This is a genomic window from Bradyrhizobium sp. Kon37, from assembly GCF_055807535.1.
In genome coordinates this window covers 1-57,671 of the sequence record NZ_JBVVOY010000032.1, presented here as the reverse complement: position 1 = coordinate 57,671, position 57,671 = coordinate 1, and the positions used below count along the sequence as shown (strand labels likewise).

Below are 57,671 nucleotides of genomic sequence, written 5' to 3'. Positions count from 1 at the left end.
CTTCGACAGTTGCGGCTTGCTTCCGCGGTTCAGAGCGCTTGGTCACGATAAAAGCCTCACTTTTGCAATCGTGGTAGAAGTTCCGTGGAGCCACGACCAAAGGTTGCTCGTGGCGGCCTTCTCAGGAGCTTTCGCGCAGTGCAAATCTCTGAGATCTTCCAGGTATGCGAACGGCCAGCCGTTTGCGTGCGTAAGACATTATCACGAAAGTCTAGCAAAAAGGGCCCGAGTGGTCGAGAACTGGCTTCCGTCTGTCCGCCGTCCCGTTGGAACGGCCCGGCGGCATTGATCAAATCAATCAGCAGCCAAGTTGAGGCGCTCGCTCTAGCTGGCGGCGGATGCCGCTTGGCATCCCCGTTCAGGCGCATGAGGCGTCGGCGGACTCTCGTTAAGCGGCCGGATCAAAATGCCCGCCGCCTCGGTAGCTGCACGCGGGGGCGCGAGCTGAGCGAATTGGGGCCAATGTGCCTGTGCATGCGCCGATCCCGCCGGCGTTGTTGAGATCGGCATGAGGCGTAGACTATCGCACCCGCAGTAAAGAAAATGGACATCAGAACGAGTAGCAGCGGCATCAGCACATAAATTCTTTTTTGCGTCGTCAGAGCGCCTGTGAGTTGCGTCTTTAGCGAGCTTGGGAAAGCACCTTGCATCGGTTTCGTACAACCTGACGCATGGTGCGATTCAAGTCCTTTCGGTCGTGCTTTGTAGGAAATGTAATCATCTCGAGCTGCGGGGGCGCCCACGTTCGTGCGTCCTGCCGATTGCTTCGCTGCTCGTATCCGAAGATGATGTGTGTAATTCAAATGGAGAGGGCGCATTCGCGGGATTGGCGGGCACCATAGGTGCGTATCGAGCACGCTGATTCGAAGCTTAGCTCCTCAATGCCGCAGTATAGGGCTGAAACTGGCTCGAGCGGTCCGCTTGGAGCAGCCGCCAACCGCCCACTAGCTCATCAATCTTCCGACGCAACTCATTAAGGCGGCCCGGCGCACTCCTTTGAGAAGAAGTGTGCCGGGTTCGCCCCACATCGCCAGTACATCCGTGGTGATGGTGTCCCAGATGATGTGACCCGCGTGGCAAAACTGAGACTCGTTTAGCAGCCAAAGTAGATGGTGACTCCCTGCTACTTCACACAGACGGGAAAGGCTTGAATCGTACGTAGGGTCACGTTGTACATGTCTTTTAGATTGATCGAGTTAGCATCTCTCGAGCCGACTAGGTGGAGTTCGTAGTTGGCAAGTTAGATCTGTCGCAGCGCGACTGGGACGAGAAGGCGTTCCGCTGTTCTCCAGTGGCTGGGATCTCCAGTCGGAGGGTTTCGGAAGCTTCATGCGGTGTTTGGAGTCGTCCGTTGGCCTGCGTCCTGGCCCCGGGTGGTCGAGCGTGAACGAGATCGTCTTAACGGCCCACTGTCGTGCTGACATTGCGGGGTTGTTCGCCAATCCAAGGCTGGTGGCCGGCCTTGGTCAGGGCAAGGAACACGTCGTTCAGGATCGCAGCCGTCTCCGTTCGAAAGGGCTATCGAAGAAGGGCTCGCTGGAACCCAGCTTGTAAGGAGCGTCGCTGGGTTTTAGGCAGCGCACCCATCTTCGTCGAGGAGATGACGGATCAAAGTATGTGCCGATCCGAGATTGCCCACAAAGCGAACCTTGTGCTCTCCTCATCCGAAGCCGGTGAACGCGCATTGCAAAACACCATTCGTCGGCGCAATCGACTTTCAGTACGATCCGTCCTGGCTTGCCTGGGAGCATGCGCTGCCCGTGTCGCTATCTCTGCTCTGCGTGAGGGACCGCTATATCGGTGCCGCTGTCGTCGCCGTTTCCGACAATCTCCTGCCCGACAGCATGCCCATCCGCCATCGTATGGCGGAGCGAGTCCACGCTCAGGGCATCGACGCTTACAACCTACTCATTGGTGTCGGACGGGACTGCGTCGGTCCATTGCAATTCCTGCCGGACGGCATCGAACCCGGCCGCTGCCGGGGCTGTTGACGGCAGACCCGTTGACGACGAGAATCGCCCCGCTTCTCGGCGACCTTTGCATCGGCTCTCCTTGAGCTTGGTGAGGACGAGGACTTTCGGATCTCGATCGCCGGCGCCCAGGAAAAGACCGCGCTCTTGTTCTGGAAAGGGCGTTGGTACAAGCCGCTGGCGACTACAGCCACGACGCACATTCTCAAACCGCGGATTGACCGACTACCGAACGGCCTCAATCTTTCCTACAGCGTCGAGAATGAGTTCTTCTGCCAGCTGACAGCAGCTCTCGGACTTCCGAGCGCCGCCATCGCGATCGAGGAGTTTGAAGGCAACCGTGTGCTCGTGGTTGAGAGGTTCGATCGCCGCTGGACCGGCGACAACCGTCCCCTACATTTGCCTCAAGAGGATTGCTGCCAGGCTTTGTCCGTGCCGCCGCCTTGAAATACGAATCAGAGGGCGGCCCGGTATTCCAGCTATCTTTAACCTTTTCGTGGCAACCCAGCGGCATCACGCAGCTTCGGGCGCTCCAGCCGGGCGAGTTGTTCCTCTTCAAAGTAGACGTGCCAAACAACTTCATTGTTAGTGGCGGCATTTTCGGCCACACGTCAATCGAGCCGCTGTCCTTGGCGTGGGAAGCCTTCGGCTTGAGTCGCTCTATCGCGAAGGACTCCTTCCGCGCCGGCGCGCTGCGTAGTCCGGAGCCGCCGCCCGGGCTCGAGCTGCGCGCAGGGCTGCGCTCGATCGACACGATCGGGCTCTAACATACAGCTTGCGTCCGTTATATTGTGCTTGCTGCGGGCTCTCTTTGGCGGCCATGATCCGGACCCTGCAGCGAATTTTGTGAAGTTCCTTCACAATGGCGCCTCTTATGTGTCAGATTTGGCGCGCGTCTTCTTAGTTTGGTCAGGCAAATGCCGCGCGCCCCTCCCAGCCGAAATGTGTTCGGCTCAAATCTCGACAACGACATCCAGCCCCTGTGGAGGGACGGAGGTCGTGTGTTCTGCCGTGCGTGGCGGCAAATCAACGGCAGCAAGGCTGTCGTGCTTCTCGTGCGGCCCACCGGGGAAGACCCCGCCACGATCGAGTGCCTCGCCCACGAGTATGAGCTGAGAGAGGAGCTAGATGAGGCATGGGCGGTGCGACCTCTGGAACTCATCCGGGAAGCTGGTCGTACCATGCTCGTCCTGGAGGATCCATGCGGCGAGCCGCTGCTAAACTTAGTTGGAGTCGGCATGGAGCCTCAGCGCTTCCTGCGCCTTGCTATTGGTGTCACGAGGTCCGTGGGCAAGCTCCACCGCCGCGGCTTAATCCACAAGGACCTGAAACCCGGTCACATTCTGGTCAATTGTCCTGACGAACAAGTGCGACTCACCGGATTCGGGCTGGCGTCCCGGCTTTCCCGCGAGCGGGTGCCGCTTGAGCCTGCCGAGTTCATCGCCGGCTCGCTGCCCTACATGGCGCCCGAGCAGACCGGACGAATGAATCGCTCGGTCGACTCTCGCAGTGATCTCTATTCACTTGGGGTGATATTCTACCAGATGCTGACCGGCGCGCTGCCGTTCACGGGCTCAGACCCGTTGGAGTGGATTCATTGTCATATTGCAAGAAAAGCAACACCGCCCCTCGAGAAATCGCAAAATGTCCCGGAGCCAATCTCTCACATTGCGATGAAACTCCTCGCGAAAACCGCCGAGGAACGCTACCAGACTGCCGCTGGCCTTGAACACGATCTGCAACACTGTCTGGCAGCATGGGCCAACCATGGTCGCATCGAGCCTTTTGAACTTGGCGCAGACGACACACCTGATCGGTTGATCGTCCCCGAGAAGCTCTATGGGAGAGCCCGCGAGATCGAGACCTTGCTTGGCTCTTTCGATCGAGCGGTGAAGAGCGGCGCGCCGAGGTTGGTGCTGGTTGCCGGTTATTCCGGCATCGGTAAGTCTTCGCTCGTCCAGGAGCTACACAAAGTACTCGTGCCCTATCGCGGGCTCTTGGCATCAGGCAAATTCGACCAAGTGAAGCGCGATGTGCCATATGCGACACTAGTGCAGACCTTTCAGAGCCTTGTGCGTCCTCTTCTCAGCAAAAGTGAGGGCGAACTCGCGACTTGGCGGCAGGCGTTCCGGGAGGCGCTCGGTGGGAATGGACGGCTGATGGTCGAATTGATCCCCGATTTGAGCCTTGTTATCGGCGAGCAGCCCGCGGTTGCTGAGCTTCCAGCCCGCCAAGCGCAAATCCGTTTCCAGCTCGTGTTTCGTCGCTTTATTGGCGTGTTCGCCCGGCGAACCCATCCATTGGTGCTCTTCCTCGATGATTTGCAGTGGTATGACGCCGCAACACTCGACCTGATCGAGGATCTGCTGACCCAGCCGGATCTGCACCTGCTGCTTATTGGAGCTTACCGCAGCAACGAAGTTGATGCAGATCATCCGCTCAAACGCAAGCTCGAGTCCATCGGGAGAGCCGGCCAAAATCTACAGGAGATCACGCTATCGCCGCTCAGCGCAGACGACGTCGGGCAGTTGGTTGCGCATACCCTTCGCTGCGGACCAAAACGCGCTGCCCCGCTTGCGAAGTTGGTGCATCAGAAGACGATGGGCAATCCGTTCTTCGCCGTTCAATTCTTGTCTGAACTAGCCGGAGAGCAGCTGTTGACGTTCGATCACGTGTCGGCGCGCTGGCGTTGGGATCTGCAGCAAATTCACGCAAAAGCGTACACCGAGAACGTCGTCGATCTGATGCTCGGCAAGCTCATCCGGCTGCCCAAGGAAACGCAGGAAGCGCTGCAACAGCTGGCCTGTTTCGGCAACATCGCCGGGACGGCGGAGCTTGCGATTGTGCTCGAAATTCCAGAGGAGCAAGTGCACGCGACCGTGTGGCCGGCAATCCGGCAGGAACTGATCGTGCGGCATGGGACAGCCTACCGCTTTGTCCACGATCGCGTTCAAGAGGCGGCCTACTTGCTGATGCCGGAATCCTCGCGCGCTCCTTCCCATCTGCGGATCGGTCGGATGCTCGCGGCACACATCCCTGCGCACAAACGCGAAGAGGCCATCTTCGACATTGTCAGTCAGCTCAATCGAGGCGTCGCGCTCATCGCTTCCGGTCAGGAGCGAGAGCAGCTCGCCGAGTTGAACTTGATCGCAGGGCAGCGTGCCAAGGCCTCGGCGGCCTACGCCTCGGCGCTAGCATATTTCACCGTCGGTGCTGCGCTGCTCGCGCCCAATTTTTGGCAAAGGCGCCGCGAGCTCGCGTTCGCACTCGAGACCAGCCGGGCCGAATGCGAATTCTTGGTAGGCCAGCTGGAGATTGCAGAGCGTCTCTTGTCCGCACTGTCGAAGCGAGCTTTGAACGGGCCACAACGAGCAACGGTCGCATGTTTGCGGGTCGATCTTTACTTGACGCTGGGTCAGCACGGCCGGGCAGTGCTCATAGGTCTCGAATATCTTCGCGACGTCGGGATCGAGTGGTCGCAGCGTCCGACGGACCATGAAATGCTGGCCGAATATCAGCGGATGTGGTCACAGCTGCCCGACGCAATCGAGGATCTTGCTGGTTTGCCTCGAATGACAGACCAGGCCAAGCTTGCCACGCTCGCCGTGTTGACGCGGATTCTTCCGGCTGCAGGTTTCACAGACGCCAATTTATCCGCTTTAGTGATCTGCCGAGCGGTCAGCATCAGCCTCGAATACGGCAACACTGATGCTTCCTGCGCCCATTACGCATGGTTAGGCCGAATCTCGGCCGGACGCTTCGGTGACTACCAAGCGGCCGATAAATTTGGTCGTCTTGCTTGCGATCTGGCTGATCGCGGCGAGTTCTCTCGTTTTCGGGCTCACGTCTATTTGGCCGTCGGAGCCACCGTGATCCCGTGGACGAAGCCGCTTAGAGACGGCCGAGTTTTGATCCGGCGCGCCCTCGAAGCCGCGGTCAGTAGCGGTGATGTCATCTATGAGGCGTACAGTTCGGTCCATCTAACCGGAAGTATGATGATGGCCGGAGATCACCTGAAAGAGGTACAGAACGAGTTAGAGAAAAGCGCTGCTACGATCCGGAACAGAAAGGTACAATTTGCTGCTGAGGCGGTAGCCGCTCAGCTCGCAATCGTCAGAACCATGCGCGGCCTCACGCGCTCGCTCGGTTGCTTCGACGACCAACAATTTGACGAGCTGGACGTTGAACCATCGTTGGCAGGAAGTCCGGAGTCACCTAGCGAAACCGTTTACTGGATCCGCAAACTTCAGGCGCGCTTCCTATCCGGCGATTATGCTGCGGCTGTTGAGGCTCGCTCGAAGGCCGAGCCCAAACTATGGACCATACCAACAGAGCCCTTGACCGCGGAGTTTCACTTTTATGGTGCGCTATCTCACTCGTGTTATTGCGACAGGCTGGGCGAAGGCGAACAACAGCCACACCGAGATGTCATTGATGCTCATTACAGGCAACTGCAGACATGGGCGACGAATTGCCCCGACAACTTCGAGAATCGGGCTGCCTTGGTCGGCGCTGAAATTGCGAGGTTAGAATGCCGGGATGCAGACGCAATGCGACTGTACGAACACTCGATCCAAACCGCAGGACGTAACGGTTTCCCCCACCACGAGGGGATCGCTTGTGAACTTGCAGCGCGCTTTTATGCTGCACGCGGTTTTGCCAGGATCTCCCGGGTTTACCTGCAGGACGCGCGGCGCGGCTACCTTCGTTGGGGAGCGGATGGTAAGGTGCGTCAACTCGAGGAGCTGCATCCGCATCTCATGCATCAGGAGCCCCCGCTTGCCGTGAATGGCATGACGATCGGAGCTCCGGTTGAGCAACTTGATCTGGCGACGGTGATCAAAGTGTCGCAGGCGATTTCCGGCGAGATTGTGCTTCAGAAGCTAATTGACAAGCTTATGCGGACTACCATTGAGCAGGCCGGCGCCGAAAGAGGTGTGTTGATTCTGCTGCATGGCGACGAGCCACGGATCGAAGCGGAAGGCAAAACGGTAGCAGATGCGCTCGTTATAAAGGTGGATGAACAGCCCGTAACTCCGATGGCTCTTCCCGAATCCGTGCTGCATTTCGTGCTACGTGTCCGCGAAAACGTGGTTCTCGAAGACGCTGTCGTCCAGCCTTCATTTGCCGAAGATCCTTATATCCGCGAGCGCAAAGCGCGTTCTATTCTTTGCCTGCCACTCATCACGCAGGGCAAGCTGATCGGCGTACTTTATCTGGAGAATAATCTCGCCCCACGCATATTCTCGGCTGCCCGAACATCAATGCAGAAAATGCTTGCCTCTCAAGCTGCAACAGCGCTCGAAAACAGCCGGTTGTACAGCGAAGTTCAGGAACGGGAGGCGAAAATCCGGCGCTTGCTCGACGCTAACATCATCGGAATCTTTATCATTCACGAAGGGGGCGAGATCATCGAAGCAAATCAAGCCTTCCTCACGATGGTTGGATACGAGCAAGAAGATCTCCTCGCAGGCCGAGTGAACGGTCTCGATCTGACGCCTCCAGAATGGCACGAGCGCACAATGGATGCTCACACAGAAGCAAAAAGGACCGGAGCTGTTCAGCAGTTCGAGAAAGAGTATGTTCGGAAGGATGGCAGTCGCGTGCCAGTGCTCATTGGCCTCGCCGTGTTCGATGTGCGAGAGGACCAAGGTGTTGGCTTCGTCCTGGACCTGACAGAACGAAAGAGAGCGGAAGCGGAGGCCCGCGAAAGCGAACGGCGCTATCGCGAGACTCTGATGGGCCTTGCACATGCCAATCGGATCACGACAATGGGACATCTGGCCGCCTCGATCGCGCATGAGGTGAACCAGCCGATTGCCGCGATCAGCAGTAATGCGGGGGCGGGGCTAAATTGGCTCGGTGCTCAACCGCCAAATCTGGAAGAGGTTCGGCAGACCTTCGGTTTGATTGTTCGTGACAGTATGCGCGCAGGAAACGTGATCCGTCGGATCCGCGCTCTTATGAACAAAGCGCCCATGCAAACCGAGCTTCTTGCAATTGACGAATTGATCTTAGAGGTGTTGGCCCTAGTCCGCGCGGAACTTGCACAAAATGACGTGTGGGTGCAAACCCGAAGGCCTGAGGCTTTGCCGCTCGTTCGGGCAGATCGCGTTCAGGTACGGCAGGTGATTCTCAATCTGATCACGAATGCCATCGAGGCTATGAGCGAGATCAACGAAGGCGAACGCGAATTACTGATCACGACGCGCACAGATGGCTCGAATAATGTATTGGTCAGCTTTCGGGATACAGGTCCAGGACTCGATCCAAACAGCGCAGACCGTATGTTCGAGGCGTTCTACACCACCAAGTCAGAAGGCATGGGCATGGGGCTGGCCATTTGCCATTCCATTATTGAGGCGCATGGGGGCCGGATCTGGGCGGGCGCCAATGATCCTCACGGGGCCTTCTTTCAGTTCAGCATACCCGTTGCGCCGGAGGGCGTCGAGCAGGCGAAACAGGTCTCTTGGACGTCTTAGGCCGAATTCGAGGTCGAGCAGGTGGTCCGGGAGCCCCGATCATTGTGACAGAAGTGAGCTGCGCGACCTTGCAAATGTGAGACATTCGCGTTTCTTGCTGCCCGTCGGGAGTGTGCGCGACCGCAGATTGTCGTGAAGTGTCAGAGAGTCTGCAATCTGACCGCAATGTCAGATTCCAGACGCTTGGAGGGCTCCTTGCAAATCTCTTGAGACTTGCACGCCATAAAAGCTGGAGTTGGCCTAGCGGCTTGGGCGTTCGCGGTGCTGCTCGCGGACGCCGCGCGTTCCTGTGCTGTGTAAAGCACCTGCCGCGAGCAGAAACCCGCCGCCCGCGCGTGGTTGTGCAGAAGGACAGCAGTCGAGGAAGTGGAGGAAGTCCACGTGACACCGGTTCGTTTACAATACCTCGATCGGGTTCGTCATCCTTTCGGAATGAGGTGAGCCGCACGACGGTCTTCCTCACGGTTGCTCTTGGATAAGCCCTCGATGACGCCGGCGCGATCCGCGGCATTGCGGTTCTGGCTCATCTTCCGTGAGCCATCTAGCCGTGTAATTTGCAATCGCAGGCCGATAATCCCCTCGAGCTCCGCTTTGATGAAATCGGCAGGTGCGTCCGAGACCGCCCAGCGGTCTTTGCTTGAGCGCTCATGTACATCGGTCAGCCGCGTGACTACCTCTCGGAGCCGATCGGAATCCTCGAAGAACTCAACTTGTCCGTAGGCATGCACAGCGACATAGTTCCACGTTGGTACGGCCTCGCCTCTCTCGTGCTTGGTCACGTACCATGAAGGGCTGATATAGGCCTCCGCCCCAGCGAAAATTGCCATCGCCTCTCCGGTTGGTGTCAGCTTCCACTGCGGATTAGCACGCGCCACGTGCGCGTAAATCGTGCCCATCGAGCCTGCGCTCTCGTCGAGTACTACGGGCAGCAACGTTCCAACAAGCCCCTCGTGAGTGGCGGTGACCAGTGTCGCTGTCCGTGCCTCGCGCATTGTTTGTTGAAGGCCGGCGATATCGAGAACTTGGAAGCAGGACGGCGTGTACATCAGTGAAGCTCCCAGACAGCCCGACGGAAGCCGGGCGTCTCATGATTTGAACTGCGGTACGCCTCATTCGGGATCACAGGAACAGCCAGGTTAGATAGTTGCATTCCAGGGCCTTAGGGCAGCTAGCCCATCAAGCGTCGAAGGCGCAAATCAAAGAGCGCGGTTGCAAGCTGGTCCCGCCGTTGCCTTCGAGCCGTGCGCGTTACGGTGAAACGTGGGATAAGATGTTGCTTTCATTCTGACCGCGTTCTCGAAGCATCGACCGCTGTTTTCATCGGTCGTGAGCCGCTCAATGGCTACCCAGGTCGATTCCATCTGGCACGGTGCCCGCGGCTGCACACCTCGACCGTTGTTTAGCATGCTTCCGATGTTACCAGCCTGCCTTATTGACGACGATCTAATGGCGTTAGCGCCGCATGCTGATGGCCCCGTCTAGTTCAGCATTTCGGCTCGAAAATTCAGGTTGTCGTGCGGAATTGCGGAGGTAAGAGAGAGCATCATATGCCTATGAAACACACGATGGAGCACATCAAGCGTTCGTTGCGCGTGCTCTGCGGACTTGCTGCCGTCCTCGGCGTCTCGTCCCTCCTCGGACCGAACGATGTGCGATCGGAGGCCAGCATGGGCTTTGGCTCTGCAGCGACGGGCGGGCTGGGAGGCGAGATAGTTCAAGTCAGATCAACCAAGCTCTGAATTATGAGTTCTGTCGGCGGTACAGCTTCGGCCAGTGCAATGACGATAGTTCGCGCGAGATCCAGGTAATCGGAACCATAGACTTTACCGGTACGGAGGGGCGAGGCGAAGGGCAGGGGTCCCAATACGGCCGTGCCTGTTCGGCACCTTACAAGCGTGAGTCCCTTCTTCTTATCGATGGAAACGACGCGCATTGCGATGGCAAGGAGAAGACGTCGGTCGCATTCGACAGGGCCGGCAAGCGCCCGCTGGAAATTGGCTCAAACAAAACGGTGATCGGCATTGGCTCGGCCGCTACAATCAAAGTGAAGGGGTGGGGTCAGCAACGTCGTTATTCGCAACCTGACCATCAGTGATATCAATGAAGGCGTGATATTTGCCGGTGATGCTATTGCAATTGCACGAGCCGACCTGGTGTGGATCTATCACAACCGATTTCACAATATCGGGCGTCAGACGATTGTCGGCCGCTTTTTCCCCACGACGAATATTACGCTTTCCTGGAACGACTTCGATGGCAGCGATGTCTATTCCTCCTATTCTAACGGGAAACACTATTGGAACCTCCTGTTTCTTGGTGTCCCGGAGACGATCACTATCGCAAATAACTATTTTCATGAGATCTCGGGGCGGGCGCCGCACATTGACGGTGCGCAGGCCATTATCCATCTCGTTAACAATTACTTCCACAACACGAATGCGCAACACAGTTGCGGAGTTTTCCATGCAGTGGTTGCTGGATCATCTGTGCAAGCACTCGTCGAGGGTAATACTTCGACAACATTGAAACACCTATAACGACCGGTAGTGGACATATCTTTGCCGTCTTAGGCAAAGCCACCGGGACAATGCCGAGCATCTGCCTCACCGCCCTCGGACGTCGGTGCATCGAGAACATCGCGATCCCAGTGCCGCGGGTCAATGGCTTTCGCCTGGATGAAACCGTAGTTCAATCGTTTGGGTCTCTTCCAAGGTCATCTATTCCTCTTCCATTTCCAGCGGATGAAGCCGGTAGTGATCGCGGCCAGGGCAGGTCCCGGACACCTTCAGAGCCGGTGATGGCTCGTTCGCAGACGCGGCCCGTATTTGGCCGATTGCTGCAAACAGTTGGGCAGGTGCCATACTGGACGAGAACGGCACGCACGGCTCGCTGCTCAAAGTTGCACGAAGGCCGTATGGCGCGTTTCTGTTCGGGTACCGAGCGGTACAATTCCTCTCGGTGTTGCGTGCCTTTCGCCCCGGACCGGGGCGCTAGCCTCAGAGTTTTCACCTCTGGTGTATTTGCGGGTTCGGATTGCAAGAGGATTGGAGGTGCCATCGAACTCCTGGCAAGCTGTTCGGATCATCAACCTGACGTTCACAGCTCGTGTCCGACTGGCATGGTGCTTGCTCAAGAGTACCCGCAGCGCGAGGTTCGTCATCGAAAGCGAGTGAGATGCACCCTCGTCTGCTTGAACAATCCGCAAAACTTGGAAAAAATTGCAATGAAAGAAACGGCTTCGACCGAGCGTGTCATTCCAGCGACCGACATCGTCAAGCGCGCCGCGCGCATCGGTGTTGAAATCAGAGATATCAAACTTTCGGGTGATTTGCCGAGCCAAACCGTCGCTGCAATCAATAGCCTGCTGCTCGAACATAAAGTGATCTTCTTCCGCGATCAGCGGCATCTTGATGACGCGGAGCAGGAGCGCTTTGCCGCTTGTTTGGGAAAGCTGGTGCCGCATCCCACACTCGGTACGATCAATGGAACGACCTCGATCCTCGAGCTTGATTCCGCGCGTGGAGGTAGCCGAGCCGATGTATGGCACACCGATGGAACCTTTCTAGCGGCTTATCCCAAAGCTGCGGTGCTGCGAGCTATTGTGATCCCATCGTCCGGCGGCGATACGATTTGGTCGAATGCTGTGGCGGCCTACCTCGATCTGCCGCGGCCGCTCCAACGGCTTGCCGACGAACTCTGGACCGTTCACAGCAACGCCTTCGACTACGCCGGGACCTGCCGTGTTCGCGACATCGATCAGAAGCATTTTGATGAGGTCTTTACCAAAACAATCTATGAGACGGAGCATCCGGTGGTCCGTGTACATCCCGAGACCGGCGAGCGCGCGCTGGTGCTCGGCGATCTGGTGCAAAGGTTTATTGATATCCCAAAACGCGACAGCCAGAAGCTGTTTCAACTATTCCAGTCCTATATCACGGCGCCCGAAAATACCGTGCGCTGGACCTGGAAAGAAGGCGATGTCGCGATTTGGGACAATCGCGCAACACAGCATTATGCCCTTAACGATTACGGTGACCAGCATCGCGTCGTTCATCGTGCCACACTCGATGGTGACGCGCCCGTCAGTGTCGATGGTCGATGCAGTGTGACGCGCCTCAAAATGACGAAGCACCCGTCCACGAAAGTTGCCTAGCAGTGCGCGGCAAATTCACATAATTGCACTGGCCTTGTCGCATGTTCGCGCGAATAGATGTTTGCGAAGAGAAGTTAAGCCGAGCAGAACGCCACGCGCAATTGGATGGGAGGAGCTAACGCGCGCGCAGACCCGGGAGGCGACCTACTTGCTGAAGTAAGATGCTCAAGCTCATCTCGTCCGGCCGAAAATGATTCAGCGCCGAGTGGCGCGAGTCATCCGGCCGCGTCCGGTTGACTTTCCCACGGAAGGGGGTGCGTTTCCGCCGACCTTGCGCATCGCCTTTCGGACGACGGCACGACCGTCGGACAGACAGAGCGCGATTGCCGGAGCTGGCTGAATTTTGGCATCTGTGTCGCGGTTCCACTTACCAAGTCTCGTCGCGGGAATCTCCGAGGGCACGATTTCGGCGTTGTCATGGCAGAGTAAGAGCTCGGACGCGAGTCTGACGAGCTGCAGGAGCAGCTAACGTGAAACAATGTCGCTCCGCAAGAGGATACGACTTTTGCGCGATACGGCGCCGGTCTATCGCTCGTAGACCGAATCAGCAAAGGCTCCAAGCTACCATTCCCAACAGCAGGCTACCTTAGGCATGCCTAAATTCACGCGGTACCCGGCCTCGCGCCAGGAGCACAGAGATAGCAAAACGCCGCGATGACCGGCCCAAGCCGTTGAAAGGGAACGATTGTGATTTCGACTACATGCCGGTGAATTCACGCCCAGTCCTGAGCCCTTAGAAGAATACCGACGTAGATACTAACATATTCAGGGCGTGTCCGGTTTGCGGTGTGTAGGTAATGCTTGTCGGGTGATTGATGTAGGTCAGTCCTACGGTTGTATATATCCCCGGCGCCAGATGCGCCGTGTACAGTCCTGAAATAGCAGTACTGTCACGGTGCGCCAGCTGTTCTTTTGCCAGTGCAGCGTCCACCGCGACATGGCTCCAGATGGTATTGCTGACAACAAGACTCATCTGATCTGTGGGCCGGCTGTCCAATAGGCCCTTCGCATAAAGGCGAATCTCGTAGTATTGACTAGCTCTATTTAGGTCAGGCGGAGCATACATTGCAGAGAGCCCGCCATAGACTCCGCGAGATGCCGAGCCGTGGACGGCAGACTGCCAGAATTGCCTGTCCGCACCTACATAGTAGACGCTGTTGGCCTTGGTCGTCGCTTCTGTCGGATGCTGCAGGTCCGTGTAGCGGCTGTTGTTGAAGCCCGCGCCAGCCCGCAGCCAAGTCTCCATTACACCCGGAGTAGGCTTGTTCCTGTAGGAAAGCTCATCAAGCAAAAGAATGCCTGCGTCGCGCGTGCTCCAGTTCAAGCCAGTGGGATTCTCGCTTACATGCGCATATTGTCCTGCTGGACTGACCGAGCGCTGGATTGAGAGCTTGTTATATAGGCGATCATCAAAATTGTACTTCAGATTAAGAGCCGGCGTTGGCGCCCAATTGTTGCTCATGCCAGCTTGGAACAGCATTTTCGATGCGGGTCCGAACACTTTGTCTCCAGCGCCCGCAAACTCATGTTGGTTCCTGAGGTAGCCCACTTTGAGTTCGATCCTTCTGTCGAATAACCTTTGATAGTAAGAAACTGCATTGAGGCCCAGCCGATCTGGCCCAGCGCTCTGCCATGTCCAGTGTTGATGCTCGGCTCCGACCACGATCTGACCATCGGGAATTCCAAGCCGAGCGAGGTCATAAGTAACGATCATAGAGTTGACCGTACTAAATGTCGGATTCTGGCCGACATATTGCTGATTGGCGATGGTGCTTCTGGCGGCATTGCCGAGTTCATTGTCGACAAACGTGTTTAGCGTCCAGCCAGCAAATCCAATCCCGAGATCCGAAAATTGGGATCTGAGAGAAGCTGTATCCTGATCTATCGTGTCCGCAGGACCAGGAGCAGTGAAAGCGCCACCTCTTTCGCGAAGCTTCTCGAATTTTGCGAATGGGTCGATCGGATTTTCAATTCTGCTCTTGGCCGTCTCCATGGCAACGTCGCGCTTAATTGTGGTCGAAGCTGTTTTTGGCAAGGAGCTCCTAGAAAGGCGCGCTGCTCCCTTGGGCCGCCCGCTTCGGAATGTGATGGCCGGATCCGAAATTGTTCTGCTTGTTGCCTCATCGAGCTCATCGGGGCTGGGGCTTCTTGGGCCAGAGATCTCGCGACTCGGCGCCGCCGAACTGCTGGCGAGACTAGCTATGAGACAAAGGACAATACGACCTCGTGGCTTCGCAGTTGGTCCAGACATGAAAGCAACGACGCCAGCCAGGTATGCTTGCGTGGATAGCGGCGTTATAACGCAACGATGCATGGTGAGTTTCGCGCTCATCGATTTGAATAAAGTGCATTTCCACCTGACGGCCTTAGAGCGGATGTCAAATCTTGTCCCTCAATGTGGTGGGAGACGCTTGACACCAGGCGGCCTCTCTATGTCAGCGAGACCCACCTTGCGCGCTATCACCACAGCGGCGCCGCTTGGCCTACGTGTGGGTACACAGCGCAAAACAACCCAGTCGCTCGATCGCTAATCAAGGCGAGCTTCTGCTGGAGGGTGTCGAGACATTAACGGGCTGCTCGGCGTGCGCGTTCGCTAGCAAGAGATTGGTGGCCGATACACGGAGCCCAGGAACCTTGCGACAAACCCGCTGCCAAAACGAAGGAGAATAGTTTTCAACAGAGAGCAGCGGCAATAGCGGGGCTCGCAGAACAACACGCCCGATCCAAGAAACGCCGCTCGCTGCTCGGTCTCGATGGGATGAAGCACGGGCAGGCAGAAGGGGCTGACATCCTTGGCGGCCCGTAAGCTCGCCGCCACAAACCCTCGAGTGGCTCTTAGAGCAAGATGGAGGGCACGATTGGAGGCAGTTTGATACCTGGGGACGACGAGGCAAGACATTCATCAGCTCCATTGATCGATGAAATCGCGCGGCGACTTCTTATGTGGCCCGAGCGAATTTCACCGCCACTGACTGGCATGTGTCCGTCGTCTCCATCAATTGCTAGGTTTGGTAGTTGACTGAGCGGGAGGTCGGCTGTCGCTGCGTGAATCGTAGCTAATGTGTCGCTCGACTCCACAGCCCCGGCGTTCCCGGCCGATCGGTATCGCAGCGTCGGCGGGTGAATTCTAGGCGTTTGCTTCGATCCACGTCGCGCGAAGCTCTTACAGGGAACGATCTTTTCGAAGACCGTGATCCCGCCGGATCTGGTTGTAGTTGTGGCGCTCGAATATCCTTTGCGCCGTATCACGCATGATTTCGGCTGCCACCGCCGGAGCCAAGGGTCAGATGTCCTTGTCCATCCGGACGAGCTCGATCAGGGTTTTCGATCCAGAAGTCCCTAAACGTCGAGATGTCATCATCTCGACGACATAAGATGATCAGTTCTCGATCTCCAGTTGGTTGGCGGCGTCGCGCAATCAGTCGTCGTCCCCATCGAGATCCTTGGCTACACGGCTAATGGCGGTGATGGGATGAAACTTGTCGAGATGTAGGGTCACGCTGCTTGAGCGAGGAGCGTTGTTGTCGGGGCGTCCAATTCCCGGCAGCAGTGCGTCCAGCTTGTCTTCGCGGCGCGGGTCAGGGCGACTCTCCGCCGCACAGCTTCGCACGGCGTCGTTGATCGATTTGGAGCTGGTTGTGAGTGTGCCAGATGAGCGAACGCATTCCTCAGGCTTCCTGGCGCGTGCAGCAAAACGTGATTCATTTCATCCAATCATTGCGTTGGCTGGTCTGAACAGAGGGGGCGCGAAAGTAACAATCGAATGCGGCTGCCACAGCCCGGGTGAGAAAACGATGCTCCGGCCTCACGCGGAGGAATCCCTTTTCCATTTCGACGATCCCATCCTCAGCGAGCATTGCCAAGCGTTCGCCTGAACCGAGCAAGCCGATCGGGTCAAATCCATGAGCAGCGCAAATTGCCGGCACGTCCACCTCGAAATCGCACATTAGCCGCTCAATGATCGCGGCCCGGACGCGGTCTTCAAGGCTGAGACAGTAGCCCTTTGACGTCGCCAGACGGCCGGCGTTGATTTGGCCGCTGTAGGAACCCGCTGTAACTTCGTTCTGGACGTAACCCTCGCCAAGCCGGCCGATCGCCGACGGTCCGAAGCCGATCACTTTATTGCAGGTGTCGGCGGAGTAACCGAGTGAATTCCGCCGCAGGCGACCGGCTTTCTGCGCCAGCGCGAGCTCATCGTGCGGCAAGGCGAAATGGTCGAGTCCGATCTGGCGGTAGCCCGCTGCAGTCAGTGTATTGGCCATCGCGGCTGCTTGTTCTGCACGGGCATGGCTGTCTGGCAGCGCTGCCTCGTCGATCAGGCGCTGATTCTTCTTGAAGGAAGGAACGTGCGCGTAGCCGAACACCGCAAGCCGGTCTGGTCGCATTGCCAGCGCCGTTGTCGCGGTCTGAACGCAGGACTGCACCGTCTGATTTGGCAGCCCGTAGATGAGGTCGAAGTTGACGCGCATGATTCCATGCTGCCGCAGCGCCTGGACAACGCGCTCTGTTTGTGCCTCACTCTGGACCCGGTTGATGGCTTTTTGGACAATTGGATCGAAGCTCTGGACGCCGAGGCTCGCGCGGTTCACGCCGGCAGCCGCCAATCCTTCGCATGTGGCGAGCGTGAACGTGCGCGGGTCGATCTCAACAGCAATGGCGGCCGTGTTCGAAATCGCAAAGCGTCGGCGCAGAAGCCCCATCAACCGGCGGAATTCCGTTGGCTCGATGAGGGTCGGCGTTCCACCGCCGAAGTGGACGTCGCTCACAGGCAGCGGTTGCGCAACCTGCGCCGCGACCAAATCGATCTCCTTACGAAGAACCCCCAAAAAGTCGAGGATAGGAGAATGCCGGCGAGTGATGCTTCGAGCGAAGCCACAATACCAGCAAATCGATCGACAGAACGGAATGTGGAAATAGAGCGACACCGATTGGTCAAGCGGCAGCTGCTGCAGCCATCTCTCACAGGCGTCGCCGCCGACTGCTTTGGAGAACTGGGCTACAGTTGGATAGATGGTGTACCAAGGAAGGCGAGCATCGTAATACGTGCTTAAGATCGAGGTCTGCAAGGATTGTTATCCCATGTTTACGAAGTTTTACGTCGCAAGCGAATTGTCCTGCATCCCTTTGCTTGCCAAGGGCGATCGGGACTGTCGCTAGGCAATTGGGAGCTTGCGTGACGGCCGATCTGCGGAAGAAACGCGCTGTCGGATGACGATCCGCTCCCCTCGGACACAGAGAACAAGTTCTGCAAGCGAGATACTCGAATCAACACAGCCACGGCGGGGTCCCCAATTCGTCCGCCTTGATAATCTTTGATCTTCGGCAACGAGACACCCACCAGGGCCGTTTAAGCTGCTAGACCTCGAACTGCTCCACGATTTGACTCGTGCGAGGTTCAATGACCAACATTGATACGGTCCCGTATTCTCCGTCAACTGACAAGGTTGGTAGTTGATTCTGCGTGGCGTATTCCCCATCGGTCCAGGAATAATGGGTCCGCTTGGCTCCGTCCCGGTATGTAGTGAAAATCGCCAATGAAGGGATTGTCGGTGGGCGTCTTCATGGATCCCTCGCAGAAGATGTCCTTTCATGCGTCCGTTACTCGGCGGCAATATCGCTACGAGCGAAACTCTCCTATCGGCGGCTCTCGCGCAGCTGGCGTGACGAAATGAGCCGGGTAGGTGAGCGAGAACGGATGGGTGCAATTGAACAGCCGGCCGCCTCAGAGGCGCCGCCGGTTTTGCGCAGACGTCAAGGCACCTACGTTGGTGGTAGCCGTTTTCGTGTGTCTGCGCACCGCAGGAGCCGACCTTTTAAACGACGTCAGGCAATATCCCGCGAGGGCAGCTCGTCAAGCCGCTCCAACGCTAAGCATAGCGCCGCCCGACGACAGGCGATTCTATCGGAGGTTCTTTCGGGAGAACAGGCGAAGATCGAATAGTGGAGCTATCTGGTACTCACCGCTTCACCTTCTTCCGTTTCATCTCCGCCGTCAGCTCAAACCTATCGAAGCCGGCGAGGAAACTCGCGCCTTCGTCTAAACCCAGAAGGTCCGATCACAGTCGGAGGGCCACCGGGCTCACCCCCGGAAACGTCGTACCTCGATGATTTGCCGAGTGTTCAGTCCCAGTCCAGCTCTCCACACGCCTGTCGCAGATATCGAAAGTGGTTGAGGATCAAGCGGCTTCACCCGGTCTCGTGTAGTTCGTTGGGCGCGGTGTGCCGAAAGTTCCGAACACCGCGCAAACTAGGACGGCGGGCGCTTCCCCAAAACGCATACCCGGAAAACTCAATAAGCAGAACGCTCTCTTCTCTCCAATTCAGCGCATCCGGCCTCTTGAGATTGGATGACTTGATGTACGATCGAGCCCTCCTGCCGCGAACGTTCTACTGGACGCCACTGTTCGTCGGATAGGCACAAATCGCGAGACCAAATAGCCCGAATGAACCGACTACGGCGGCCTAGACCCGGGAGATCGCGGCGCCGATAGCTCTAGACGGTATTCCTGACCGCCTCAGCTAGGATTGCGTAAAGCTGCCGCTTGCTCATTTCCTGAGGCCGCGTTTTTAGCGCCTATTGCAGCAGCTTCTTTCGGACGCGATCGCGGCGGGCAGCCATCAATGCGGATTCCGACGAAGTCGCCCAGGCGTACCGATATGAAGTCGCCCGTGGATTCCGAGACGATGTCGCCCACCTTTCCGATTTGATCTCGCCCAGCGGCGAGGCGTTCTGGCCGGCTGGTTCTCTGGCATCGGTCAAGCCGCGTGGTCAATCTGGAATCGCGACTTCAACCTGTTTTTCTTCTTCTGCGGTTGCTGTGGGCATGTGGGCAACGCGATTGCGTTGTCCAAGCGCAGCGGCATGTCCACAGCGCCACGGGCTCAGGTCTTTCGGGCGGATTGCCGGGTTCGGCGCAGGCTCTCACCGGTGAGGTCGAGCCGATGGGCATTGTGGACGAGGCGATCGAGCACGGCGTCGGCATAGGTGGGATCTCCAATGAGCAGATGCCACTGGTCCACGGGGAGCTGGCTGGTGACGATGGTGGAGCGATGACCGTAGCGATCTTCGAGGATTTCCAGGAGGTCGTGACAGGCACCGGCGTCGAGCGGCTCGAGTCCCCAATCATCGAGGATCAGCAGATCGACACGGCCAAGGCCGCGCAACAGGCGTGGATGGCGGCCGTCGCCGCGGGCGAGCGCCAGATCGTCGAACAGTCGCGGGACGCGCTGATAGAGCACGGAGCGATTGTCGCGACAGGCCTTGTGGCCGAGCGCCGAGGCGAGCCAACTCTTGCCAACGCCGGCCGGGCCGCAGATCAGAAGATTGACGTGGTCGTCGATCCAGCGGCCCTCGACAAGCTTAGCGAACAGCGGGCGGTCGAGACCGCGCGGGGTGCGGTAGTCGATGTCCTCGACGCACGCCTGCTGGCGCAGCTTGGCGTAGCGCAGGCGAGTGGCGAGCCGTTTGTCGTGCCGCAGCGAGGCTTCACGTTCGAGCAGCAGCGCAAGCCATTCGGTGTGACCGAGGCTTGCGGCCTCACCGGTGGCTTCGATGTCGGCGAAGGCCTTGGCCATGCCGTGGAGGCCGAGGGCGTTGAGGCGGTCGAGGGTCGGATGGGTGAGCAAGGGATGATCTCCTAATTGTAGTAGCGCGGTCCGCGGATGTTGGCATGCAGGATCGGCGCATCGTCCGCGGAACGCTGGTGAGCAGAACGCCGATCGAGATTGTTGGCGAGGATCGACTTGACCGAGCCATAGGTGCGCGCGCCGATGTCGATTGCCCGCGCAGCCGCGGCGTCCAGCCGTTCGCGCCCATAGGAGGCGGCGAGCCTGAGGATGCCGAGGCAGGCGCGGAAGCCTTGCTCGGGGTGCGAGCGCTCGTCGAGAATGAGGTCGCACAACGCGCTGGTCGCCGGCCCGATCGCGGCGGCGTCCTGGCGGATACGCGCGATGGTCCAGCCGGCGTAGCGCCGATGGCTGGAGGCCATGTGCTCCGGCACGGTGGTGTGTTTGTGATTGCCGCTCATGCGCTGATGCGCGGCGATCCGCTCGCCCTTGTGGAAGATCTCGACGGTACGGGCCGTGAACCGCACCTCGACCTCGGCGCGGGCGAAGCGATGCGGAACGCTGTAGTAATGCTTCTCCACCTCGACGTGGTAATCGAGACTGACGCGGCGGATCCGCCACTCGGCGAGGACATAGGGGGACGCCGGCAATGGCTTGAGCGCCGGCCGGTCGACCTCCTCGAGCAACCGGCGGCGTGTCACGCCGAGCCGCCGGATCGGCCGTTCCTCATTCAGCCTCGTGAGCAGTTCGCCGATCGCCGCATTGACCTCGGCCAGGCTGTAGAAGGTGCGATGGCGCAGGCGGCCGAGCAGCCAGCGCTCGACGATGAGGACGGCCTGCTCGACCTTGGCCTTGTCGCGCGGCTTGCGCGGCCGCGCCGGCAAGATGGCGGTGCCGTAATGCGCCGCCATCTCCGCGTAGGTACGATTGATCTGCGGGTCGTACAGGCTCGCCTTAATGACCGCGACCTTGGTGTTGTCGGGCACCACCAGCGCCGGTATGCCGCCGATCGCCGCGAAGGCGCCAACATGGGCGCTGATCCAGTCGGCGAGCCCCTGCGTCCACGTCGCCTGTGCGTAGGTGAAGCTCGATGCGCCGAGCACGGCGACGAAGATCTGCGCCGTTCTGCGCTCACCGGTCAGGCGGTCGACCACCACCGGCACGCCATCGCCGGCATAGTCGACGAACAACTTGTCGCCCGCCGCATGGGCCTGGCGCATCGTCACCGACAGGCGGCCCTCCCAGGCGCGGTAGAGCTCACAGAAGCGCGAGTACCGGTATCCGCCGGGCTCGGTGGCGATATATTCCTCCCACAGGATTGACAGCGTCACGTGCTTGCGTTTGAGCTCGCGGTGCACGGTCGCCCAGTCGGGCTCGGCGATGCGGCGGTGACCCTGACGGTTGCCATTGCCGGTCTTCGCGAACAGGCGAAGTTCCAGAACCGTGTCGGTGACGTCGTCTGGCAACGGCCAGCTCAAGCCCGCGGCCTCGAACCGCCGGAGCGCCAGGCGCACCGTCGAGGGCGCCGCGCCCACCCGTCGCGCAATCTCGCGGCTCGGCAGCCCGGCCGCCTTCATTCTGATCACATCGCGCACACGGCGCATCGCAAGCCTCTCCGTCGGCATCCAGGGTCCCCTTCGCAAAGCCGAAAGAGTTGACCCTATGGGAGCCAGAAGAGGCCTCGTCACCCGGGCGACATCATCCCGGAATGATGGGCGACATCATTTCGGAACGGGTGGGCGACTTCAAATCGGAATGGTGGGCGAGATCATCTCGGAATCCTGGGCGACATCGATCGGAATCCGCAGCCATCAACGTCGGCCCTCCGCTTGGGCACCGATCTAATCTTGGGTTTTGTGCTGTTGGTGGCTTGTGACCTCGAGTGAGACCCAACCGAGTCGGCCTGCCGCAAACGGCGTTGCGACTGCACTCGAGATGACCCGCGATCTGCGCGGCACTCTGTCCCTCGGACCAGAGCTGTTTCAGCTGTGCCAATTCTCTTCTATTCCAGCGCATGGAAGATACTTTGTTGCCAGTTCGGACGTCCGTCGCCTCGGCAATGTAAGTGGTCGAGTGGCAAAGGGGCTGCCTGCCCGAGAAAATGACGATAACCGGCTGGGTGCCACAGCTGCGAGTGCTTGCGGCTTGATGTTGAGTACCACAAAGGGCGCGTTCGCGCGCCTCCCAATCCTGATAGGGGAGCTTCGCTCGCCTTTCCATTATTCTTCGTTGACGGGGACCAAACCGAAGTCCGTAACATGATTTCAGATTTCGGACCTCGCGCGAAGTCCAGCCATGATCATGCGTGACACATCGTTAGTGCACCGCCCAAGCTCGTCGTGTTTCGAGCGCGCTTCCCCCGAACTCTAGACAGCGCACTCAGCTGATCCAGCAAAAGTGCAAGCCAATGTCAGCGAGACAATCATGACAGCGTTATCGACAGAAAGCGCCTCCGAGAGCACTGATATCCCGCTGAGCCGCCTTGATGTAAGCGAACCCAAGCGCTTCGAGGATGATACCGTTTGGCCTTATTTCGAGCGGCTGCGGAGGGAAGATCCCGTTCATTATTGCGAAAACAGCCCATACGGACCATATTGGTCGATAACAAAATACCGCGACATCATAGCCGTGGACTCAAATCACACAACATTCTCATCAGAGCGAAGCGTCACAATAGTCGACCCGCCGGAGGAGTATTGGACCCCCAGTTTTATCAAAATGAATCCTCCTCTCCATGCTCAGCAACGTAAGACTATCAGTCCGATAGCGGCATCGGAGAACTTGGCAAATCTTGAAGGCTTGATCCGCTCGCGGGTTCAGAAGATTTTGGACGGTTTGCCGCGCAACGATACCTTCAACTGGGTCGACAGGGTCTCGATCGAGTTGACGACCCAAATGCTGGCCACGCTGTTCGATTTTCCATTTCAGGATCGGTGGTTGCTGACCTACTGGTCGGACGTAGCTGCCTTGACTCCACAAATGGGCGACCAGATCGACAGCTGGGAAAAGCGAAAGGTGGTGCTGTCGGAGTGCCTGGACTATTTTACGCGGCTTTGGAGCGAACGGGTCGATTGTGAGCCGCGCGGTGACCTGATCTCGATGATGGCGCATTCACCGGCGACCCGAAACATGGAGCCCCGCGAGTTCCTGGGCAACCTCATTCTGCTGATTGTTGGAGGTAACGATACTACGCGCAACTCAATTACCGGGGGCGTCTTGTTCATGAGTCAAAATCCATCCGAAATGCGAAAACTCCGGGATGATGCTTCGCTGGTGTCCGGCGCGGTATCCGAGATTATACGATACCAAACCCCCATTGCACACATGCGCCGGACCGCTGTGGACGATTTCATGATAGGCCACAAGCGAATCAGGCGAGGCGACAAAGTTGTGATGTGGTACATCTCTGGCAACCGAGATGACGAGGTCATTGCGAGAGCCAACAGCTTCATCATCGATCGAGAAAATGTACGGCAACATCTCTCTTTCGGATTTGGGATTCATCGCTGCGTGGGTAGGCGCCTTGCCGAGCTGCAGCTGAAAATCCTGTGGGAGGAGATGCTGAATCGATGTTTGGAGGTAAATGTGGTCGGCGAACCGGAGCGAGTTCAATCGAATTTTGTGCACGGTTATTCCGCACTGCCGGTGCAAATCCCAGGTTAGTCTCGGCTGCGGCCGACCTTCAACACTGTCATGCCGTTCAGAGCCGGCGGTTAGGACAATGACTTTCTGGAGACCAGTTTTCTGGGTAAGTTCACCGGCGTTGCGTGACGGGCTTACGGTTGTTTCGAAGGTTGCGGGCAGGGGCCGCTATCGCGTCGAGGATTTTGGCCGGGCGGCTACGATACTCATCACGGCCTGCTGGAGCCGTGCCAGCGTTCAAAGTCTAGGGAAGCAGTCCGTCCAGTCGATGAACTGAATGACCAGAGACCGGCCATACGAGGGGGCTTACTTCATGTGAAGACGAGGACAAGCAGGCTCGAGCAGAGTAGCGCAAATCCGGCTGCGGTCAGCCCGAGGAAACTGCTGGAGACAAGATCATGACTGCCCATGAACGACCTCTGCGGCGAGGAATAGAGATCGGCAATCGCCGCTCCGCTTCCCTTTCTGGCCAATCTCGGCATTGTTATTCAAATGAGCCGCATAATTCCTGCCGGTCTCGTGGCAGAGCGCACTTTTCCAGCAAGATCGAGCGACAGTTCGCCGCGTTCCGGCGGGCATCCTCGTTAGTGCTCTCGTGGTTGCAAACGGATCGCTCCGCCAGAAGCTGAGTAGACCAGAGCATCTTGACAGCAAAACTCACTCAATCGTGCCGTCCGCGTTTGAGCGCTTGCAGGATTGAGCGCCCATCTGAACCGCCGCCGCGGATTTGGCGGAGGCTCCAAGTCTTGAGAAGGTGGAGCCATGACAAGCAAGACGACGAGAAATGTTCACCCGAGGCCCGAGCCCGACGGGGTCGTATAGCTCTGTATCAGGCCAACGAGCACAGGTCGCGCTGGACGACGGTGACTTCCATTGCGGCCAAGATTGGCTGCACGCGCAGACCTTGCATGACTGAGTCAAGTAGGTCGAGATCGACAGTGGGCAGCGGGCCGGCGTTCCGACCGAGCTGGCCGAGAAGCCCAAGGCTCTGGAACGGAAGAACCGCGAGCTTCGCCAGCCAACGAGAACCTGCGCAAGGCAAGCGCTTATTTTGCGACGGCGGAGCTCGACCGCCGGTCCAAGCCATGATCGCATCGACGATGATCGTGCGGCGCGTGGGGTTGAGCCGATCTGCAAGATGTTGCCGATCGCCCCCTCGACCTACCGCGGAAGCAGATTATTCCCAAAGGCGGGCGACATGCCACCAGCGATGTTCAGATCTTCGGCAGAAGGCGATCTCGGGGCAATAGCTCTCATTGGAAGAGCACGAAGAGATCGCGCCTCTCAAGGTGCAGGGCCAATCGATCCAACAGATTGGACGTCGCGTGGGGCGGGCTGATTCGACAGTCTCGCGTGAACTGCGGCGCAACGGCCGCCCGCGCCGAACCAGAGGGCCATGGCCGCCCATGTGAGGACCATAGCGCCCGCATGAGGCCGGCCCGGCGCTCAGGGAAATGCGAGAGCCCGGAAATCCGAGCCGTACGGGACGATTCCGTCCTCCTCGCAACGAGACGTTTCGAACGCGGCGCGATCGTTTCAAACGCAAGCGCCGCGCGAATTGCGAGGATACCAAGCCGCGTCAAACCATGAATTCACTTCTGCACGCGAGAGGCTTTTAACCGCTCGGCAAATGTGCGCTATACCGAGTGCAAAGAGGGCACTAGCCTTATCGCATTATCCCTCGAAAGGAGAGATGGAGCGTGAGCGAATTTACGGGAGAGGTTCAAGCGAACATGGGCCTGGTCTTGGATCAGGTCTGTGCGGGGCTGCCGAATGGCGGTGACCACGAGAGCCGCCGGTATGTCGCTGAGCAACTGATCCAAGCGGTACGGGCGGGAAAAACGACTCTGGGGGAGCTGACCTCTGCGGGACGTCGCGCTGTCGTCTATCTGAAGAATGCGCCGAAATCAGCCTAGCAGTCCCTTGTTGCCGGCCCGATCTGCCCTGCGTTCGCTCGCAGGCAACCGCGTACCCGACAGACCTCGTGGTGTTAGGGCACATTGACGGGTGGCATGGGCGCCGTCGGGCGCGGCATGAACGCGCTTTGGTGGTGGCCGCGTGCCGCCAATATGATCGCGAAAGCCGTGAGAACGATCAGGAGTCCACGCATATCGACAGATTACTCGGAGAGCTGTATCGCATTATGAAACGGCTCATAGCCGGTGTGCCGAATCAACAAGAAAACGAAGCTGTTGTATCATTCGATGAGGCGAACGCGGTTGGACTGCAAAGCGCCAAAGTCATAACGCTTGGTCTTGCGGCAAGACGGCAAAGTCATGCCTTTTGTGCCGAAAACGTGCGTACGGGCCTCGTTGGAAGCAGAAATCTGCGGCGGATTTCAATCGTAGGATCAATCGCTGGATGCCTTCGTTCTTGGCCTTCTCTTGGGCTTTCGTCCCCGTCACGAGTTCACCGAACGGGCCGCGGATCATGAGCGTCTAGGCCTCCAAGCTTCTCCTGACCACTTGCGACAGAGACTGACCCACGAGCTGTTCGTAAGCGCCAGGATCCGTCGCGCCCTCGGTATTGATGAGGAAGACCCGTGCGTCAGGTTCAAGACCAGTCAAGCGCGCGAGGTCGAATCGGCCGCAACTTTCAGCAACCCTGCCAACCAACCCCGCCACTTTCGCCTGCAACGATAGCCGGATCACCGTCCCGGGGATTGGCCAAACGGTTCATAATCCCGACGGCCTCCTCGTCATCGACAATCATAAAAGCGTCGGCTGCGCGCGAAAGGATGCGCCAAGCGACGAGCGAAGGTTCGTAGCACTCTAGCATCGCCATCACCGTCGGCTGCCCATGAGCTACCTTGACGCAATGCCCGGTTCGAGCGCTTTCAAACAGGCACGCTGCGCGCGATGGATCGACAACCGTGAAGGACGGGCGACTATCACCTAACGACACCGAAAAATGTCCAAGACCGCTGCGGCAAGTCCACCGACTCCTGACTGGACGAGGACGTGGGTCGGAGGTTCGGGCAACTGTCGTAGTGCTTCGGTCAGGAGCGCGGAGATCCCTGCATTACCAGACCAGGGATAGCCCGGCCAGGACCTGTCAGACACCGTGATTCAGCCGTTCTCTGCGGCAACTCGGGATGCTTCGTCAACGGAGTCATCGTAGTTGCCGCTGACGCGGATCATCTGCGCGCCATGTGGGACGATTGCTGCGCTACGCTGATCGCTGACGCCCGAGTGAATGAATATAGCGCAGTTCGCCCCCACGAGCTGAGCGCCGTGCGCTACGGACCTGCCATGATTGCCGTCCGTTGGCGCAGGATACCGTCATCCCCCGTGCTACGGCCTTCACCTCAGGTGCGTGAAGCTCCGAGATGTCAACAGCCCTGCCGAGGCGCGGAGTTGCTACTTCTAAGACGAGCCGGATGACGGCATAGGAGCCGCCCAAAGCCTTGAAACTGCCAAGCCCGAGCCGGTGACCCTCGTCGTTGACTTGGACCGACCCCACGCCAATCTCGTGGGCGAGGCCCGGCAAGGAAATCAGCGCTGTTTCCTTGTGGCCATTGCGATATCAAGAAACCGTTCCACCTCGCACGCAGCTTCGCGACTCAGCATGTTGGCATCCGCACTATCCAAAGGCGCCCGGTGGTCAGTGCGATGGTTAGGAAGCAACATGGTTCGAGTTGGCGCCGATCTAAGCATCGCGGCGATGCGCTTGCCGAAACACTAGCGGCAATCCCAGCGATGTCACGCCTTCTCGCTAATCCGCAAGAAATGGGAGGCCGCTCTCGATGACGACCCCGACGGTGCTCAGGCTCGGGCGGGTGATGCTGATGTTTGAAGATCCGGCAGGAGGGCGTTGCGGCCATCGCTCACCCGTTCCCGGCTGCACTCCTCGTTTTGAGCACCAGGAAGGATGACGATTTCTAGGCCGTGGACACGAACTCGGTCCTCATCACGTACCCAGATCCAGCAGCACGAGAGCAAAAGGCAGCAGAGGCAAGCGCGTTGGATTGCAGTGGCGGGCCTTGCTCCCAGCCGGTTGATGCGTGCCTTCATGTTCTGCCGGCCCGGACGGCCAAAGCGCGGCCGAAGTCGAACCAGCATCGACGCTGGTCGTGATCCCGTTGCACGGTGAAGCAAGGACCTCCGATGGCAAGGCGTCCTTCGTAGCCGAATGGAGACTCTGCGCGCTATTCGAGCGCGGAAATTCGGCAGCGTGAACTCGTGCGCCGTGCGAAGAGTAGCGTTGGCCCCAGCCCGCAGATGATGGCGCCTGATGCCTGTCGCGCCTGAACGAAGAATGAGGGCCTTTTTTGCAAAGCCATCCCTCGTCTTCTGTCCCCAATAGGTCACAATCAGGTCTACGCTCGTGTTGAGTGCGAGCGAAATGAGCCCAGGACGATGAACTGCATGCTGACACTCCCAGATGGGTCGACGAGTTGCGGGATGAACACGAGAAAGCATGCGGCTGTCTTGGGGTTGAGCGCCTCTATGACGATGCCCTGGCGAAAAGCAGAATGCGCATCTGTCGTCTGCAATTCTATCGGATCGACGCTTGTCTCGCGCCACGCCTTAATCCCGAGCCAGATGAGATATAGGCCTCTGGCGATCTTTAGGAAGGTGAACGCTTCTGCGCTTGCGACAACACGGGCAGACAGACCGACGGTGCCGCCGAAAACGTGGACAAGCCCTCCGGTACCCAGGCCAACGCTCGATGCGAGCCCTTCACTTCTGCCGCCAGCAAGCGTGCGGGCCACAATATAGAAGAGACCCTGGCCCGGCGTGACCACCACAAACAATGCCACCACCAGGAACAAAAATAACGTATGCGAGTTGAACATCGCTCAACCCGATTATCGTTTCAACTGGCGTTAGCGGCGCCAATCTTCTTGCATGATGGCTAGACCCGTTTCACGCCCGAGTGCAATTGCAGAAAGCTCAGGACTGCAGCGGCCGTTTGGCTCGCTACAAAGCCATTTGTAACGCCGCCGGCCGGCCGCTGGACGGTTCTGGCTCATTTGCGCTCTTGTCGGAAGACGGAATGCACAGCCGACGCCTCGCAGGCCTTTGCGCCGACGAAAGCGGCGGCGCGTGACTGAGCGACCCAAGGCTTCGCGGTCATGGTTGTCCAACAGTCGGATGACCAGTTTCGGCTGCTCGAAGAAGGAATGCACGTCTTCTCTGAGAGATATTCCTACTGCCGGGTTGACGGCCTTGACCAGAACCAGAGGACGTCAATCTGGTACAGCAAGAATGCCGCAGACTGGCTCTATGGAAGGAACCAGTTCTAGCCTACATCGGTGTCATGAATGCTCCACAGCATAGGCCACCGAGATGAGCAATGAAAGCGCTCACCTGCACTCTGACACAGCGATCGGCGCACCGGTTTACAAGACCTGGATGTGCGCGCTCTGCGGGGTTGTTTACAGCGAGCGGGAGGGATGGCCGGACGAGGGCATTCCGCCGGGCACTCGCTGGGAAGACGTCCCCGACGAGTGGATCTGCCCCGATTGCGGCGCAGACAAGAGTGAATTCCAGATGACTGAGGTCTGAACGAAATCCCGTTGATGCTGCGAGCAACGTGCGCGGCATTCATCAATTGCCAGGGAGCTAGCATGTACGTCCCCCCACATTTCGCCGAGTCGCGCCCTGAGGCGCTTCACGATCTCATCAACAAAAATCCTCTCGGCATCCTCTTTACTAACGGGAAGAGCGGGCTCGACGCAAATCACCTGCCTTTCGAGTTGCATGCGAAGGAAGGGCAGCAGGGCGTGCTTCATTCACATGTGGCTCGCGCAAATCCCATTTGGCAGGATATCGCGACGGGAAACGAGGTGCTGATCGTATTCCGCGCCGGGGATGCCTACATCGCGCCGAACTGGTATCCGAGCAAGGTCGAGTTCAAGAAGCAGGTCCCGTCCTGGAACTATATGGTGGCTCATGTGTACGGACGCGTGACAATCCGCGACGATGAGCGTTACGTTCGTGGCATGGTCGCGCGGCTGACGCGCATCCATGAGGCGAAGCAGGCCGATCCTTGGAAGATGACTGACAGCCCCAAGGACTACATCGATATGATGCTCAAGATGATCGTCGGAATCGAGATCGAGATCACACGACTCGTTGGCAAGTCGAAGCTTAGTCAGAATAAAGAGGTCCGGGACATTCTCGGTGCAGGGAACGCGCTCAAGGCCCAGGGCAAGGATGTGATCGGCGATGCAATGCTGGCCGCCGCTGTGGCCAAAGCGGAGCAGGCCTGACTCATATCCGACGGAGCGACATGCTCGGAGAAATCGTGGCGCAACGACCTACTTGTGATCCTCGGGTATGACGGGGCCAAACCCATCGGCGGCCCTGCGCAAGCATGGATAATCTCATTCGCCCTACGATCGTCTGCCGCTGGCGAAAGCTGTAGTTGGACTCAAAAACTGGAGATCAGTGCGCGTTCTTCCCGGCGCGCTGCGGAGCACCCAACCCAATGTTCAAGTTCGCGGCGAGCGCCGATTGCCGCGAAAGAGACCTGAGCGCGGCCATCCAGATATTATCTGGCAGTTTCCATCCGTGGGCGCTTGGACAGTTTGGCCTTTCTGTTCGCGCGGACCGATGCCTCAAGGACACCTTTCAGGCGGACTGCGGCCGCCTGCAATTCCGCGACGGAAAAGCCGCCGAAGCCGAGCATTAGACCGAACCGAGCAGGCGCATTTTGGTACATGGGCGAGATCGGTCGCACAACCAGCCCGGCCTTGTGTGCTTGCTCGGCAAGCTTGACGTCGTCGAGGCCGGCAGGAAGCCAAAGCACCAGGTGCATACCTTGGTCGCTGGGTTGGAGCGCTGTCCAGGACGGCAGCTCCGTCTCAATGGCGGAGATCAGGGCCACGCGCCGTTCTGCGTAAGCGCCCCGGATGCGCCGTATGTGAGCTTCGAAATAGCCCTCGCGCATATATTGCGCGAGCATATATTGATCGGCTGTCGGAGAATGGCGGTCAATAAGAGCACGGGCGCCCGCGAACGCATCCACCAGCGGAAGGGGAACGATGGCGTATCCGATCCGCATGGATGAAAACAGCACTTTGCTCATCGTCCCGAGATAGACGACACGTGTAGGATCGAGTCCCTGCAGGGACGGAAATGGATGTCCCGCGTAGCGAAGTTCGCTGTCGTAATCGTCCTCGACAATCCAGGCATTGTTTTGACGGGCCCAGGACAGCAGAGCCGTGCGTCTCCCCATGCTCATCGGCATGCCGAGCGGATATTGATGCGATGGCGTAACGAACGCAACCCGAGCCTTCGGGCATCGGACGAGACCTTCGTGGACGTCGATGCCCTGCGCGTCGACGGGAATGCGAGAGGTCTGGACGTTGAAGTTTCCGAGAACCGCGACAATACCGGGATAGGCGGGGTCTTCCGCCCATACTGCGTCTCCGTCCGCAAGAAGAACGGTTGCAGCCAGAAAAAGACCCTGCTGCGTACCCGCCGTGATCACGACTTGGCCGGCCTCGCATTTCACTCCACGGGCTTTACGAACGTAGTCAGTAATCGCGAGCCGCAAATCAGGCAATCCTTTCGGGTCGATGTATCCCGACGGGGCAGCCACGCGCAGCGCTCGGACGCGATTACCGAGACGGCGCCACTTGTCATCCGGGGCGACCGCGCCTGCCGGATGAGCGATTGCAAATGGCGCCGTCCCTTGCGGCCGAAGAGCTTGCGCGACCTCTGCAAGACGGGCGACGTTCTCCCGCAACACAGGGCCGATCCGCGGCGGCGCAATGAATGCCTGCGGTGGGCTGACGAGTTCGCGACCGCCGTTGACGTTGGCGACGATCGTGCCGCCTCTGGCGCGCGCCTCGAGGTAGCCTTCCGCATGTAGCTGACCGAACGCCTCAATGACCGTACCCCTCGCGAGTTGGAGCGATGCCGCGAGGGCGCGGGTGGACGGCAGCCGTTCGCCCGGCTTCAACATCCCGTTTGATATCGCCTCGCGAAGTGCCTGTGTAAGTTGTTGTCCGACCCGGCCTGCGGCCTTGTCGAGAGAGCCCAGCGAGGGAATTGCGATGATGTTTCGGCGCCTTGCCATTGCCGTTCTGGTCTACCTGTCCGCTCGTACTTTGAAGTCCAGAATAGACCAACTCTGTGAGTCATTGAAAGAAATCGTCACAAACCGCTCTACCGCTCGGTTTCGACATCCAACCCGCCGAGCAGCGATGGCCTTGCGGGTCAACGACCATTTCCCCACGACGTAGGTAGCTCGGCCCGAGGCCGTGGAAGATCGCCTCGTTGAATCGACGGGCTGAGCATCTTCGTTGTTGAGAGGCTATCCAGTTTCGAAGCCCGTCGAGAGTGTGAAATCCATCGGCCGCGTAGCAGCGGACGTCCGGAAGGAAAGCCTGCATCAATTCGGCGAGCGCATGTCCCGGATCGAGGTCCAAGCACCCTGCTGGCCCTCAGCTCTGCCAGGGCCTCCGGGGTCCCGACCGCTCGATGAGGCGCGCGAGCTGCAAAGTGAGCTTCACTGTTGCATCGCTTGCGGAGAAGATGCGCTCGCCGTCGCCTCCTGCGATCAGAATCCGCTGGCTTTCGATCGGCCTCGCGCCTGCTGGCGGCGAGCGCCTCTTGCAAGGGTTTGCGGGCGCGCGCGAGCCGTGACGTGCGGGAAGTGATCTCAATGCGTGTCTATATGTTGAAGGCGGCTGCGGCGCTCAGGCGCTACATCGATGATCGCCTTGTACAGATGGATCGGCGAGCATCAGCGATAGCTCCCTACCAGACCAATGAAGAATGCATGATCTGAGGTTCTCCGCAGGCGCGGACGCCCCCGCGGCGAGGGTTGCTGTTCGGCGCCAAGCAGAGGTTTGCCCTGAACCAAGCTCCAGCCAGACCTGCAGTTCATTGCGAGGAGCGGGCGTCTTCACCGTCGAGCTGAGCCAGCAGCCAGTCTGCAAACGCTCGTACGGCCGATCTTTGTCGGCTGGCGCGCGGATAGATGAGACGGTGACCGACGTAACTGATATCGGTCGCACGTCCCGCCAATGGGGCAACCAATCGCCCATTGGCCAGTTCAAGCTGGGCCAGGAGGGTTGATTCCAACGCCACTCCCAATCCCTCCGCAGCGGTCGCAATTGCAAGAAAGCTCCGATCGAACCTCATGCCGTGGAGCGCGGGGGCTTCCAATCCGTTGGCAGCGAACCATTGATGCCACTGCACCTGCTTCACGTCTGAGCGGATGAGCGTCTGATCGAGGAGATCAGCGGCCTTCCTTATCGATTTTGCGAGCGAGGGAGAGCAGAGCGGCGTGACCGTCTCCTCTGGTAGTGGAACAATCTCGACGCCTTCCGCGCGCGGCGGACCGTAGACGATGTCGATATCGAAATCATCGTTGCTGAAGCGCGCATAATCCGTGCTTGCGGCCAGTCGAACCTCGAGCTTCGGGTAAGCAGCGAGAAACTGCGCAAGCCGTGGCGCCAGCCATTGCGCAGCAAAACTTGGGGCGGAATGGACGCGCACCAGTTGTGGGCGGCGGGCGGCGACTTCTTCAAGCCCGCGGCGGAGCTGATCGAACGCCGCCCCGGTGTGACGCATCAGATTTTCGCCGGCTGGCGTGAGCCGCACAGATCGCGCGCTGCGCTCGAACAGAACGGTCCGAAGCGTGGCCTCCAGCTTGCGAATCGCGTGACTGACGGCGCTCGGCGTCAGGTGAAGCTCATTCGCCGCATCGCGAAACGATCCGGTCCGGGCTGCGGCTTCAAAGGCACGAATTGAGGATATCGGGATCTTCGAGAGCATTCGATAAGTGAACCAGATTCATCGATCCGTGACAACTGCGCGTTTGTAGGGCCGGCCTCCGCAGGTCATTCCTAAATCCAGCAAGGAAGAACAATTTGCGGGAGGAATTGATGCTGCTCAGCGGTAAGACGGCAATCATTTCGGGCGCGGCCTCGCCGCGGGGCATCGGGCTCGCAACCGCCCGGCGGTTCGCCGCCGAGGCCGCTCGGGTGGCCATTCTGGATGTCGACGCGGGCGCCGCGGCGGAAGCTGCGGCATCGCTTGGAAAGTCCCACATTGGACTGGCGTGCAACGTCGCCGACAAATCGCTCTGCGAACAGGCAGTCACCCGTGTGATCGAAACCTTCGCAGGCATCGATATCCTGATCAACAATGCCGGGATCACCCAGCCCGTCAAGTTCCTGGACATTTCACCGGCCGATTGGGATCGAATTCAGGACGTCAATCTCAAGGGTATCCTGTTTCTGTCCCAGGCGGTGATCCCGCATATGCGCGCACGGAAGTCCGGGTCGATCGCGTGCATGTCGTCCGTCTCGGCCCAGCGCGGTGGTGGAATTTTTGGCGGGCCACACTACTCGGCTGCGAAAGCAGGGGTCCTTGGCCTCGCCAAGGCGATGGCGCGGGAGTTCGGCCCTGACGGGATTCGCGTCAACTGCGTTACGCCCGGCCTGATCGGCACGGATATTACGGCAGGCAAGCTGAATGATGAAATGAGAGCGAAAATTCTGGAAGGCATTCCGCTCAATCGCCTCGGCACGGCAGAAGATGTCGCCGGTATCTACACCTTCCTGGCCTCGGACCTATCTGCCTACGTCACGGGTGCCGTGATCGACGTCAACGGCGGCATGCTTATCCACTGAGCCAGCGAGATAAGGTCCAGATCGATGGAAACGCCCACCAATGCGCTTATCAACGCGCCCAAGCTAGCGGACCGCGCCTACAACATCCGCCGCAATGCGCTGCGCATGGGCGAAGTCCAGGGGCAGGGTTATATCGCGCAGGCGCTCGACATCTCCGATGTTCTCGCCGTGGCCTATTTCCACGCCATGCGTTACCGGCCTGAAGACCCGTCCTGGGAGGGCCGGGACCGCTTTCTGCTCTCCAACGGACATTATGCCATCGCACTCTACGCAGCTTTGATCGAGGCGGGAATTGTCCCGGAGGAAGAACTCGAAACCTATGGCAGCGACGAGAGCCGCCTGCCGATGTCGGGCATGGCCTCCTACACGCCCGGAATGGAAATGTCGGGCGGATCGCTCGGACTTGGGCTGAGCATTGCCGTCGGCATGAGCCTAGGACTCAAGCGCAAGAGATCCGAGGCACAGGTATACACGTTGTTTTCCGATGGCGAACTCGACGAAGGCTCCGTCTGGGAAGCGATCCAGTCGGCAGGCCACTACAAGCTCGACAATCTGATCGGCATCGTCGACGTCAACAATCAGCAGGCGGATGGTCCTTCCACGCAGGTTATGGCCTTCGAGCCGCTGGTCGACAAGCTTCAGGCCTTCGGCTGGTTCGTGCAGCGGATCGACGGCAACGATCTCGATGCCGTACTTACCGCGTTCGACGCCGCCAAGTCCCATCCCGAGCCCAAGCCGAGGATGATCGTCGCCGACACTCTGATGGGGAAGGGCGTTCCTTTCCTGGAGCAGCGCGAGAAGAATCATTTCATCCGCGTCGAGCAGCACGAATGGCAGCTCGCGCTTGCCGCGCTGGAACCTGGGAGGCAGGCATGAGGACCATCAGATCAGCACCGCAGCCGCGCAAGCCGCGCCTGACCACCTCCGCCATGATCGCATCGATCGCTTCTGAAAGACAGAAGACGAAACCGGCGCCCTTTGGACATGCGCTCGTCGAGCTCGCCCGCAGCCGCCCTGAGGTTGTCGGCATGACGGCCGATCTGGGCAAATACACCGATCTACACATCTTCGCGAAGGAATTTCCGGACCGTTATTATCAGATGGGCATGGCCGAGCAGCGTCTGTTCGGCGCTGCGTCGGGCCTTGCCGCCGAAGGCTTCATGCCGTTCGCGACCACTTACGCCGTGTTCGCATCGCGACGGGCTTACGACTTCATACACCAGACGATCGCGGAGGAAGATCGCAACGTGAAGATCGTCTGCGCGCTGCCGGGGCTGACCTCGGGCTATGGCCCGAGCCATCAGGCCGCAGAAGATGTCGCCCTGTTTCGCGCGATGCCGAATATGACGGTCATCGATCCCTGCGATGCTCACGAAATCGAGCAGCTGGTGCCCGCCATCGCGGCCCATCACGGGCCTGTCTACACCCGCCTGCTGCGCGGCCAGGTGCCGCTCGTGCTGGACGAATATGATTACAAATTCGAGCTCGGCAGGGCCAAGCTGATTCGTGACGGGAAGGACGCCCTGGTCATCTCATCCGGCATCATGACCATGCGTGCGCTCGAGGCGGCGCAAACCTTGAAGGGCGACAGCATCGACACTGCGGTGCTGCATGTTCCAACCATCAAGCCGCTCGACACTGAGACGATCTTGCGTGAATCCGGCAAATCGGGCCGTCTTGTCGTCGTTGCCGAGAACCACACGTCGATTGGCGGCCTTGGCGAGGCAATTGCCGCGGTTCTAACGCGTTCAGGCGTTCATCCGCGTTTCCGCCAGATCGCATTGCCGGACGAATTTCTTGACGCTGGCGCACTTCCGACACTGCACGACCGCTACGGGATTTCTACCGCAGAGGTCGCAAGGCAGATCAAGCAGTGGCTTGCACCGGCGCTAAGCGCCAATCCAGCCAAGTCCTTGTGAGGAGCTACACCCGTCGCATGTTGCGGCGGCGAGCGATGACTCTTGCCTACATGCCGGCGGTCGAGAGCGGTGAACCAAGAGACGCGAAAGCTGCACGCCAGCGCAGGCTGATGCTGTCGGCACCAACGTCAATGCAGGATCAGGAGGAAACATGATTGTCTCGAAGCCCGGAAGGATGAGCCGCCGTACGCTATTGATGGCAGCCACGGCCGTACCTCTCTGCGGGATTCTTACTCGTCCGGCTTCCGCAGCCGAGTTCGGTTTACAAGTTTGCGACCGGGCAGGATCCGACCCACCCCGTGAATATCCGGGCCCAAGAGGCGATCGACCGATCCGCGAAGCGACGAGCGCGGGCTGGAGATCAGGCTGTTTCCGGCCAATCAGCTCGGCTCCGACACCGAACTCCTGACCAGGTACGCAGCAGCGTGAGTTCTTCAACCAACCGTCCTCGATTCTTGCCACCCTGGTGCCGAGCGCGGGCATGCACCGTCTTCGCATTCGCCGATTACGACAGCGTGTGGAAGGCGATGGACGGCAAACTCGGCACCTAAGGAATTCCGGTCATTGCCCGTCACGACGACATGCTTCCTTTTGCGAGCTTTATTGTCCCGAGGATGCGCTTTGGGTCTCCCTTTTCGCGGATGAGAACCAGCCCGTCGTCGTCAAGACACTCAAGCGGACCGCGGCGATCGGCAGCTATCGCCGAGCTGTCGGCTGGACCCATGAGACGCGGGGTCGGCGCGGCATCGACAGGAGCTATCTACTTTTTGGTCAATGAGTTGGGCTGCCGCCGCGCCCTGCCCACTTAATATGCATGCGTTCGCGGGCTTCGCGGCGACGCTGGCGCCGTTCGCGTCGGCGCTTCGCTCGCTCTGCCGGCAGCGGCAAGGATGGCACTGGTGGCCCGGCCGTTTCGACCGGCACCTTCTCGACCGGCTCGTGTTCGGTCCGGCGCGCCTCCATGGATTCGAGCACGGCTCGTCCCTTCACAGTAATCCTCCAGCCGCCGTTTTGACGCTCGACGAGGCCGTCCGAAAAAATGTCGAGCTCGGGTACGCGCGTTGCCATCCGCTTGGTGCGCTCGGCCCATTCCGGGCCGCTGGTCGCCAGGATGGACATGTCGCGCTTGAGGTCCGCCATCACGGCGAATCCATCCGGATAACTCACCAGGATCTTCAAGACCGTGACCTGGAAATTCACTGCGCACCTCGCCTGATCAACGCCACATCCTCGGCGCTTGTGTCAGGGCTTTCCGGCCAATCTGCCGCAGCTCGTCCGGTGTCGTTTCGCCGGTCTTTGCGGTTCCGAGGATCTTGCAGGCCACATGGGTGCGAGCGCCCGTCTCGTCGCGGGCTAGCTTTTCGCAGACCTCGTCAAGTACCGCTCGCAATAGAGCGGTTGTAGCTTGTTCAAACATGGGTGCGCCCCTTGGAAAGCCCGATCCTACCGCAAGTCTTTCCATTTTGGGATTCATGAATGTGAACTAATGAACTCTGCCGCACTGCACACGACCTGCGCCTGCGCCCCTCCTGAAATCCTGCTCGAAACTGCGCCTCTCAAATCGGCCAGGCCGAGTTGCGGCTCACCTGCCCCTCACCGTGGGGCGAGGACAACGATACTCCGAGAAGCCGAACCGGCTTTGGAGCAGGCATCTCGTTTTGAAGCAGCGCGATCGAGAAGTGTTCGAGCTCGCTGTGGTTCGACTTCGCGATCGGCATGGACCTGCTGCGCGTGATGATGTCAAAATCGTTGACTTGAGCCTTCAGCGTGACTTTCCGGGCCCGCGCGGTCCTTGTCCTCCCAGTGCCGCCAGACCTTCTCGATCAGCGGGCCCAACTCGGTGGCCATTGCGTCGAAAGCGCTAAAGATCGGTTGAGGACGTATTCTCCGCACCAACCGACTTCCGGATCCGGTTCGCGCGGACCTCGCGGTGATCGATGCCCCTCGATATCCGGTAGTATTACGCGCCGGCCTTGCCGAAATTGGCTTGCAGAGTCGAGCGACTGATTGCGGACGTCGAGGCAGTGTACCGCCCGATAGCATTCATCTTGGCGCAAGTCGCCGGACCGATGCCGTGGGATTTGCTGACAGGGAGTGCCTCCACGAAGCCGGGGCTCGTCTCCGGCGTGATGACGTACTGGCCGTTTGCCGCGCCAGGCTTTCTGCAGATACGCGCCGGCCGCGGAAACTCGCGTCCGAGGGGGCGCGCTAGCTGTGGTCTCTCAGGAGGTTGTCCATCTGGTCTGAACCGAGGAAGCTGAGGTTGCGAAGCTTCAGTTTTCCAAGGAGAGACCAGATGAACATCCACAAGAATGCGCCTCTGACGCCCAAAGGTCGAGAGGCGATGGTCCGAAGCGTGGTGGAAGGTGGGCTGAGCCAGGCCGACGCTGCCTACCAGTTCAACACGACGCCGAAGACCGTCGCCAAATGGGTCAAGCGGTTCCGCGGGGAAGGTGTGGATGGCTTGCGCGACCGCTCGTCGCGACCCCATTCATCGCCGAGCCAAATCCCGCCAGCCACGTGTGCAGCCATCGAGGCCTTGCGCCGGCAGCGCCACACCGGCAAGCAGATCTCGGCCGAGGTCGAGGTGTCGGCGGCCACCGTCAGCCGCGTCCTGCGCCGCTTGGGCTTGAACCGGATCCGCGATCTGGAGCCGGCCGAGCCGGAACGTCGCTATGAGCGCGAGAATCCAGGCGAAATCATTCACCTCGACATCAAAAAACTCGGGCGTTTCCAGCGTGTCGGCCACCGCATCACCGGCGATCCGAGTGGCCCGAACAAAAGCCGTGGCGCCGGTTGGGATTTCGTCCACGTCTGCATTGACGACCATTCCCGCGTCGCCTTCTCCGAGATCAAGCCCGATGAGACGGCGGAGAGTGCTGTTTCCTTCCTCAAGGCGGCTGTGGCTTATTACAAAAGCCTCCGCGTCACCGTCGCGCGCGTCATGACCGATAATGGGAGTTGCTACCAGTCCTTCGCATTCCGCGATGCTTGTCGGGATTTGGGCATCAAGCATATCCGCACCAAGCCCTACACGCCGAGAACAAACGGCAAGGCCGAACGCTTCATCCAGACCGCACTTCGGGAATGGGCTTACGCCAAAGCCTATCCAACATCAGATCGGCGCGCCCAAGAACTGCCAATCTGGCTGCACCAATACAACTGGCACAGACCACATGGTGGTATAAACTCGCAAAAGCCAATCAGCAGACTCGGTCTAACCGAGGACAACCTCTTGAGGCTCCACAGCTAGCTCGCCCTGGTCAGTGCTCTGGAGCGGGACATCGCTGACGGTCGGCTGTCCGATGGCGACTGCCTTCCGCCGCACCTTGAACTGGCACCAGAGCTCGGCCTGTCCGTCGGCACCGTCAGCAAAGCCTATCAGAAGGCCGAACAACGCGGTATCAGCGGACATGTCGGGCAGGGCACCTTCGTCCGGCGTCATTCGCCGCGCAGGCCGAGGCGGCCACGGCATGACATGAACCGGTCAATTTAGCGCTGAGCGTGCCCGGCCACGGAAGCGAAACGCAGGTCCTGTCCGCGTTGTTTGGCGAGGTGGTGCGCGAACCTGATCTTGCACTGTTGTTGGGCTACCATCCTCACGCTGGCCTTTCCCAGGAACGTGAAATCATCGCAGCCTCGCTCTCTGACAACGCCTTTACGGTCGCGCCGGCACAGCTGATTCTGTGCAACGGCGCCCAGCACGCGATCGATGTCGCCCTGCGCTTCGTGGCAAAACCCGGCGACAGTGTCTTGGTGGGTGCTTTCACTTATCCCTGCTTCAAAGCCATCGCCGCGCCAGCCACCTTAATTTGGTGCCCGTGGACATGGATGAGGACCGAATCGACCCTGAGGCGCTGAAAAAGCCTGCCGGGCGTCCCGAGCGCGAGTGCTCTATTGCCTGCCGACGTTGCAGAGCCCCACGGCTCGCACGCTGAGTCTTGACCGCGGGGGCGCATCGGTGAATTCGCCGAGGAGCTCGATCTCGCCATCATAGAGGATGACGTTTACCGCTTTTTCTTCCCCGAGCGTCCTGTGCCGATCGCCTCATTGGTGCCGGCCCTCTCCTTCTAAATCACGTCCTACTCCAAATACCTTGCGCCAGCCTTCAGGCTCGGGACAGTGACAGTCCCGCCGGCCTACATCGCTCAAACTCAGCTCCTCCTGCACGCCTGTGCCTGGTTTGTTGCTCAGGTGTTAGGAGACTGTGGTGCGGTTGATTGAGAGCGGAAAGCTGGAAGAACTTCTGCGTGAGCGGCGGCGTCAGGCGCACGAACGTTACGGGGTGCTCCTAGACTTTTTCCCAATGCCGCAAACTTCAGTTCTCAGCCTTCTACGGATAGTTGCAGTTGCCGCAAGAGTGGTCCGCAGATCGGTTTACGGCCGCTGCGCCAGGACGAGGCATACTTGTCCCCCCCCGCATCGCCTCAGCGGTGGGAAAGGGGGATCCTGGCGCCATTCGCATCTGTTTTGGCGCCCCCAGCGATCCTAAAGAACTGTCCGATATATTTCAGATACTTCGGGACATTATGGCTCGCCGGCCAGTAAACGTCGCTTCTCACGCGTAGGTGTCCGTCTTCGTTTCGGTACGCGTGGCGAATCCCTTCGCACGACAGCCCCTTTTCTTGGCTGCGACGATAGATCGGCTGCCATCAAGCCGGTGCTGCCGAACTAAAGAAGATCACCGATGGAAATTCTCGGCCAGGTCTCGGTCTGCCGAGCGGCTTTAATCTTCGCCGACCAAGCGTCGATGAGACTGTCGAGGACCAATCGTCCGTTGCCACGAGTATCCGGCCATTTCATCGTTGGTGTTCCCAGTGGCAGCGAGATCACCCCATGCGCCGCCGATAGCAGGGCGGTCGCGAGGCGCTCCGTCAGCCTTGGCGTCGCCTCCACCCCTAATTCGGAAAGATACTCCGCCATCGAGGTCACAAATAGCCCGTAGCCCTTTCGTGCGATCTCAGTTTCACCGAAATAAACCCCGTCGGGAAAACGCCTGTCCTCGACTGTGCCGGCCATCGAATAGAGCGATCGAAAATGATCGGGGTTGTTCACCCAATACTCGATATAGGCCTCCATGACACGCCGCAGCCGGACCTCACCGCTGGAATGAAGCGCGCGGACTTGGTCGAGCCGATCCGCCATTTCCTCGAGATTCCTCTCCTTCACTGCCAGCAGCAGCAGGATCTTGGTCGGAAAGTATTTGAGAACCGTACCCTTCGAGTAACCGAGCGCATCGGCGATCTTCTGGATCGAAACGGTTTCGAGTGTGCCGCTCGCGAACTCCTTTCGCGCTGTTTCCAGGATTCGAGCCTGCAACGCGCGCTTATCAGCTTCTTGGCGTGCGCGCTTCTGAAAGCGTCGCATCCCCTTGGAGTTTCCTGATCTCTCGGCCGACATCCAATCTCCGCCCGGTCTGTCCTGGTCTGTCCTGCAGCTACATGGCTGTTATCACGAGCAAAAAACGCCACTCCATTCCTAGCTTGCCATCTTCTGCAATAAATGACTATAGTCAATTAAGTAGAAGCGACCAAACGGAGGCAAACAGTGGCAACTTCCGCACGCGAGTATGCCTGCAGCGATTTCGATCCGTTCGACTGGGACACTCGCATCGACCCCTATCCGGCCTATGCCGAGCTTCGTGCGAAGGCACCCGTCGTCAGGCTCGAGAAATACGGCATCTTCGCCGTGCCGCGTTTTGCCGAGATCAAGGCGGTCTTTGCTGACCATGTGAACTTCAGCAATGGCGGTGGTGCTGGCATCGTCAATTATTTCAAGGAGAAGCCGTGGCGTCCGCCGAGCATCGTCCTCGAAGCTGACCCACCGCTACATACACGCACCCGAAAGGTGCTAGCTCGGATCATGTCGCCGGGTGCCATGCGGGGCCTCGAGAACGGTTTCAAGGCCAAGGCCGCCGCGCTGGTCGACGAACTCATTGAAAAGAGATCATTCGACGCCGTCCGCGATCTTGCCGAAATATTTCCGGTGACTGTATTTCCGGATGCCCTGGGCATCGACAATGAGGGCCGCGAAAATTTTCTGACCTACGGCGCAATGGTGTTTGCCGGCATGGGGCCGGAGAACGATTATTTCCGAACTCTGATGGCCAAGGCACCTGAGGTTTTGCCTTGGGTTGCCGCGAAATGCCAACGGGACGCCTTGGCTCCCGGCAGTTTTGGCGCACAGGTCTACGAGGCCGCCGATAGCGGCGAAATTACCCATGACGAAGCGCCTCTGCTCGTCCGGTCCTTTCTTTCGGCGGGACTGGATACGACTATCAGTGCAACAGGCATGGCCCTCTTTAGTTTGGTCCGTCATCCGGAGCAGTGGGCCATTCTGGCCGCCAATCCTTCGCTGGCGCGCGGCGCGTTCGATGAGAGCCTGCGCTATGATTCCGCCGCACCTTACGTCTTTCGGACCACACCGCATGAAACCGAGATCGCAGGGGTGCCGATCGGTAAGCACGAGAAAGTATTGCTGCTGATTGGTTCTGCAAATCGCGACGAAACGCGGTGGGAGCAGCCCGACCAGTTCGACATCACCCGGCGCGTCTCGGGCCATATCGGCTTCGGCACCGGGATCCATGGCTGCGTGGGGCAAATGGTCGCGCGGCTCGAAGGCGAAGCCGTTCTGGCCGCCTTGGCGGCGAGCGTCGCATCAATCGAGATAACGGGCGAGCCGGTATACCGCGACAGCAGTGGATTGCGGGCCCTCAGCTCACTGCCGGTACGCGTTACGACGAAATAGCGCCAGCCCGGGCTCTTTGCGGCGGCTGTCATTGCCCGCCAGGACGGCTGGCGGACCTGCTTCCTTTGCGAGCTTATTGCCCGAAAGGTGTTGTCGTGCAAGCGCCGCTGCTTCTTCGACGTAGTTGCTATAGTTCAGCACGCCTTTCGCATGGAAGTTCGTTGAGCCGAGAAGGGATCTTGTTCTTGAAAAGGAGCTCCCAAGGGCCCGAAGGATCAACGATCGCCTTGATAACGTTTGCATCGAGAATCAACGCGGGCCCTCTATCAGCCTTGCGAAATACGCCATCGTCATCGTGGCGAACCCCAGGCAGGTCACCAGATCAATGCCGGCGGCGAGCAGCGCATCGCGCTGCAAGTCCGTGCTCTCGCCGTCGGAGTCCGACGACACGCATGTAGCCAACCAACATAGGCGGATACGCATCGGAAATAGGTTTCCGTATTGCAGCGCGTGGCGGCAGAGTTTTCCGCATATTTTTTGCGCCACCAAGCGTTTAGTTTAGGACGCTACTACAAGATTCGGTAGTTGGCTAAAGCCACTTTGAGGCCCTAGGTTCCGGCCGCCGTCCCCGCCGATCATCATCATCGACGAACAGAAGCGAACGCAAGCGCACGTGAAGCCCGCACCGTCTGCCGGTCACCTTCCGCCCTTCCATCGCGTAGAGACTGAAGTGTCACCATGTCCGAACAACCCTTGCCGACGCTGCCGATGTGGCGCGTCGATCACATCGAGCCCTCGCCCAAGATGTTGGCGCTACGCGCCAACGGTCCGATCCACCGCGTGCGCTTCCCGTCCGGGCACGAAGGCTGGTGGGTGACAGGCTACGACGAGGCCAAGGCGGTGCTGTCCGACGCGGCGTTCCGGCCCGCGGGAATGCCGCCGGCGGCATTCACCCCGGATTCTGTAATTCTCGGTTCGCCGGGGTGGCTGGTCTCGCACGAGGGGGGCGAGCATGCCCGGTTGCGCACGATCGTGGCGCCAGCCTTCAACGACCGCAGGGTGAAGCTGCTCGCGCAGCAGGTCGAGGCGATCGCCGCGCAGTTGTTCGAGACGCTGGCGGCCCAGCCCCAGCCCGCCGACCTGCGGCGCCACCTCTCCTTTCCGCTTCCGGCCATGGTCATCAGCGCGCTGATGGGCGTGCTCTACGAGGATCACGCGTTTTTCGCCGGCCTGTCCGACGAGGTAATGACGCACCAGCATGAAAGCGGCCCGCGCAGCGCGTCGCGCCTGGCTTGGGAAGAACTGCGCGCCTACATTCGCAGCAAGATGCGGGACAAGCGCCAGGATCCGGGCGACAACCTGCTGACGGACCTGCTCGCGGCGGTCGACCAGGGCAAGGCGACCGAGGAAGAGGCGATCGGTCTGGCCGCGGGCATGCTGGTGGCGGGGCACGAGAGCACCGTCGCGCAGATCGAATTCGGCCTGCTGGCCATGTTCCGCCATCCGCAACAGCGCGAACGCCTGGTCGGCGATCCATCCCTGGTGGACACGGCGGTGGAGGAAATCCTACGCATGTACCCGGCGGGCGTGGGCTGGGACGGCATCATGCGCTATCCGAGGACCGACGTGACCATCGCGGGCGTGCATATTCCCGCGGAGAGCAAGGTGCTGGTCGGACTGCCTGCGACGTCGTTCGATCCGCGCCATTTCGACGACCCGCAAATCTTCGATATCGGGCGCGCCGAAAACCCGCACCTGGCGTTCTCCTACGGTCCGCACTACTGCCTCGGCATGGCGCTGGCCAGGCTGGAACTCAAAGTGGTGTTCGGTTCGATCTTCCAGCACTTTCCCGCGCTGCGCCTGGCCGTGGCGCCGGAAGAACTGAAGTTGCGCAAGGAGATCATCACTGGCGGGTTCGAAGAGTTGCCGGTGCTCTGGTGATGCGCGGACACCGCCGGGAATCGCGATCTTCTCCGCAATTTGCCGGCGCGCCTGGCGCGCGCCGTTCCGATCAGCAAGCCAACAGTTAACCAAGATGGACGTGCAAGAAACCACGGCAGCATGCCGGGACGCCTTCGCCGAACTGGCGTCGCCAGCGTGCATCCACGACCCGTATCCGTTCATGCGGTGGTTGCGCGAGCACGATCCGGTGCATCGCGCGGCGTCGGGCCTCTTTCTGTTGAGCCGCCACGGCGACATCTACTGGGCGCTCAAGGCCACGGGCGATGCGTTTCGGGGACCGGCGCCGGGCGAACTGGCGCGCTATTTCCCGCGTGCAGCGACCAGCCTGTCGCTCAATCTGCTGGCGTCCACGCTGGCGATGAAGGACCCACCGACGCATACGCGTCTGCGCCGGCTGATCTCGCGCGATTTCACCATGCGCCAGATCGACGACCTGCGGCCGAGCATCGCGCGCATCGTCGCAGCGCGCCTGGACGGCATGGCGCCCGCGCTGGAGCGCGGGGAGACGGTGGACCTGCATCGGGAATTCGCGCTGGCCTTGCCCATGCTAATCTTCGCCGAACTGTTCGGCATGCCCCAAGACGACATGTTCGGGCTCGCCGCCGGCATCCGCGCCATTCTGGAAGGCCTAAGCCCGCACGCCAGCGATCCCCAGCTTGCCGCGGCGGACGCGGCCAGCGCCAGGGTGCAGGCCTACTTCGGCGACCTCATAGAGCGCAGGCGCACCGATCCCCGCCACGACATCGTGTCGATGCTGGTCGGCGCACACGAGGACGATGCCGACACGCTGTCGGATGCGGAGTTGATCAGCATGCTGTGGGGCATGCTGCTGGGCGGCTTCGCCACCACTGCCGCGACCATCGACCATGCGGTCCTGGCGATGCTGGCGTATCCCGAACAGCGGCACTGGCTGCAGGGAGACGCCGTGGGGGTGAAGGCATTCGTCGAAGAGGTCCTGCGCTGCGACGCGCCCGCCATGTTCAGCTCCATTCCGCGTATCGCCCAGCGCGACATCGAACTAGGCGGCGTGGTGATCCCGAAGAACGCGGACGTGCGCGTGCTGATCGCGGCCGGCAATCGCGACCCGGACGCCTTCGCCGACCCCGACCGCTTCGATCCCGCGCGGTTCTACGGCACCAGTCCTGGCATGTCGACCGACGGGAAGATCATGCTGAGCTTCGGCCACGGCATCCACTTCTGCCTCGGTGCGCAACTGGCCCGGGTGCAGTTGGCCGAGAGCCTGCAGCGGATCCAGGCGCGCTTCCCCACGCTGGCATTGGCCGAGCAGCCGAGCCGGGAGCCCTCCGCGTTCCTTAGGACGTTCCGCGCGTTGCCGGTGCGGCTGCATGAGCACGGGGACTGAGATGCGCGTCGTGGTCGACCAGGATATGTGCGGAACCACCGGGCAGTGCGTGTTGACGCTGCCGGGCACCTTTCGCCAGCGCGAACCGGACGGCGTGGCCGAAGTGTGCGTGGCGACGGTCCCGCAGGCGCTGCACGCCGCCGTGCGGCTCGCGGCCAGCCAATGCCCGGTCGCCGCCATTAGGGTCATCGAAAGCGACGCTGGCGATGACGAGCGCGCCACCGCCGACCCTGCGCCTTCTCCGGCCGAGGCCGAGCGGCATGCCGCGAAAGACCAACGCAATCGACGAGGACACGATGGGACGGTTTGAAGGCAAGGTGGCCGTGATAACCGGCGCCGGCGCCGGTATCGGCAAGGCATGCGCCCTCGCTATCGCGCGCGAGGGCGGCAGAGTGGTGGTGGCCGACATTGACGGCGCGGCGGCCATCGCCTGCACCGCGCAGATCGCGGCCGAAGCGGGCCACGCGCTGGCCCTGGCGATGGACATCGCCGATGCGCAGGCGGTGGCAGCGCTGTTCGAGACGGCGGAGCGGCACTTCGGTGGGGTCGACCTGCTGGTGAACAACGCGAGCGCCATGCATCTGACCCCGCGCGACCGCGCGATCCTCGACCTGGATCTGGCGGTCTGGGACCAGACCATGGCGACCAATCTGCGCGGCACCCTGCTCTGCTGCCGGCAGGCAATCCCACCGATGATCGCCCGCGGCGGTGGCGCGATCGTCAACATGTCGTCATGCCAGGGGCTCAGCGGTGACACCGCGCAGACGTCCTACGCCGCGTCGAAGGCGGCGATGAACATGCTGTCGGCCTCGCTCGCCACCCAATACGGTCATGCGCGGATCCGCTGCAACGCGGTTGCGCCGGGTCTCATCATGACCGAGCGTCTCCTCGCCAAGCTGGACGAGGGCATGCAACGGCATCTGCGCCGGCACCAGCTCCTGCCGCGCGTCGGCCGTCCCGAGGACGTCGCCGCGCTGGTGGCGTTCCTGCTTTCCGAGGATGCTGCGTTCATCACCGGCCAGGTCGTGTGCATTGACGGCGGCATGCTGGCGCATGTGCCGACGTACGCCGACGGTGGCAACAGCCGCGCCGCGCGGCCTGCCGGCAACACCGCCGAAGCGGCTGCGGCGCCGCGCTGCTGATGGACATGCTGCTCAACCCGCTGGCGCGTCGGCACCGGCTGCGGTACGACATCCCGATCGTGCCCGGCGCTTTCCCCCTGGTCGGGCATCTTCCCGCCATCGTCTGCGACCTGCCGCGCCTGCTGCGGCGCGCGGAACGGATGCTGGGCAGCCACTTCTGGCTGGATTTCGGCCCTGCCGGACACCTGATGACCTGCGTGGATCCGGACGCGTTCGCGCTGCTCCGGCACAAGGACGTGTCCTCGGTGGTGATCGAAGAGATCGCGCCCGAATTACTTGGCGGAACGTTGGTCGCCCAGGACGGCGGCGCGCACCGGCAGGCGCGCGATGCGATCAAGGCGGCGTTCCTGCCCAAAGGGCTGACTCAGGCCGGCATCGGCGACCTGTTCGCGCCCGTCATCTGGGCGCGGGTGCAGGCGTGGCGTGACCGCGGCGACGTAACCATCCTGCGCGAAACCGGCGACCTGATGCTCAAACTCATCTTCAGCCTCATGGGTATCCCCGCGCAGGACTTGCCAGGATGGCATCGCAAGTACCGGCAACTGCTGCAGTTGATCGTCGCGCCCCCGGTCGACCTGCCCGGGCTGCCCTTGCGGCGGGGCCGCGCCGCCCGCGACTGGATCGACGCGCAGTTGCGCCAGTTCGTCCGCGACGCGCGCGCGCATGCCGCGCGCACCGGGTTGATCAACGACATGGTAAGCGCCTTCGATCGCAGCGACGATGCGCTCTCCGATGACGTCCTGGTCGCCAATATCCGCTTGCTGCTGCTTGCCGGTCACGACACCACCGCCTCGACGATGGCCTGGATGGTGATCGAGCTGGCGCGGCAGCCTGTGCTGTGGGACGCCCTGGTCGAGGAGGCGCAACGCGTGGGCGCGGTGCCGACCCGGCACGCGGACCTGGCGCAGTGTCCGGTCGCTGAGGCCCTGTTCCGCGAGACGCTGCGCGTGCATCCGACGACCACGCTCCTGCCGCGTCGGGCGCTGCAGGAATTGCAACTCGGCCAACGGCGCATTCCCGCGGGCACCCATCTGTGCATCCCGCTGCTGCATTTCTCGACCTCGGCGCTGCTGCACGAGGCGCCTGATCAGTTCCGCCTGGCGCGGTGGCTGCAACGCACGGAGCCGATCCGGCCGGTGGACATGCTGCAGTTCGGTACCGGCCCACACGTCTGCATGGGCTACCACTTGGTGTGGCTCGAACTGGTGCAGTTCTGCATCGCTTTGGCGCTGACCATGCACAAGGCCGGGGTGCGGCCGCGGTTGCTGAGCGGCGTCGAAAAAGGCCGGCGTTATTACCCGACCGCACATCCGTCCATGAAAATCCGCATCGGATTCTCATGAGCTGGCGCTTGCGCCTGTGTGGCGAGGCAGCGACGCCGGCAACACCGCGGCGGCCCGCTCTGGCCGTCTCCTGTCAGGTACAAGGACATGAACAGCATGCAGACCGGTTCCACGCTACACGACGACCGAACTGGCGTTTCCGCGCTCGGCGGATTGGGCGCGCAGGCGCGCGGCGCTTCCGGCAGGCTGATGCCTGAGATCTGGATGCAGGACGGCGCAAAGCGGGTCGAACAAGCGCTCGCGCGTCGTCTCTGCGTCGAAGACAAGGGTGAGACCGAGCTGATCGCGGCAATGCGCTACGCCACCTTGCATGGCGGGAAGCGCACCCGCGCCTTGCTCTGTCTGGCTGCCGGCACACTGGCCGACACGCCGGCGCACATGCTCGACGACGTCGGCGCCGCGATCGAGATGATGCACGCCTGTACCCTGGTCCACGACGACCTGCCCGCGATGGACAACGACGTGCTTCGCCGCGGCCTTCCGACCGTGCATGTCAAGTTCGGCGAAGCCACCGCGATCCTGGTCGGCGACGCGCTGCAGGCGCACGCCTTCCTGACCCTGGCGAGCCTGGATGCGCCGGGCGACAATCCTATCGCGCTCGTGCGCGAACTGGCGCAGGCGGTGTCCGCCGAGGGTGCCGCAGGCGGGCAGGCCATCGATCTGTCGCTGGTCGGAAAGCACGTCGAGCTGGACAGGATCGTCGCGATGCACCGGATGAAGAGCGGAGCGCTAGTGCGCGCGTCCGTTCGCATGGGCGCGCTATTCGCCATCGCGGAGGATGCCGCGCACGCTGCGCTGTACTGTGCGCTCGATCGCTACAGCGCCTTTTTCGGCCTGGCGTTGCAGGTGGTCGATGACATTCTCGATGCGACGGCGGATACCGCGGCGCTGGGCAAGACCCCCGGCAAGGACGCGGCGGCGCAGAAGCCGACCTGCGCGTCGATCATGGGGCTGCAGGCTGCGCGCCAGTTCGCGCTCGATCTGTTGCGCGACGCCGGAGAGGCCATCGTCCCGCTGGGGCCGCGTGCGGAACGGTTGGGGCAGATGCTGCAGCGGGCCAACGCGCACCTGTTCAAGCACGCGCCATGCGCATGAGCGCGCCCGTGCGCATGGAGTCGCCCTTGTGCCGCTGCGATCAGCCGGCGGTAGCGGTGCATGCTGCACCGTGTCCGAGTCCGCGGCGCGCATCGCAGCGGTTGCCCTGCACGGCCGCGGCGCGCTGCCGCCAAGCCTATGCGGCGGACCGGCGCCAGCGTCGGTGGCAAGTCGCCGCGCCAGAGCAGTGCGGCCGTCCGGCGCTGCCCATCGGCCGGGCCGCGACGGACCTGCGGCGACGTGTGCGGCGTCTGCCCGATCCTGGTTCTCGTCAACCGTCTGCAGAAGGAACATCGTGAACGCGCAGTCCGAACAGATCCTTTCCGAATTGCGCCACCTGCTGAGCGAGATGAGCGACGGCGGCAGCGTCGGTCCGTCCGTCTACGACACGGCGCGAGCTCTGCAATTCCACGGCAACGTCACCGGTCGGCAGGACGCCTACGCGTGGCTCATCTCGCAGCAACAGGCCGATGGCGGATGGGGAAGCGCGGACTTCCCGCTGTTCCGTCATGCGCCCACGTGGGCGGCGTTGCTGGCATTGCAACGTGCCGATCCTCTTCCCGGCGCTGCCGACGCGGTCCAGGCTGCAACCCGGTTCCTCGAACGCCAGCCCGATCCCTACGCGCATGCGGTGCCGGAAGACGCGCCGATCGGCGCGGAGCTGATCTTGCCGCAATTTTGCGGCGAGGCCGCATCCTTGCTGGGCGGCGTGGCGTTTCCGCGCCACCCGGCGCTGTTGCCGTTGCGGCAAGCGTGCCTGGTCAAGCTGGCGGCGGTGGCGACGTTGCCGAGCGGCCATCCGTTGCTGCACTCCTGGGAAGCCTGGGGGACCTCGCCGACCACCGCATGCCCGGACGACGACGGCAGCATCGGCATCAGTCCGGCGGCCACCGCCGCGTGGCGTGCGCACGTCCTGACACAGGGGAGCACGCCGCAGGTCGGGCGCGCGGACGCGTATCTGAAGGCGGCATCGAAGGCGACGCGCAGCGGCATCGAAGGTGTCGTTCCCAACGTCTGGCCGATCAACGTGTTCGAACCATGCTGGTCGCTGTACACCCTGCATCTGGCCGGGTTGTTCGCGCATCCCGCGCTCACTGAGGTGCTGCGCGTGATCGTCGCGCAGCTCGATGCCCGCCTTAGCGTGCGCGGTCTCGGCCCGGCCTTGCACTTCGCGGCCGATGCGGATGACACCGCCATTGCGTTGTGTGTCCTGCGCCTTGCAGGCCGCGACCCGGCGGTCGATGCGTTGCGCCAATTCGAAAGCGGCGAGCTGTTTGTCACCTTCCCTGGCGAGCGCAATGCCTCGATGTCGACCAACATCCATGCCCTGCATGCGTTGCGACTGTTTGGAAAGCCTACCGCCGCCGCCAGCGCCTATGTCGAAGCCAATCGCAACCCGGACGGTGTATGGGACAACGAAAAATGGCACGTTTCATGGCTGTATCCCACCGCGCATGCCATCGCTGCGCTGGCGCAAGGCAACTCCCAGTGGCGCGACGAGCGCGCGCTGGCGGCGCTGCTGCGCGCGCAGCGCGACGACGGCGGCTGGGGCGCCGGTCGCGCGTCCACATTCGAGGAAACCGCCTATGCGCTGTTCGCGTTGCACGTGATGGACGGGAACGAAGAGCCGACAGGGCGCCGGCGCATCGCGCAGGCGGTGGCGCGTGCGCTGGAGTGGATGCTCGCCCGCCATGCGGCGCATCCATTGCCGCAGACGCCGCTGTGGATCGGCAAAGAACTATATTGCCCCACGCGGGTCGTGCGCGTGGCTGAACTCGCCGGGTTGTGGCTGGCACTTCATTGGGGGCGGCGCGCCCTGGCCAAGGGAGCAGGAGCGGCGCCATGATCCAGACCCAACGCGCGCTGCAGCAGGTGCTGGAGTGGGGGCATTCCCTGACCGGGTTCGCCGATGAGCATGCCGTGGAAGCAGTCAGGGGCGGCCAGTACATCCTGCAGCGCATCCATCCGAGCCTGCGCGACGCCAGCGCCCGCACCGGCCGCGATCCGCAGGACGAAACGCTGATCGTGGCGTTCTATCGCGAACTGGCGCTGCTGTTCTGGCTCGACGATTGCAACGACGTTGGCCTGATCGCGCCGGAGCAGCTCGCCGCGGTGGAGCAGGCGCTGGGGCAGGGCCTGCCGTGCGCGCTCCCCGGATTCGAGGGCTGCGCGGTGCTGCGCGCCTCGCTGGCCGCACTCGCCTACGATCGTGGCGACTATGCTCAGCTTCTCGACGATACCCGGCGCTACTGCGCAGCGCTGCGCGACGGATCCGCGCAGGCGGCAGGGACGGAACGCTGGTCCTACGCCGAGTACCTGCACAATGGCGTCGATTCGATCGCCTACGCGAATGTGTTCTGTTGCCTGTCATTGCTGTGGGGGTTGGACATGGCGACCTTGCGCGAGCGTCCGGCATTTCGCCAGGTCCTGCGGCTCATCTCCGCGATAGGGCGTCTGCAGAACGATCTGCATGGACGCGACAAGGACAGGACGGCGGGCGAGGCCGGCAACGCGGCGATCCTGCTGCTGCAGCGCTATCCGGCTATGCCTGTGATGGAGTTCCTCAAGGACGAGCTGGCCGGCCATACGCGCATGCTGCACCGCCTGATGGCGGAAGAATGCTTTCCCGCGCCATGGGGAGCGTTGATCGAGGCCATGGCCGACATCTGCGCGCAGTACTATCAGACCTCGACCAGCCGCTATCGCAGCGACGCCGCGGGGGCAGGCCAGCGTGCGCCGGGCTGAACGCGCGGGAGGCGGAGGCGAGCGCCCGCTCCCCTCGGTCAGATCGGACGCAACGCCGTCGCCCGATGGAGCGAGCATGAGCGACACCGCCATGAGCCCGTGCAAGGACGACTATCTGGACGTCGTGCTGGATCGGCGAACGGCACCGGCTCCGATCGCCGACGGCTGGAAGTATATAGGTTTCGAACACTGCGCATGCGACTTGGACCTGACGCAGATCGAGCGCTGCGCCTGGCTGGTGGGCAAGATCATGGCGCGAAGCGGCGTCCATAGCGATCACCGAGAAACCCGGTACGCAACGATCCCAGATCATGCCGACGAAGGTCGCGGAGATGAACACCGCATTCTGGGCGAGGGTCCAAACCTGGTCTTCGGCATCACGCTCAGCACGGTACCGGCAATGTAGATGAAAAACATTCCGATGCCGATCAGCAGCATGAGGCGGCCATGGAATGGCCCGACCAGCAGTCGATCAAGACGAGTGCCTGCGTTCACGGATTCGAGTTTGACGCTCTCCCTTGATGCGGACCGCCTTCTTCGAACGTCTGCCGCTTGTCTTCTGTTAGGGTCTGTACCTAATTAACTGCTTCTGATTCGCTCTTGCCAAGTTGATTCGGCATGGGGGCTTCGATGCGCAAAGGACTGTTCTGGCTCAACGACAAGCAGTGGTCTCAGATAGACCGCAGCTGCCAATGAACCAGAGCGCGCCGGCGCGCGAAGACGATCGACGCATCATCAGCGGTATCGTTCACATGCTCCAGTGCGGCGCACGCTCGCGCGATTGCCCGCCCGACTATGGCCCTTACACGACAATCTACAATCGGTTCAATCGCTGGGCTAAGCGCGGACATTGGCAGGCTATCTTTGAAGCGCTCGCCCGCTGCGGCAAGGACGGCCTGACTTTGTCGATCGACTCCACCTCGATCAAAGCGCATCGCTCCGCGAGCGGCGGAAAAGGGGGGAGCATGAACAGGCCGTCGGCCGCTCACGCGGCGGGCGGAGCACGAAAATCCACGCGCTGAGCGACCCCGATTGCAAACCTTGCGCATTTCATCTCACTCCGGGACAAGACGCAGATCTTGCCGCAGGGCCGGCCCTTTTGAAACTCGCGGCGCCCATGTCTTCCCTCATTGGGGACAAAGGCTACGATGGCGACGGCTTTCGCACCGAAATCGTCAATCGCGGCGCGAAACTCGTCATTCCGAACAAGTCCAACAGGGTGCCCCTCCACAGCTTCAGCAAACGCGCCTATAAAGGACGCAAACGTTATCGAGCGCTGCTTCTGCCGGCTCAAGGATTTCAGGCGTGTCTCTACTCGCTACGACGAACTTGCTAGAAACTTCTTGGCCGCCGTCCACCTCGCCGCCGTCGTCGCCTATTGGATCAATTGAGTCTGAACCCTAGTCTCTGTCGCGGCAGTTCTTCGTCTTGTGCGGTCCAAGAGCATGTCAAACAAACTAAGAAAATTGCGTATCTTTACCGACAGAGGTCCCCTGATTGCGCTAACCATCGCTGGGGGGATGGTGGTCGGCGTTGTCGGCCCGACGTCGGCGCAGTTCTTCAATTTCGGTGGATATCAGCAACGGCCGCAGCCGCAACGCGGTGGCGGATTCGGCGGCGGCTGGTTTGGTAACGACATGTTTGAGCCGTCTGCTCCCCAGCCTCGTTGGGATCGGCGGCAAACCTTGCCGCCCGCGCGCGAGGATTTTTCGAGGGCGCCCGCGGCCGGAAAGCGCGATACTGTACCGGAGCGCCATGTTCTTGTGCTCGGTGATGCCATGGCGGACTGGCTCGCCTATGGTCTTGAAGACGCCTATGCCGAACAGCCTGACATGGGCGTGATCCGCAGACATAAGACCGTCTCAGGCCTTATCAAATATCAGCCGAAGGGCAATCCGGCCGATTGGGCCGCCGCTGCCAAAGGCATTCTCGCGACCGAAAAAGCGGACGTCATCGTCGTCATGCTCGGACTCGATGACCGAGTCGGGATGCGCGAGCCGCCGGCTGAGAAATCCGATATCAAGCCATCGGACAAAAACGCAGACAAGAAGGAAGCCAGAGGCAAACCGGGCGTCAAGCCGGAGGGCGGTACGAACGTCGACGCGAAGCCGGATGGCAGACTGGTCGATACGGAATTGTCGCCAAATGACGCCGCCGACGCGCCGGCTATCGAGCCGGAGAGTAGCACGCGCTCGCCGAACGGCCTCTATGAGTATCGCGAGAAACGCTGGATCGAGCTCTACAAAAACAAAATCGAACAGATGATCGGCGTGCTCAAATCTAAGGGGGTGCCGGTGCTGTGGGTTGGCCTGCCGGTGGTACGTGGCCCTAAGGCAACAGCCGACACCCTGTTTCTGGATTCGCTCTATCGCGAGGCGGCCGGCAAGGCCGGCATCACTTATGTCGATGTCTGGGACAGCTTTGTCGATGAAGCCGGCCATTTTATGCAGCGCGGTCCCGACTTCGAAGGCCAGATCCGTCAGCTGCGCTCCTCCGATGGCGTGTATTTCACCAAGCCCGGCGCCCGCAAGCTTGCGCATTATGTCGAACGCGAAATCAACCGGTTGTTGGCTACTCGTTCCGCGCCGATCGCGCCGCCGACGGAACCGGCAAAGCTCGACGTCAATGCGCCGCCGGGTCAACCGGACCTGCGCCCGCTCGCCGGACCGATCTTTCCCTTGGTGGCCCCCTCTTTCGGCGCCGATCAATTGCTCGGCGGTCCAGGGGCGCCGATGGCAATGGATGCGCTAGCAGCGCGTGTCTTGGTCAAAGGTGAGCCCTTGTCGGCACCGGCCGGTCGCGCCGACGATTTTGTCTGGCCGCGCCGCGAAGTCGGACGCGAACAGTCTAAGGATACTCCAATGGCTTCGGCTTCGCCCGATGATCGCATCCCGGTATCTGCGCCGGCGCCAATGCTAAAGCAGAAAAAGAATCGCAGCCAAAGGTGAGGCGCTGACGTTTTGGCCCGCAGGTTTCGCTCAGTGGGGCCGCTTCGGGGACAATCGCATCGGTTTGGGCCGGAGCCTGTGGGCGTGGCAAACGCAGTTCGCACCTGGAGCAACACTGTTCAGCCGCTTCTGGTTGGCCGTGTCGCGATACCAGTCGAACGGCTGCTTGTGCGTGGCGATCATCACGCTCTTAGTGTTGAAGTGGTTGTCGAAGGTTTCGGTGCGTATTCGCGGACGGTGGCGGAATAGCCGAGGCCCCCAAGGCGAGGCGGGGTCGAGCACCGGTGATGATCGTTGACCCAGACGACGCCGGCCGACGAAGGGGCAACTCGATGCGCGCGGGCGACGTCACGGGTGCGGATCGCTGCGGCAAGGCCGAAGGGGGAAGTCGTTGGCAATCCTTAGGGCGAATGCCAAGCACCTACCTGGGTTGGCAGGTTCCAAATTATACTGCGGTGCTTAGACTCGTCGAGCGAATGCAACTCGCAACATTTGGCGAAACAAGATCACCTTGTAGCTCAAATCGTCTTTTCGCTGCTTTCGGAAGGCTGGCAGAGTTGTCGACGCCGATAAAACGGACCCTTTCTTCGGAAAGCGCGGGATCCAGATGACGCTCTCATGGCGAAAAGCACAAGTCCTCGCCAGATCCAGATCCAGCCCCAAGGGTCAGGGCCTCCAGCGAGGAACCTCCGTCCGAAGCGGCCGTCGAAGGCGGTCTTCTGAGGCAGGATGAGCGCGGGAGACGGAAACTAAAGGGATCCGATGAATGTTCGGGGGCACATCCATTCCGCTCACGTCCAAGGTATCGGTCCTGTGCTCCAACCTTCAACTCTGCGATCCAAAAGCGGTGAAGCATGACAAGAGAGCCGGGCGTCACCTCGGCGAACGCAAGTATTCGGGCAAGAATCGTCTGGACGATTGTCCTCGGCTTTGCCGCCGATCCTTTGATGCGTTGGAGTTGGCCGGACCCTGGGCAATATCTTGGCAGCATGACTCAGTTCATCAAGGCCTGTGGCGGACGAGCATTCGAGCATGGCACAGCATACGTCACGGGAGAGACTCGCGCGGCGGCCCTGTGGCTGCCTCCGGGCGTGCAGCAGGATGAGGATGCGCTGGACGCAATCATGGCGCTGTCCCTGCGCCCTGAAATCAGCGAACATATGGCACACCTGCGCCAGGGAATGGCCGAACATCATCCCTCCGAGCCACATTGGTATTTGCCCCTGATCGCTGTCGATCCGAACTGGGCCGGACAAGGGCTTGGCACATTGCTGATGAAGTACGCTCTTCAACGCTGTGATGAGCAGGGCCTCGCTGCCTACCTCGAAAGTTCGAATCCTGAAAACATTCCCTTTTACCAACGCCACGGGTTCAAGATTATTGGAGAGATACAGCACGGTTGCTCACCTCCACTTACGCCGATGTTGCGAAAGACGCGGTGAGCGGAATTCGGAGACGCTTCGCATGCTGCGGCTCCCGAAGCGTCCTTGAGACGCCGAACTGAGGCGCATTGCCCCATCCGGATTGTTACTGAACAACTTCTCGCCGGTGATTGGGTGGCTGCCATCGAATTGGTCCGGTGGCGTCTATGGCGGGAAAGATCAGCATGGGCGCGGGGCGGCAGGTGGTGTCCGCCGAAAGGGATCGTTGCCGGTCGGCCACCCGGGCGAAAAGAGGCGCATCTCGATGCGATATGCGCGACGACCGGCTGGCATCGCAAGTATGCGGTGCGTGCAATTCGGGAACGCGCAACAGTTGGACCGAGGCCGGTCTAGGCACCGCGAGAGCACAAGCGTTGATACGGGGCTACGATCAAGGGACGCGATGACCGCAGTGTGGGGCGTCGGATCGGGTCTGCGGCAAGCGGCTCAAGGGCCGGGTTTCGTCAACTCCTGCAGCTACGCCAATCATGAGGCTGGCTCCTTTTGTGTCTCGATCGACGGCAGTGGCCCACCATGGATCTTTGACTCAAAGCTCCGTAGCCGCTGATAGATCGAGATCAGTTCGACGATCGTGCTCCAGGAGTTGACGAGATACTGAAACGAGGTTCGTACTTG

General features: G+C 60.6%; 43 protein-coding genes, 7 pseudogenes and 1 other annotated feature. Of the genes and pseudogenes, 31 read left to right on the top strand and 19 right to left on the bottom strand.

Going from position 1 to position 57,671, the window contains the following annotated elements; genetic code table 11:
• Nucleotides 1-1,673: 1,673 nt before the first annotated feature.
• From AC0L3J_RS33740 to AC0L3J_RS33725, 4 genes are all read left to right on the top strand, one after another.
• The gene (locus AC0L3J_RS33740; RefSeq protein WP_456766021.1) at nucleotides 1,674-1,991 is read left to right on the top strand and encodes a HipA N-terminal domain-containing protein; all 318 of its coding nucleotides are present in this window, start codon (nucleotides 1,674-1,676) and stop codon (nucleotides 1,989-1,991) included.
• Nucleotides 1,992-2,117: 126 nt separating this feature from the next.
• The gene (locus tag AC0L3J_RS33735; RefSeq protein WP_246648954.1) at nucleotides 2,118-2,417 is read left to right on the top strand and encodes a HipA domain-containing protein; all 300 of its coding nucleotides are present in this window, start codon (nucleotides 2,118-2,120) and stop codon (nucleotides 2,415-2,417) included.
• On the top strand, nucleotides 2,414-2,737 hold the full coding sequence (locus AC0L3J_RS33730; RefSeq protein ID WP_473349935.1) for a hypothetical protein: 324 nt from the start codon (nucleotides 2,414-2,416) through the stop codon (nucleotides 2,735-2,737). Before AC0L3J_RS33735 ends, AC0L3J_RS33730 begins: the two co-directional genes overlap by 4 nt.
• A 150-nt stretch (nucleotides 2,738-2,887) precedes the next feature.
• On the top strand, nucleotides 2,888-8,452 hold the full coding sequence (locus tag AC0L3J_RS33725; RefSeq protein WP_473349934.1) for a trifunctional serine/threonine-protein kinase/ATP-binding protein/sensor histidine kinase: 5,565 nt from the start codon (nucleotides 2,888-2,890) through the stop codon (nucleotides 8,450-8,452).
• 419 nt (nucleotides 8,453-8,871) lie between these two features.
• On the opposite strand, the gene AC0L3J_RS33720 is transcribed toward AC0L3J_RS33725, so the two are convergent.
• Both AC0L3J_RS33720 and AC0L3J_RS33715 read right to left on the bottom strand, forming a co-directional pair.
• Nucleotides 8,872-9,498, bottom strand: coding sequence for an FMN-binding negative transcriptional regulator (locus tag AC0L3J_RS33720; protein ID WP_007600152.1), 627 nt, complete (start codon nucleotides 9,496-9,498; stop codon nucleotides 8,872-8,874).
• 993 nt (nucleotides 9,499-10,491) lie between these two features.
• Nucleotides 10,492-10,917 (bottom strand): hypothetical protein, encoded by a 426-nt coding sequence (locus AC0L3J_RS33715; protein WP_473349933.1) that lies wholly within the window; start codon nucleotides 10,915-10,917, stop codon nucleotides 10,492-10,494.
• A 758-nt stretch (nucleotides 10,918-11,675) separates the two neighbouring features.
• Here AC0L3J_RS33715 and AC0L3J_RS33710 point away from each other — a divergent pair.
• A complete protein-coding gene (locus AC0L3J_RS33710) occupies nucleotides 11,676-12,605 on the top strand; it encodes a TauD/TfdA dioxygenase family protein (protein ID WP_007600153.1) in 930 nt (309 codons plus the stop codon).
• Between the two features lie 733 nt (nucleotides 12,606-13,338).
• Here AC0L3J_RS33710 and AC0L3J_RS33705 read toward each other — a convergent pair.
• From AC0L3J_RS33705 to AC0L3J_RS33685, 5 genes are all read right to left on the bottom strand, one after another.
• Nucleotides 13,339-14,598, bottom strand: coding sequence for a carbohydrate porin (locus AC0L3J_RS33705; protein ID WP_473349932.1), 1,260 nt, complete (start codon nucleotides 14,596-14,598; stop codon nucleotides 13,339-13,341).
• Nucleotides 14,599-16,306: 1,708 nt separating this feature from the next.
• A complete protein-coding gene (gene hemN, locus AC0L3J_RS33700; RefSeq protein WP_473349931.1) occupies nucleotides 16,307-17,671 on the bottom strand; it encodes an oxygen-independent coproporphyrinogen III oxidase in 1,365 nt (454 codons plus the stop codon).
• A 1,816-nt stretch (nucleotides 17,672-19,487) separates the two neighbouring features.
• Entirely contained in the window at nucleotides 19,488-20,231 is a 744-nt protein-coding gene (gene istB, locus AC0L3J_RS33695; protein WP_473349930.1) for an IS21-like element helper ATPase IstB, read from the bottom strand.
• Between the two features lie 11 nt (nucleotides 20,232-20,242).
• On the bottom strand, nucleotides 20,243-21,775 hold the full coding sequence (gene istA / locus AC0L3J_RS33690) for an IS21 family transposase (protein ID WP_083843304.1): 1,533 nt from the start codon (nucleotides 21,773-21,775) through the stop codon (nucleotides 20,243-20,245).
• A 94-nt stretch (nucleotides 21,776-21,869) separates the two neighbouring features.
• Nucleotides 21,870-22,187 (bottom strand): GcrA family cell cycle regulator, encoded by a 318-nt coding sequence (locus AC0L3J_RS33685; protein WP_473349943.1) that lies wholly within the window; start codon nucleotides 22,185-22,187, stop codon nucleotides 21,870-21,872.
• 408 nt (nucleotides 22,188-22,595) lie between these two features.
• Here AC0L3J_RS33685 and AC0L3J_RS33680 point away from each other — a divergent pair, with 408 nt between their 5' ends.
• The 4 genes and pseudogenes from AC0L3J_RS33680 (at nucleotide 22,596) to AC0L3J_RS33665 (ending at nucleotide 25,729) form a co-directional block, all read left to right on the top strand.
• Nucleotides 22,596-23,834, top strand: coding sequence for a cytochrome P450 (locus tag AC0L3J_RS33680; RefSeq protein WP_473349929.1), 1,239 nt, complete (start codon nucleotides 22,596-22,598; stop codon nucleotides 23,832-23,834).
• Between the two features lie 725 nt (nucleotides 23,835-24,559).
• Nucleotides 24,560-24,978, top strand: a pseudogene (locus AC0L3J_RS33675) (IS3 family transposase); the annotation flags it as partial.
• Nucleotides 24,857-24,969, top strand: a sequence feature (AL1L pseudoknot). (Overlaps the previous pseudogene by 113 nt.)
• Before the next feature lie 124 nt (nucleotides 24,979-25,102).
• Complete coding sequence (locus tag AC0L3J_RS33670; RefSeq protein WP_473349928.1) at nucleotides 25,103-25,225, top strand: helix-turn-helix domain-containing protein; 123 nt, start codon at nucleotides 25,103-25,105, stop codon at nucleotides 25,223-25,225.
• Nucleotides 25,226-25,513: 288 nt separating this feature from the next.
• The gene (locus AC0L3J_RS33665) at nucleotides 25,514-25,729 is read left to right on the top strand and encodes a hypothetical protein (RefSeq protein WP_085348737.1); all 216 of its coding nucleotides are present in this window, start codon (nucleotides 25,514-25,516) and stop codon (nucleotides 25,727-25,729) included.
• A 522-nt stretch (nucleotides 25,730-26,251) separates the two neighbouring features.
• Here AC0L3J_RS33665 and AC0L3J_RS33660 read toward each other — a convergent pair.
• Together AC0L3J_RS33660 and AC0L3J_RS33655 are read right to left on the bottom strand one after the other, a co-directional pair.
• Nucleotides 26,252-27,442: pseudogene (locus AC0L3J_RS33660) on the bottom strand (diaminopropionate ammonia-lyase).
• A 689-nt stretch (nucleotides 27,443-28,131) separates the two neighbouring features.
• Entirely contained in the window at nucleotides 28,132-28,611 is a 480-nt protein-coding gene (locus AC0L3J_RS33655; RefSeq protein WP_473349927.1) for a LysE family translocator, read from the bottom strand.
• A gap of 493 nt (nucleotides 28,612-29,104) precedes the next feature.
• On the opposite strand from AC0L3J_RS33655, the gene AC0L3J_RS33650 reads away from it, so the two are divergent.
• Together AC0L3J_RS33650 and AC0L3J_RS33645 are read left to right on the top strand one after the other, a co-directional pair.
• Nucleotides 29,105-29,323 (top strand): rubredoxin, encoded by a 219-nt coding sequence (locus AC0L3J_RS33650; protein WP_007600162.1) that lies wholly within the window; start codon nucleotides 29,105-29,107, stop codon nucleotides 29,321-29,323.
• Nucleotides 29,324-29,385: 62 nt separating this feature from the next.
• Nucleotides 29,386-30,030, top strand: coding sequence for an FMN-binding negative transcriptional regulator (locus AC0L3J_RS33645; protein WP_007600163.1), 645 nt, complete (start codon nucleotides 29,386-29,388; stop codon nucleotides 30,028-30,030).
• A gap of 281 nt (nucleotides 30,031-30,311) precedes the next feature.
• On the opposite strand, the gene pdxR is transcribed toward AC0L3J_RS33645, so the two are convergent.
• Both pdxR and AC0L3J_RS33635 read right to left on the bottom strand, forming a co-directional pair.
• Nucleotides 30,312-31,844, bottom strand: coding sequence for a MocR-like pyridoxine biosynthesis transcription factor PdxR (pdxR, locus tag AC0L3J_RS33640; protein WP_231189028.1), 1,533 nt, complete (start codon nucleotides 31,842-31,844; stop codon nucleotides 30,312-30,314).
• An 809-nt stretch (nucleotides 31,845-32,653) separates the two neighbouring features.
• Nucleotides 32,654-33,550, bottom strand: a complete 897-nt coding sequence (locus AC0L3J_RS33635) for a LysR substrate-binding domain-containing protein (RefSeq protein ID WP_473349926.1) — start codon at nucleotides 33,548-33,550, stop codon at nucleotides 32,654-32,656.
• A gap of 110 nt (nucleotides 33,551-33,660) precedes the next feature.
• Between AC0L3J_RS33635 and AC0L3J_RS33630 the strand changes: the two genes are divergently transcribed.
• From AC0L3J_RS33630 to AC0L3J_RS33615, 4 genes and pseudogenes are all read left to right on the top strand, one after another.
• A complete protein-coding gene (locus AC0L3J_RS33630; protein WP_473349925.1) occupies nucleotides 33,661-34,410 on the top strand; it encodes an SDR family NAD(P)-dependent oxidoreductase in 750 nt (249 codons plus the stop codon).
• Between the two features lie 24 nt (nucleotides 34,411-34,434).
• A complete protein-coding gene (locus AC0L3J_RS33625; protein ID WP_473349924.1) occupies nucleotides 34,435-35,286 on the top strand; it encodes a transketolase in 852 nt (283 codons plus the stop codon).
• On the top strand, nucleotides 35,283-36,329 hold the full coding sequence (locus AC0L3J_RS33620) for a transketolase family protein (protein ID WP_473349923.1): 1,047 nt from the start codon (nucleotides 35,283-35,285) through the stop codon (nucleotides 36,327-36,329). Before AC0L3J_RS33625 ends, AC0L3J_RS33620 begins: the two co-directional genes overlap by 4 nt.
• 151 nt (nucleotides 36,330-36,480) lie before the next feature.
• Nucleotides 36,481-36,874, top strand: a pseudogene (locus AC0L3J_RS33615) (TRAP transporter substrate-binding protein); the annotation flags it as partial.
• 226 nt (nucleotides 36,875-37,100) lie between these two features.
• On the opposite strand, the gene AC0L3J_RS33610 reads toward AC0L3J_RS33615, so the two are convergent.
• The 3 genes from AC0L3J_RS33610 to AC0L3J_RS33600 all read right to left on the bottom strand — a co-directional run bounded on the left by AC0L3J_RS33610 (nucleotide 37,101) and on the right by AC0L3J_RS33600 (nucleotide 38,065).
• Nucleotides 37,101-37,529 carry a hypothetical protein gene (locus tag AC0L3J_RS33610; protein ID WP_473349922.1) on the bottom strand — a complete coding sequence of 143 codons (429 nt, stop codon included), beginning with the start codon at nucleotides 37,527-37,529 and terminating at the stop codon, nucleotides 37,101-37,103.
• A gap of 16 nt (nucleotides 37,530-37,545) precedes the next feature.
• Complete coding sequence (locus tag AC0L3J_RS33605) at nucleotides 37,546-37,746, bottom strand: hypothetical protein (RefSeq protein WP_231189009.1); 201 nt, start codon at nucleotides 37,744-37,746, stop codon at nucleotides 37,546-37,548.
• 139 nt (nucleotides 37,747-37,885) lie between these two features.
• A complete protein-coding gene (locus AC0L3J_RS33600) occupies nucleotides 37,886-38,065 on the bottom strand; it encodes a hypothetical protein (RefSeq protein WP_438744287.1) in 180 nt (59 codons plus the stop codon).
• 560 nt (nucleotides 38,066-38,625) lie between these two features.
• Here AC0L3J_RS33600 and AC0L3J_RS33595 point away from each other — a divergent pair.
• Genes AC0L3J_RS33595 through AC0L3J_RS33585 form a run of 3 tightly spaced genes read left to right on the top strand, consistent with a single transcriptional unit; the run spans nucleotide 38,626 to nucleotide 40,190 of the window.
• On the top strand, nucleotides 38,626-39,582 hold the full coding sequence (locus AC0L3J_RS33595) for an IS481 family transposase (protein ID WP_473349921.1): 957 nt from the start codon (nucleotides 38,626-38,628) through the stop codon (nucleotides 39,580-39,582).
• Between the two features lie 6 nt (nucleotides 39,583-39,588).
• Nucleotides 39,589-39,825, top strand: coding sequence for a GntR family transcriptional regulator (locus AC0L3J_RS33590; RefSeq protein WP_473349942.1), 237 nt, complete (start codon nucleotides 39,589-39,591; stop codon nucleotides 39,823-39,825).
• Nucleotides 39,826-39,833: 8 nt separating this feature from the next.
• Nucleotides 39,834-40,190 (top strand): aminotransferase class I/II-fold pyridoxal phosphate-dependent enzyme, encoded by a 357-nt coding sequence (locus AC0L3J_RS33585; RefSeq protein ID WP_231189005.1) that lies wholly within the window; start codon nucleotides 39,834-39,836, stop codon nucleotides 40,188-40,190.
• An 810-nt stretch (nucleotides 40,191-41,000) separates the two neighbouring features.
• Here AC0L3J_RS33585 and AC0L3J_RS33580 read toward each other — a convergent pair.
• On the bottom strand, nucleotides 41,001-41,729 hold the full coding sequence (locus AC0L3J_RS33580) for a TetR/AcrR family transcriptional regulator (protein WP_007600176.1): 729 nt from the start codon (nucleotides 41,727-41,729) through the stop codon (nucleotides 41,001-41,003).
• Nucleotides 41,730-41,876: 147 nt separating this feature from the next.
• Here AC0L3J_RS33580 and AC0L3J_RS33575 point away from each other — a divergent pair, with 147 nt between their 5' ends.
• Nucleotides 41,877-43,076, top strand: a complete 1,200-nt coding sequence (locus AC0L3J_RS33575; RefSeq protein WP_007600177.1) for a cytochrome P450 — start codon at nucleotides 41,877-41,879, stop codon at nucleotides 43,074-43,076.
• 249 nt (nucleotides 43,077-43,325) lie between these two features.
• Here the strand turns inward: AC0L3J_RS33575 and AC0L3J_RS33570 are convergent, their stop codons facing one another.
• A complete protein-coding gene (locus AC0L3J_RS33570) occupies nucleotides 43,326-43,466 on the bottom strand; it encodes a hypothetical protein (protein WP_231189001.1) in 141 nt (46 codons plus the stop codon).
• 288 nt (nucleotides 43,467-43,754) lie between these two features.
• On the opposite strand from AC0L3J_RS33570, the gene AC0L3J_RS33565 reads away from it, so the two are divergent.
• The 9 genes and pseudogenes from AC0L3J_RS33565 to AC0L3J_RS33525 form a co-directional block, all read left to right on the top strand.
• Entirely contained in the window at nucleotides 43,755-44,957 is a 1,203-nt protein-coding gene (locus tag AC0L3J_RS33565; protein ID WP_317245096.1) for a cytochrome P450, read from the top strand.
• 94 nt (nucleotides 44,958-45,051) lie between these two features.
• Complete coding sequence (locus AC0L3J_RS33560; RefSeq protein WP_473349920.1) at nucleotides 45,052-46,341, top strand: cytochrome P450; 1,290 nt, start codon at nucleotides 45,052-45,054, stop codon at nucleotides 46,339-46,341.
• Nucleotide 46,342: 1 nt separating this feature from the next.
• Nucleotides 46,343-46,651, top strand: a complete 309-nt coding sequence (locus AC0L3J_RS33555) for a ferredoxin (protein ID WP_231188988.1) — start codon at nucleotides 46,343-46,345, stop codon at nucleotides 46,649-46,651.
• On the top strand, nucleotides 46,638-47,483 hold the full coding sequence (locus tag AC0L3J_RS33550; RefSeq protein ID WP_317246466.1) for an SDR family oxidoreductase: 846 nt from the start codon (nucleotides 46,638-46,640) through the stop codon (nucleotides 47,481-47,483). Before AC0L3J_RS33555 ends, AC0L3J_RS33550 begins: the two co-directional genes overlap by 14 nt.
• Nucleotides 47,483-48,826 carry a cytochrome P450 gene (locus AC0L3J_RS33545; protein ID WP_473349919.1) on the top strand — a complete coding sequence of 448 codons (1,344 nt, stop codon included), beginning with the start codon at nucleotides 47,483-47,485 and terminating at the stop codon, nucleotides 48,824-48,826. Before AC0L3J_RS33550 ends, AC0L3J_RS33545 begins: the two co-directional genes overlap by 1 nt.
• Nucleotides 48,827-48,922: 96 nt before the next feature.
• Nucleotides 48,923-49,921: a polyprenyl synthetase family protein gene (locus AC0L3J_RS33540; protein ID WP_473349941.1), complete on the top strand. Its 999-nt coding sequence runs from the start codon at nucleotides 48,923-48,925 to the stop codon at nucleotides 49,919-49,921.
• A 295-nt stretch (nucleotides 49,922-50,216) separates the two neighbouring features.
• Nucleotides 50,217-51,767 carry a hypothetical protein gene (locus tag AC0L3J_RS33535; RefSeq protein WP_473349918.1) on the top strand — a complete coding sequence of 517 codons (1,551 nt, stop codon included), beginning with the start codon at nucleotides 50,217-50,219 and terminating at the stop codon, nucleotides 51,765-51,767.
• Nucleotides 51,764-52,666, top strand: a complete 903-nt coding sequence (locus AC0L3J_RS33530) for a terpene synthase family protein (protein ID WP_473349917.1) — start codon at nucleotides 51,764-51,766, stop codon at nucleotides 52,664-52,666. Before AC0L3J_RS33535 ends, AC0L3J_RS33530 begins: the two co-directional genes overlap by 4 nt.
• Nucleotides 52,653-52,919 (top strand): annotated as a pseudogene (locus AC0L3J_RS33525) (type 2 isopentenyl-diphosphate Delta-isomerase); the annotation flags it as partial. The gene AC0L3J_RS33530 and the pseudogene AC0L3J_RS33525, both read left to right, overlap by 14 nt.
• A gap of 4 nt (nucleotides 52,920-52,923) precedes the next feature.
• On the opposite strand, the pseudogene AC0L3J_RS33520 reads toward AC0L3J_RS33525, so the two are convergent.
• A pseudogene (locus tag AC0L3J_RS33520) lies at nucleotides 52,924-53,161 on the bottom strand (MFS transporter); the annotation flags it as partial.
• 135 nt (nucleotides 53,162-53,296) lie between these two features.
• Here AC0L3J_RS33520 and AC0L3J_RS33515 point away from each other — a divergent pair.
• Nucleotides 53,297-54,057, top strand: a pseudogene (locus AC0L3J_RS33515) (IS5 family transposase).
• Nucleotides 54,058-54,111: 54 nt separating this feature from the next.
• On the top strand, nucleotides 54,112-55,614 hold the full coding sequence (locus AC0L3J_RS33510; RefSeq protein WP_473349916.1) for an SGNH/GDSL hydrolase family protein: 1,503 nt from the start codon (nucleotides 54,112-54,114) through the stop codon (nucleotides 55,612-55,614).
• Nucleotides 55,615-55,731: 117 nt separating this feature from the next.
• Here AC0L3J_RS33510 and AC0L3J_RS33505 read toward each other — a convergent pair.
• Nucleotides 55,732-56,028: pseudogene (locus tag AC0L3J_RS33505) on the bottom strand (aldehyde dehydrogenase family protein); the annotation flags it as partial.
• Between the two features lie 440 nt (nucleotides 56,029-56,468).
• Between AC0L3J_RS33505 and AC0L3J_RS33500 the strand changes: the two are divergent.
• Nucleotides 56,469-57,056 (top strand): GNAT family N-acetyltransferase, encoded by a 588-nt coding sequence (locus tag AC0L3J_RS33500; RefSeq protein WP_094183269.1) that lies wholly within the window; start codon nucleotides 56,469-56,471, stop codon nucleotides 57,054-57,056.
• 465 nt (nucleotides 57,057-57,521) lie between these two features.
• Here AC0L3J_RS33500 and AC0L3J_RS33495 read toward each other — a convergent pair.
• Nucleotides 57,522-57,671 (bottom strand): SbmA/BacA-like family transporter (locus AC0L3J_RS33495; protein WP_473349940.1); only part of this gene is annotated, 150 nt, incomplete at its 5' end.

Bases quoted from the DNA above. Each gene is read 5' to 3' on its own strand.
- AC0L3J_RS33580 (WP_007600176.1), bottom strand. From the start codon at position 41,729: ATGTCGGCCGAGAGATCAGGAAACTCCAAGGGGATGCGACGCTTTCAG.
- AC0L3J_RS33720 (WP_007600152.1), bottom strand. From the start codon at position 9,498: ATGTACACGCCGTCCTGCTTCCAAGTTCTCGATATCGCCGGCCTTCAA.
- AC0L3J_RS33685 (WP_473349943.1), bottom strand. From the start codon at position 22,187: ATGCGCTGGAATAGAAGAGAATTGGCACAGCTGAAACAGCTCTGGTCC.
- AC0L3J_RS33725 (WP_473349934.1), top strand. From the start codon at position 2,888: ATGCCGCGCGCCCCTCCCAGCCGAAATGTGTTCGGCTCAAATCTCGAC.
- AC0L3J_RS33500 (WP_094183269.1), top strand. From the start codon at position 56,469: ATGACAAGAGAGCCGGGCGTCACCTCGGCGAACGCAAGTATTCGGGCA.
- AC0L3J_RS33655 (WP_473349927.1), bottom strand. From the start codon at position 28,611: ATGTTCAACTCGCATACGTTATTTTTGTTCCTGGTGGTGGCATTGTTT.
- AC0L3J_RS33705 (WP_473349932.1), bottom strand. From the start codon at position 14,598: ATGGAGACGGCCAAGAGCAGAATTGAAAATCCGATCGACCCATTCGCA.
- AC0L3J_RS33550 (WP_317246466.1), top strand. From the start codon at position 46,638: ATGGGACGGTTTGAAGGCAAGGTGGCCGTGATAACCGGCGCCGGCGCC.
- AC0L3J_RS33605 (WP_231189009.1), bottom strand. From the start codon at position 37,746: ATGTTTGAACAAGCTACAACCGCTCTATTGCGAGCGGTACTTGACGAG.
- AC0L3J_RS33545 (WP_473349919.1), top strand. From the start codon at position 47,483: ATGGACATGCTGCTCAACCCGCTGGCGCGTCGGCACCGGCTGCGGTAC.
- AC0L3J_RS33555 (WP_231188988.1), top strand. From the start codon at position 46,343: ATGCGCGTCGTGGTCGACCAGGATATGTGCGGAACCACCGGGCAGTGC.
- AC0L3J_RS33595 (WP_473349921.1), top strand. From the start codon at position 38,626: ATGAACATCCACAAGAATGCGCCTCTGACGCCCAAAGGTCGAGAGGCG.
- istA (WP_083843304.1), bottom strand. From the start codon at position 21,775: ATGCGCCGTGTGCGCGATGTGATCAGAATGAAGGCGGCCGGGCTGCCG.
- AC0L3J_RS33650 (WP_007600162.1), top strand. From the start codon at position 29,105: ATGAGCAATGAAAGCGCTCACCTGCACTCTGACACAGCGATCGGCGCA.
- pdxR (WP_231189028.1), bottom strand. From the start codon at position 31,844: ATGGCAAGGCGCCGAAACATCATCGCAATTCCCTCGCTGGGCTCTCTC.
- AC0L3J_RS33625 (WP_473349924.1), top strand. From the start codon at position 34,435: ATGGAAACGCCCACCAATGCGCTTATCAACGCGCCCAAGCTAGCGGAC.
- AC0L3J_RS33635 (WP_473349926.1), bottom strand. From the start codon at position 33,550: ATGCTCTCGAAGATCCCGATATCCTCAATTCGTGCCTTTGAAGCCGCA.
- AC0L3J_RS33645 (WP_007600163.1), top strand. From the start codon at position 29,386: ATGTACGTCCCCCCACATTTCGCCGAGTCGCGCCCTGAGGCGCTTCAC.
- AC0L3J_RS33710 (WP_007600153.1), top strand. From the start codon at position 11,676: ATGAAAGAAACGGCTTCGACCGAGCGTGTCATTCCAGCGACCGACATC.
- AC0L3J_RS33540 (WP_473349941.1), top strand. From the start codon at position 48,923: ATGCAGACCGGTTCCACGCTACACGACGACCGAACTGGCGTTTCCGCG.
- AC0L3J_RS33510 (WP_473349916.1), top strand. From the start codon at position 54,112: ATGTCAAACAAACTAAGAAAATTGCGTATCTTTACCGACAGAGGTCCC.
- AC0L3J_RS33530 (WP_473349917.1), top strand. From the start codon at position 51,764: ATGATCCAGACCCAACGCGCGCTGCAGCAGGTGCTGGAGTGGGGGCAT.
- AC0L3J_RS33560 (WP_473349920.1), top strand. From the start codon at position 45,052: ATGGACGTGCAAGAAACCACGGCAGCATGCCGGGACGCCTTCGCCGAA.
- AC0L3J_RS33680 (WP_473349929.1), top strand. From the start codon at position 22,596: ATGACAGCGTTATCGACAGAAAGCGCCTCCGAGAGCACTGATATCCCG.
- AC0L3J_RS33620 (WP_473349923.1), top strand. From the start codon at position 35,283: ATGAGGACCATCAGATCAGCACCGCAGCCGCGCAAGCCGCGCCTGACC.
- AC0L3J_RS33565 (WP_317245096.1), top strand. From the start codon at position 43,755: ATGTCCGAACAACCCTTGCCGACGCTGCCGATGTGGCGCGTCGATCAC.
- AC0L3J_RS33715 (WP_473349933.1), bottom strand. From the start codon at position 10,917: ATGGAAAACTCCGCAACTGTGTTGCGCATTCGTGTTGTGGAAGTAATT.
- AC0L3J_RS33630 (WP_473349925.1), top strand. From the start codon at position 33,661: ATGCTGCTCAGCGGTAAGACGGCAATCATTTCGGGCGCGGCCTCGCCG.